At 58.2% G+C, this 55,781-nt stretch carries 52 protein-coding genes, 4 tRNA genes and 2 pseudogenes (2 of these 58 cut by a window edge); 27 read left to right on the top strand and 31 right to left on the bottom strand.

What is annotated here, in order from left to right; genetic code table 11:
* Together BVU99_RS19295 and BVU99_RS19290 are read left to right on the top strand one after the other, a co-directional pair.
* Positions 1-1,076: the 3' portion of an efflux RND transporter periplasmic adaptor subunit gene (locus BVU99_RS19295; protein ID WP_099817382.1), read on the top strand. The gene continues 10 nt to the left of window position 1, outside the view; the window shows 1,076 of its 1,086 coding nt (coding positions 11-1,086); its start codon lies off the left edge, out of view; its stop codon occupies positions 1,074-1,076.
* Positions 1,077-1,086: 10 nt separating this feature from the next.
* Positions 1,087-4,167 (top strand): MexW/MexI family multidrug efflux RND transporter permease subunit, encoded by a 3,081-nt coding sequence (locus BVU99_RS19290; protein WP_049295354.1) that lies wholly within the window; start codon positions 1,087-1,089, stop codon positions 4,165-4,167.
* A gap of 49 nt (positions 4,168-4,216) precedes the next feature.
* On the opposite strand, the gene BVU99_RS19285 is transcribed toward BVU99_RS19290, so the two are convergent.
* From BVU99_RS19285 to BVU99_RS19270, 4 genes are all read right to left on the bottom strand, one after another.
* Positions 4,217-5,017, bottom strand: a complete 801-nt coding sequence (locus BVU99_RS19285; protein WP_015377376.1) for a DNA/RNA non-specific endonuclease — start codon at positions 5,015-5,017, stop codon at positions 4,217-4,219.
* Positions 5,018-5,208: 191 nt separating this feature from the next.
* Positions 5,209-5,523, bottom strand: coding sequence for a hypothetical protein (locus BVU99_RS19280; RefSeq protein ID WP_099817381.1), 315 nt, complete (start codon positions 5,521-5,523; stop codon positions 5,209-5,211).
* A 236-nt stretch (positions 5,524-5,759) separates the two neighbouring features.
* On the bottom strand, positions 5,760-6,359 hold the full coding sequence (gene wrbA, locus BVU99_RS19275) for an NAD(P)H:quinone oxidoreductase (RefSeq protein WP_025302329.1): 600 nt from the start codon (positions 6,357-6,359) through the stop codon (positions 5,760-5,762).
* Between the two features lie 78 nt (positions 6,360-6,437).
* Complete coding sequence (locus BVU99_RS19270; protein WP_043141841.1) at positions 6,438-7,055, bottom strand: LysE family translocator; 618 nt, start codon at positions 7,053-7,055, stop codon at positions 6,438-6,440.
* A gap of 68 nt (positions 7,056-7,123) precedes the next feature.
* Here BVU99_RS19270 and BVU99_RS19265 point away from each other — a divergent pair, with 68 nt between their 5' ends.
* On the top strand, positions 7,124-8,047 hold the full coding sequence (locus tag BVU99_RS19265) for a LysR family transcriptional regulator (protein WP_043141837.1): 924 nt from the start codon (positions 7,124-7,126) through the stop codon (positions 8,045-8,047).
* Here the strand turns inward: BVU99_RS19265 and BVU99_RS19260 are convergent.
* Complete coding sequence (locus tag BVU99_RS19260) at positions 8,031-8,504, bottom strand: helix-turn-helix domain-containing protein (RefSeq protein WP_025302332.1); 474 nt, start codon at positions 8,502-8,504, stop codon at positions 8,031-8,033. The two genes, BVU99_RS19265 and BVU99_RS19260, sit on opposite strands and share 17 nt — an antisense overlap.
* Before the next feature lie 117 nt (positions 8,505-8,621).
* Positions 8,622-9,197, bottom strand: coding sequence for an XRE family transcriptional regulator (locus BVU99_RS19255; RefSeq protein ID WP_089180753.1), 576 nt, complete (start codon positions 9,195-9,197; stop codon positions 8,622-8,624).
* A 67-nt stretch (positions 9,198-9,264) separates the two neighbouring features.
* On the opposite strand from BVU99_RS19255, the gene BVU99_RS19250 reads away from it, so the two are divergent.
* Positions 9,265-10,188: a DMT family transporter gene (locus BVU99_RS19250; protein ID WP_099817380.1), complete on the top strand. Its 924-nt coding sequence runs from the start codon at positions 9,265-9,267 to the stop codon at positions 10,186-10,188.
* A 48-nt stretch (positions 10,189-10,236) separates the two neighbouring features.
* Here BVU99_RS19250 and cycA read toward each other — a convergent pair whose 3' ends face one another.
* Positions 10,237-11,637: a D-serine/D-alanine/glycine transporter gene (cycA, locus tag BVU99_RS19245; RefSeq protein WP_043141829.1), complete on the bottom strand. Its 1,401-nt coding sequence runs from the start codon at positions 11,635-11,637 to the stop codon at positions 10,237-10,239.
* Between the two features lie 349 nt (positions 11,638-11,986).
* Between cycA and BVU99_RS19240 the strand changes: the two genes are divergently transcribed.
* Positions 11,987-12,062, top strand: a tRNA-Lys gene (locus BVU99_RS19240).
* A 220-nt stretch (positions 12,063-12,282) separates the two neighbouring features.
* Here the strand turns inward: BVU99_RS19240 and BVU99_RS19235 are convergent.
* Together BVU99_RS19235 and BVU99_RS19230 are read right to left on the bottom strand one after the other, a co-directional pair.
* A complete protein-coding gene (locus tag BVU99_RS19235; protein ID WP_099817379.1) occupies positions 12,283-12,786 on the bottom strand; it encodes a VTT domain-containing protein in 504 nt (167 codons plus the stop codon).
* A gap of 74 nt (positions 12,787-12,860) precedes the next feature.
* Positions 12,861-14,098 (bottom strand): annotated as a pseudogene (locus BVU99_RS19230) (MFS transporter).
* 459 nt (positions 14,099-14,557) lie between these two features.
* Between BVU99_RS19230 and BVU99_RS19225 the strand changes: the two are divergent.
* Positions 14,558-14,860 carry a putative quinol monooxygenase gene (locus BVU99_RS19225; RefSeq protein WP_049204287.1) on the top strand — a complete coding sequence of 101 codons (303 nt, stop codon included), beginning with the start codon at positions 14,558-14,560 and terminating at the stop codon, positions 14,858-14,860.
* A gap of 111 nt (positions 14,861-14,971) precedes the next feature.
* Here the strand turns inward: BVU99_RS19225 and BVU99_RS19220 are convergent, their stop codons facing one another.
* The 7 genes from BVU99_RS19220 to BVU99_RS19190 form a co-directional block, all read right to left on the bottom strand.
* Entirely contained in the window at positions 14,972-15,532 is a 561-nt protein-coding gene (locus BVU99_RS19220) for a hypothetical protein (RefSeq protein WP_099817378.1), read from the bottom strand.
* On the bottom strand, positions 15,516-16,082 hold the full coding sequence (locus tag BVU99_RS19215) for a GNAT family protein (RefSeq protein WP_043141821.1): 567 nt from the start codon (positions 16,080-16,082) through the stop codon (positions 15,516-15,518). Before BVU99_RS19215 ends, BVU99_RS19220 begins: the two co-directional genes overlap by 17 nt.
* A gap of 123 nt (positions 16,083-16,205) precedes the next feature.
* Entirely contained in the window at positions 16,206-16,925 is a 720-nt protein-coding gene (locus tag BVU99_RS19210) for an enoyl-CoA hydratase-related protein (protein WP_099817377.1), read from the bottom strand.
* Complete coding sequence (locus BVU99_RS19205; RefSeq protein ID WP_099817376.1) at positions 16,918-18,090, bottom strand: MFS transporter; 1,173 nt, start codon at positions 18,088-18,090, stop codon at positions 16,918-16,920. Before BVU99_RS19205 ends, BVU99_RS19210 begins: the two co-directional genes overlap by 8 nt.
* Positions 18,087-19,298: a 5-aminolevulinate synthase gene (hemA, locus tag BVU99_RS19200; protein WP_015377390.1), complete on the bottom strand. Its 1,212-nt coding sequence runs from the start codon at positions 19,296-19,298 to the stop codon at positions 18,087-18,089. The genes BVU99_RS19205 and hemA overlap by 4 nt, the downstream gene beginning before the upstream one ends.
* 15 nt (positions 19,299-19,313) lie before the next feature.
* Positions 19,314-20,525, bottom strand: coding sequence for an acetyl-CoA C-acyltransferase (locus tag BVU99_RS19195; RefSeq protein WP_099817375.1), 1,212 nt, complete (start codon positions 20,523-20,525; stop codon positions 19,314-19,316).
* A gap of 9 nt (positions 20,526-20,534) precedes the next feature.
* Positions 20,535-22,064, bottom strand: coding sequence for a 3-hydroxyacyl-CoA dehydrogenase NAD-binding domain-containing protein (locus tag BVU99_RS19190; RefSeq protein ID WP_099817374.1), 1,530 nt, complete (start codon positions 22,062-22,064; stop codon positions 20,535-20,537).
* A 334-nt stretch (positions 22,065-22,398) separates the two neighbouring features.
* Between BVU99_RS19190 and BVU99_RS19185 the strand changes: the two genes are divergently transcribed.
* The 3 genes from BVU99_RS19185 (at position 22,399) to BVU99_RS19175 (ending at position 24,580) form a co-directional block, all read left to right on the top strand.
* Positions 22,399-23,115 carry a LuxR family transcriptional regulator gene (locus tag BVU99_RS19185; protein WP_025302346.1) on the top strand — a complete coding sequence of 239 codons (717 nt, stop codon included), beginning with the start codon at positions 22,399-22,401 and terminating at the stop codon, positions 23,113-23,115.
* Positions 23,116-23,295: 180 nt separating this feature from the next.
* A complete protein-coding gene (locus tag BVU99_RS19180; protein ID WP_025302347.1) occupies positions 23,296-23,724 on the top strand; it encodes a universal stress protein in 429 nt (142 codons plus the stop codon).
* Between the two features lie 175 nt (positions 23,725-23,899).
* Entirely contained in the window at positions 23,900-24,580 is a 681-nt protein-coding gene (locus BVU99_RS19175; protein WP_025302348.1) for a hypothetical protein, read from the top strand.
* 45 nt (positions 24,581-24,625) lie between these two features.
* Here BVU99_RS19175 and BVU99_RS19170 read toward each other — a convergent pair whose 3' ends face one another.
* Genes BVU99_RS19170 through BVU99_RS19160 form a run of 3 tightly spaced genes read right to left on the bottom strand, consistent with a single transcriptional unit; the run spans position 24,626 to position 29,490 of the window.
* The gene (locus tag BVU99_RS19170; RefSeq protein ID WP_099817373.1) at positions 24,626-26,854 is read right to left on the bottom strand and encodes an Ldh family oxidoreductase; all 2,229 of its coding nucleotides are present in this window, start codon (positions 26,852-26,854) and stop codon (positions 24,626-24,628) included.
* Positions 26,855-26,898: 44 nt separating this feature from the next.
* Entirely contained in the window at positions 26,899-28,515 is a 1,617-nt protein-coding gene (locus BVU99_RS19165) for an aldehyde dehydrogenase (NADP(+)) (protein ID WP_099817372.1), read from the bottom strand.
* A gap of 54 nt (positions 28,516-28,569) precedes the next feature.
* Positions 28,570-29,490, bottom strand: coding sequence for a dihydrodipicolinate synthase family protein (locus BVU99_RS19160; protein WP_049204282.1), 921 nt, complete (start codon positions 29,488-29,490; stop codon positions 28,570-28,572).
* A 29-nt stretch (positions 29,491-29,519) separates the two neighbouring features.
* Between BVU99_RS19160 and BVU99_RS25170 the strand changes: the two genes are divergently transcribed.
* Positions 29,520-29,690, top strand: a complete 171-nt coding sequence (locus tag BVU99_RS25170; protein WP_153266251.1) for a hypothetical protein — start codon at positions 29,520-29,522, stop codon at positions 29,688-29,690.
* Positions 29,691-29,699: 9 nt separating this feature from the next.
* Here the strand turns inward: BVU99_RS25170 and BVU99_RS19155 are convergent, their stop codons facing one another.
* Positions 29,700-30,554 (bottom strand): AraC family transcriptional regulator, encoded by an 855-nt coding sequence (locus BVU99_RS19155; RefSeq protein ID WP_025302353.1) that lies wholly within the window; start codon positions 30,552-30,554, stop codon positions 29,700-29,702.
* 389 nt (positions 30,555-30,943) lie between these two features.
* Here BVU99_RS19155 and BVU99_RS19150 point away from each other — a divergent pair, with 389 nt between their 5' ends.
* The 4 genes from BVU99_RS19150 to BVU99_RS19135 are packed head-to-tail and all read left to right on the top strand — an operon-like array spanning position 30,944 to position 34,533.
* The gene (locus BVU99_RS19150) at positions 30,944-31,891 is read left to right on the top strand and encodes a 4-hydroxyproline epimerase (RefSeq protein ID WP_049208431.1); all 948 of its coding nucleotides are present in this window, start codon (positions 30,944-30,946) and stop codon (positions 31,889-31,891) included.
* A complete protein-coding gene (locus BVU99_RS19145) occupies positions 31,891-33,015 on the top strand; it encodes an FAD-dependent oxidoreductase (protein WP_099817371.1) in 1,125 nt (374 codons plus the stop codon). Before BVU99_RS19150 ends, BVU99_RS19145 begins: the two co-directional genes overlap by 1 nt.
* On the top strand, positions 33,012-33,272 hold the full coding sequence (locus tag BVU99_RS19140; RefSeq protein ID WP_025302356.1) for a (2Fe-2S)-binding protein: 261 nt from the start codon (positions 33,012-33,014) through the stop codon (positions 33,270-33,272). The genes BVU99_RS19145 and BVU99_RS19140 overlap by 4 nt, the downstream gene beginning before the upstream one ends.
* On the top strand, positions 33,265-34,533 hold the full coding sequence (locus tag BVU99_RS19135) for an FAD/NAD(P)-binding oxidoreductase (RefSeq protein ID WP_025302357.1): 1,269 nt from the start codon (positions 33,265-33,267) through the stop codon (positions 34,531-34,533). The genes BVU99_RS19140 and BVU99_RS19135 overlap by 8 nt, the downstream gene beginning before the upstream one ends.
* A gap of 40 nt (positions 34,534-34,573) precedes the next feature.
* Here the strand turns inward: BVU99_RS19135 and BVU99_RS19130 are convergent, their stop codons facing one another.
* Positions 34,574-34,933, bottom strand: a complete 360-nt coding sequence (locus BVU99_RS19130; RefSeq protein ID WP_025302358.1) for a hypothetical protein — start codon at positions 34,931-34,933, stop codon at positions 34,574-34,576.
* A 542-nt stretch (positions 34,934-35,475) separates the two neighbouring features.
* On the opposite strand from BVU99_RS19130, the gene BVU99_RS25030 reads away from it, so the two are divergent.
* Both BVU99_RS25030 and BVU99_RS19125 read left to right on the top strand, forming a co-directional pair.
* Complete coding sequence (locus BVU99_RS25030) at positions 35,476-35,790, top strand: hypothetical protein (RefSeq protein ID WP_127146676.1); 315 nt, start codon at positions 35,476-35,478, stop codon at positions 35,788-35,790.
* Between the two features lie 170 nt (positions 35,791-35,960).
* A complete protein-coding gene (locus BVU99_RS19125; protein WP_099817370.1) occupies positions 35,961-36,392 on the top strand; it encodes a hypothetical protein in 432 nt (143 codons plus the stop codon).
* A 17-nt stretch (positions 36,393-36,409) separates the two neighbouring features.
* Here the strand turns inward: BVU99_RS19125 and BVU99_RS19120 are convergent, their stop codons facing one another.
* Both BVU99_RS19120 and BVU99_RS19115 read right to left on the bottom strand, forming a co-directional pair.
* Positions 36,410-36,751, bottom strand: a complete 342-nt coding sequence (locus BVU99_RS19120) for a GlpM family protein (RefSeq protein ID WP_025302360.1) — start codon at positions 36,749-36,751, stop codon at positions 36,410-36,412.
* A gap of 121 nt (positions 36,752-36,872) precedes the next feature.
* On the bottom strand, positions 36,873-37,097 hold the full coding sequence (locus tag BVU99_RS19115; protein ID WP_004927950.1) for a DUF2594 family protein: 225 nt from the start codon (positions 37,095-37,097) through the stop codon (positions 36,873-36,875).
* A 702-nt stretch (positions 37,098-37,799) separates the two neighbouring features.
* On the opposite strand from BVU99_RS19115, the gene uvrY reads away from it, so the two are divergent.
* The 5 genes and pseudogenes from uvrY to BVU99_RS19090 form a co-directional block, all read left to right on the top strand.
* Complete coding sequence (gene uvrY / locus BVU99_RS19110; RefSeq protein WP_004927947.1) at positions 37,800-38,456, top strand: UvrY/SirA/GacA family response regulator transcription factor; 657 nt, start codon at positions 37,800-37,802, stop codon at positions 38,454-38,456.
* Positions 38,449-40,281 (top strand): excinuclease ABC subunit UvrC, encoded by a 1,833-nt coding sequence (gene uvrC / locus BVU99_RS19105; protein WP_099817369.1) that lies wholly within the window; start codon positions 38,449-38,451, stop codon positions 40,279-40,281. The genes uvrY and uvrC overlap by 8 nt, the downstream gene beginning before the upstream one ends.
* Positions 40,282-40,339: 58 nt before the next feature.
* Entirely contained in the window at positions 40,340-40,888 is a 549-nt protein-coding gene (pgsA, locus tag BVU99_RS19100) for a CDP-diacylglycerol--glycerol-3-phosphate 3-phosphatidyltransferase (protein ID WP_004927937.1), read from the top strand.
* A 144-nt stretch (positions 40,889-41,032) separates the two neighbouring features.
* Positions 41,033-41,108 (top strand) — tRNA-Gly (locus BVU99_RS19095).
* 236 nt (positions 41,109-41,344) lie between these two features.
* Positions 41,345-42,181, top strand: a pseudogene (locus tag BVU99_RS19090) (integrase arm-type DNA-binding domain-containing protein); the annotation flags it as partial.
* Positions 42,182-42,322: 141 nt separating this feature from the next.
* On the opposite strand, the gene BVU99_RS19085 reads toward BVU99_RS19090, so the two are convergent.
* From BVU99_RS19085 to BVU99_RS19075, 3 genes are read right to left on the bottom strand one after another with little or no spacing between them, the layout of a single operon-like run.
* Positions 42,323-43,075, bottom strand: coding sequence for an SDR family NAD(P)-dependent oxidoreductase (locus BVU99_RS19085; RefSeq protein ID WP_071826108.1), 753 nt, complete (start codon positions 43,073-43,075; stop codon positions 42,323-42,325).
* Positions 43,076-43,111: 36 nt separating this feature from the next.
* A complete protein-coding gene (locus BVU99_RS19080) occupies positions 43,112-43,897 on the bottom strand; it encodes a TSUP family transporter (protein ID WP_025302363.1) in 786 nt (261 codons plus the stop codon).
* 24 nt (positions 43,898-43,921) lie between these two features.
* A complete protein-coding gene (locus BVU99_RS19075; protein ID WP_210403913.1) occupies positions 43,922-45,052 on the bottom strand; it encodes a TauD/TfdA family dioxygenase in 1,131 nt (376 codons plus the stop codon).
* A gap of 313 nt (positions 45,053-45,365) precedes the next feature.
* On the opposite strand from BVU99_RS19075, the gene BVU99_RS19070 reads away from it, so the two are divergent.
* The 3 genes from BVU99_RS19070 (at position 45,366) to BVU99_RS19060 (ending at position 47,838) form a co-directional block, all read left to right on the top strand.
* Positions 45,366-46,772, top strand: coding sequence for a PLP-dependent aminotransferase family protein (locus tag BVU99_RS19070; protein ID WP_225735594.1), 1,407 nt, complete (start codon positions 45,366-45,368; stop codon positions 46,770-46,772).
* A gap of 896 nt (positions 46,773-47,668) precedes the next feature.
* Positions 47,669-47,742: transfer RNA gene (locus BVU99_RS19065), tRNA-Cys, on the top strand.
* 10 nt (positions 47,743-47,752) lie between these two features.
* Positions 47,753-47,838 (top strand) — tRNA-Leu (locus tag BVU99_RS19060).
* 178 nt (positions 47,839-48,016) lie between these two features.
* On the opposite strand, the gene BVU99_RS19055 is transcribed toward BVU99_RS19060, so the two are convergent.
* A complete protein-coding gene (locus tag BVU99_RS19055; protein ID WP_025302367.1) occupies positions 48,017-49,357 on the bottom strand; it encodes an anaerobic C4-dicarboxylate transporter in 1,341 nt (446 codons plus the stop codon).
* A gap of 237 nt (positions 49,358-49,594) precedes the next feature.
* Between BVU99_RS19055 and BVU99_RS19050 the strand changes: the two genes are divergently transcribed.
* The 3 genes from BVU99_RS19050 (at position 49,595) to BVU99_RS19040 (ending at position 50,986) form a co-directional block, all read left to right on the top strand.
* The gene (locus BVU99_RS19050; RefSeq protein ID WP_025302368.1) at positions 49,595-50,047 is read left to right on the top strand and encodes a PaaI family thioesterase; all 453 of its coding nucleotides are present in this window, start codon (positions 49,595-49,597) and stop codon (positions 50,045-50,047) included.
* Positions 50,048-50,187: 140 nt separating this feature from the next.
* Positions 50,188-50,469, top strand: a complete 282-nt coding sequence (locus BVU99_RS19045) for a hypothetical protein (protein WP_025302369.1) — start codon at positions 50,188-50,190, stop codon at positions 50,467-50,469.
* Complete coding sequence (locus BVU99_RS19040) at positions 50,435-50,986, top strand: hypothetical protein (RefSeq protein WP_025302370.1); 552 nt, start codon at positions 50,435-50,437, stop codon at positions 50,984-50,986. Before BVU99_RS19045 ends, BVU99_RS19040 begins: the two co-directional genes overlap by 35 nt.
* A gap of 67 nt (positions 50,987-51,053) precedes the next feature.
* On the opposite strand, the gene BVU99_RS19035 is transcribed toward BVU99_RS19040, so the two are convergent.
* From BVU99_RS19035 to proP, 4 genes are all read right to left on the bottom strand, one after another.
* Positions 51,054-51,323 carry a hypothetical protein gene (locus BVU99_RS19035; protein WP_025302371.1) on the bottom strand — a complete coding sequence of 90 codons (270 nt, stop codon included), beginning with the start codon at positions 51,321-51,323 and terminating at the stop codon, positions 51,054-51,056.
* Positions 51,324-51,723: 400 nt separating this feature from the next.
* Positions 51,724-53,352 carry a GMC oxidoreductase gene (locus tag BVU99_RS19025; RefSeq protein ID WP_099817367.1) on the bottom strand — a complete coding sequence of 543 codons (1,629 nt, stop codon included), beginning with the start codon at positions 53,350-53,352 and terminating at the stop codon, positions 51,724-51,726.
* A 110-nt stretch (positions 53,353-53,462) separates the two neighbouring features.
* The gene (locus tag BVU99_RS19020) at positions 53,463-54,389 is read right to left on the bottom strand and encodes a LysR family transcriptional regulator (RefSeq protein WP_025302374.1); all 927 of its coding nucleotides are present in this window, start codon (positions 54,387-54,389) and stop codon (positions 53,463-53,465) included.
* A gap of 99 nt (positions 54,390-54,488) precedes the next feature.
* A protein-coding gene (gene proP / locus BVU99_RS19015; protein WP_025302375.1) for a glycine betaine/L-proline transporter ProP crosses the window boundary here: on the bottom strand, positions 54,489-55,781 show its 3' portion. The gene runs 210 nt beyond the window's last position; 1,293 of the gene's 1,503 nt are visible here — the last part of the coding sequence; the start codon falls outside the window, past its right edge — the gene reads right to left on this strand; the stop codon is at positions 54,489-54,491.

The raw sequence follows: 55,781 nt of genomic DNA, 5'->3' as shown, positions 1-55,781 counted from the left end.
GATACCTCATTATTGCCGCGCTGCTGGCGGCACTCGCCGCCGCCGCCGTTGCGATGCGTTCCACCGCGCGACAAAGCGAAGGCGCGCCGGCCTATCCGCCGGTTAAAGTGGCGCTGGCGCCCGCCCTGCGTGAGCAGGCGGCACGCAGTTATGCCGGCGTGGGCGAGCTGGAGGCGGCCAGCCAGGTGGAAGTGGCGGCAGAGACCAGCGGCCGCATCACGCGCATTCTGTTCGAATCCGGCCAAACGGTGCGGCAGGGGCAACTGCTGGTGCAGCTTAACGATGCGGTTGAACAGGCTGAGCTGGTGCGCCTGCAGGCGCAATTGCGCAATGCCGATCTCTTGCTGGCGCGCATGCGCAAGCTGATGAACCTCAACGCTACCGCGCGGCAACAGCTGGACGACGCGCTGGCCGAGCGGGATATGGCGTTCGGTGCGGTGCAGGAAACGCAGGCCAAAATTGCGCAAAAGGCGGTCCGAGCGCCGTTCTCCGGCACCATCGGCATTCGCCGCGTGCATGAAGGGCAATACCTCAACGCCGCCGAGGCGGTGGCGAACCTGGTGGACGCCGATACGCTGCGCGTCAATTTCTCGCTGGACGAACAAAGCAGCGCCGGGCTGGCGTTGGGGCAGGCGGTGTCGGTGCTGGTTGGGGCGTATCCCGATCGCGCTTTCCCCGCCGTCATTACCGCTATCGACCCGATGATCGGCAAATCCCGCACCGTGCAGGTACAGGCGACGTTGAGCAACCGTGAGGGATTGCTGAAGGCGGGCATGTACGCGGGCATTCGCGTCACGCAGCGGCAACGCGTGGCGGTGCTGACGGTGCCGGAAACGGCACTGACCTATACGGCGTACGGCGATACCGTGTTTCTGGCGCAGCAGGGTGAAAAGGGCATGACGGTCAAGCGCGCCTCGGTCACCGTGGGTGAGCGCAACGACGGGCGCGTCGAGATAGTCAGCGGCCTGCAGGAAGGCGATCGGGTGGTGACTTCGGGCCAGCTCAAGCTGAGCGACGGCATGGCGGCCGAGCCGGTGGCGCAGGATACCCTGAACGCCGCCCCGGCCGGTTCCTGAGGAGAGACCGATGACATTTACCGATCTGTTCGTGCGCCGGCCGGTGCTGGCGCTGGTGGTCAGCACCCTGATCCTGCTGTTCGGCGCGCTGGCGCTCAGCAAACTGCCGATCCGCCAATATCCGCTGCTGGAAAACTCTACCATTACCATCAGCACCGACTATCCCGGCGCGTCGTCCGAGCTGATGCAAGGCTTTGTCACGCAGCCAATCGCCCAGGCGGTGTCGTCCGTCGAGGGCGTTGACTACCTTTCTTCCTCGTCGGTTCAGGGGCGCAGCGTGGTGACGGTGCGTATGGCGCTGAACCGCGACTCTACCCAGGCGCTGACCGAAGTGATGGCCAAGGTCAACCAGGTGCGCTACAAGCTGCCGGAGCAGGCTTACGATCCGGTGATTGAGCGGTCCGCGGGTGAAGCTACTGCCGTGGCCTATGTCGGTTTCTCCAGTAAAACGCTGTCCACACCGGCGCTGAGCGAATACCTGACGCGGGTGGTGGAGCCGATGTTCACCACCATCGACGGCGTCGCCAAGGTGGAAGTGTTTGGCGGGCAAAAAATGGCGATGCGCCTGTGGCTGGACAGCGATCGGCTGGCCGGCCGCGGCCTGACTGCCGCCGACGTGGCCGACGCGGTGCGGCGCAACAACTACCAGGCGGCGCCGGGCAAGGTAAAAGGGCAGTACGTGGTTGCCAACGTGCGGGTGAATACCGATCTCACCAGCGTGGAAGAGTTCCGCAATCTGGTGGTGCGCAACGACGGCAACGGCCTGGTGCGCTTGAAAGACGTTGGCACCGTGGAGCTAGGTGCCGCGGCCACCGAAACCAGCGCCCTGATGGATGGCGAACCAGCGGTGTTCCTCGGCGTCTTCCCTACGCCGACCGGCAACCCGCTTGTGATCGTCGACGGCATTCGTCACCTGATGCCGGCGATCGACAAGATGCAGCCGCCGGGCGTGAAGATGGCGCTGGCGTTCGAGACCGCGCGCTTTATTCAGGCCTCGATCGATGAAGTGGTGCATACCCTGCTCGAAGCGCTGGCGATCGTGGTGGCGGTGATCTATCTGTGTCTGGGGTCGCTGCGCACCGTGTTGATCCCGGTGGTGACCATTCCGCTGTCGATCCTTGGCGCTGCAGGGCTGATGCTGGCCTTCGGCTTCAGCGTCAATTTGCTGACGCTGCTGGCGATGGTTCTGGCGATCGGTTTGGTGGTGGACGACGCCATTGTGGTGGTGGAGAACGTACATCGCCATATCGAAGAGGGGAAAACGCCGCTGGCGGCGGCGATGATCGGCGCACGCGAGGTGGCGGGGCCGGTGATCGCCATGACGCTGACGCTGGCGGCGGTCTATGCGCCGATCGGCCTGATGGGCGGGCTGACCGGCGCGCTGTTTCGCGAGTTCGCGCTGACGCTGGCCGGGGCGGTGGTGGTGTCCGGCGTGGTGGCGCTGACGCTGTCGCCGGTGATGAGCTCGCTCCTGCTGCCGGCCAAACAGAGCGAAGGGCGCGTGGCGCACGCCGCCGAGTGGTTCTTCGGCGGCCTGACGCGGCGTTATGCGCGCGCGCTGGACTTCTCGCTGCACCACCGTTGGTTGACTGGGACGCTGGCGCTGTTGGTGATGATCAGCCTGCCGCTGTTGTACCTGATGCCGCAGCGCGAGCTGGCGCCGACCGAGGATCAGGCCATCGTACTGACCGCCATCAAGGCGCCGCAGCACGCCAACCTGAACTATGTCGAACGCTTTGCTTACAAGCTGGATGAGGTCTACAACCGCATGCCGGAAACCGAAAGCCGCTGGATCATCAACGGCAGCGACGGCACGGCGTCCGGCATTGGCGGTATCAACCTGACGCTGTGGCAGGCGCGCCAGCGCTCGGCGTCGGTGGTGCAGGCCGATCTGCAACGGGCGGTGAACGATGTCGAAGGCACCAGCATTTTCGCCTTCCAACTGCCCGCCTTGCCGGGTTCCACCGGAGGGCTGCCGGTGCAGATGGTGCTGCGCACGCCGCAGGACTACCCGCAGCTGTACCGCACCCTGGAAGAGGTGAAGCAGAACGCCAGAAACAGCGGCCTATTTATGGTGGTGGACAGCGATTTGGACTACAACAACCCGCTGGCGGAGGTGCATATCGATCGCGCCAAGGCCAACAGCCTGGGGATCCGCATGAGCGACATCGGCGAATCGCTGGCGGTGCTGGTGGGGGAGAACTACCTCAATCGCTTCGGCATGGACGGGCGCGCCTATGACGTGATCCCGCAAAGTCTGCGCGAACAGCGGCTGACGCCGCAGGCGCTGGCGCGGCAGTACGTCCGCACCCAGGACAATACGCTGGTGCCGCTCTCCACCGTAGTATCGGTGGCCGTTAAGGTCGAACCGAACAAGCTGACTCAGTTTAACCAGCAGAACGCCGCCACCCTGCAGGCCATTCCCGCCCCCGGCGTTTCGATGGGCGAAGCGGTGGCCTTCCTCGAACGGCAGGCGAATGCGTTGCCGGCCGACTTTAGCCATGACTGGCAGGGGGATTCGCGCCAATATACCCAGGAAGGCAGCGCGCTGGCGTTCGCGTTCCTGGCGGCGTTGGTGATCATTTACCTGGTACTGGCGGCGCAGTACGAGAGCCTGAAGGATCCGCTGATTATCCTCATCACCGTGCCGCTGTCGATCTGCGGCGCCTTGCTGCCGCTGGCGTTGGGTTACGCCACGATGAATATCTATACCCAGGTCGGGCTGGTGACCCTGATCGGGCTGATTAGCAAGCACGGTATTTTGATGGTGGAGTTCGCCAACGAACTGCAGATGCATCAGGGGCTGACGCGGCGCGACGCGATTTTGCAGGCGGCGCAAATTCGCCTGCGGCCGGTGCTGATGACCACCGGGGCGATGGTGTTCGGTTTGATCCCGCTGCTGTTCGCCAGCGGCGCCGGTGCCGCCAGCCGCTTCGGGCTGGGGCTGGTGATCGTCTCCGGCATGCTGGTGGGCACGCTGTTTACCCTGTTCGTGCTGCCGACGGTGTACACGCTGTTGGCGCGCGATCATGCGGTGGCGTCGCCCCGGCAGCGTGAGTTGGCCGCCGCGCAAAAGGCGCTGACGGAATAAACCGCCGGCGCCCGTATGAAAAATAAACCCGCCTCGGCGGGTTTTTTCGTCAGTTTTTGCAGCCCATCAACTCCGGCAGGACGCCGGGCTTGCTCTTCAGCGAAGCCTGCACGTCGTCCGGCAGACCGGCCCAGATGATCAGGCCGGTACGCTTCTCGATCTCGTCCACCGTCACGCGGAACTGGCAGAAATCGGCGCCCTTCGGCGTGTTCTGATCGAACAGGAAGGCGGCATAGTGGTTCACCGCCGGGCTGTTGTTGATGAAAATCACCTTCCAGTAGGCGCTGGGGATGGTATGCGCTTTCTGGGTGCCCGGCAGTTTGCCCATATCGCGTTCATACAGCGGCCCGGTCACGGTATAGACCGAGGAGATATCGGCGCGATCGATCAGCTTGCGTTCCTGATCTTCCAGCCGCGCCCAGGCGCCCTGGTTAAGATCGGACTTTTGCGGCGTGATGTTGGACAGGTAGTTCAGCGATTCCCAGTCGGAAACGCCCGCCAGCGAAGCCAGCGGCGCCTGATGACCGCGATCGACCTTCAGCGCCGCATTGGCGCCGGTGTAATCGGCGGGCGCTAACGTGTCCGCCGGGTTGAGCGCCGGATCGGTTTTCCAGTTGCGCGTCTTGCCGCTGGCCGGCGTGTCTTTGGTGATGTGATAAGCCACCCAGTTGGCGAACTTGGTGGTACTGTTGTTGTTCAACGTATAAGCATGACGCACGATAGACACGTTGCTGCTGCCACCAGTCGGGCAGCCGACCGCGCAGTTGTCGATGGATTCGAGCGTGTCGGCCGACGCCTGAGCGGCGAACAGCAGGGCGGCCAGGGCCAACATCTTGTTGTTAAAGCGCATATTCATATCCTCAATAAGTTAAAAATTACTGTATATATTTACAGTAAAATAAACTTATCGCAGTGAAACGAATACAACAATGCAACATATTCATGTTGTGAATGTGTCAGTCATGGTACAGCCAAGCCGCACGTGCAATGCGGCAGAAATGAAAACGGCGTCCAACAGACGCCGTTTCAAAGGGGGGAGGATTACTCCAGCAGGTCGTTGACCGTGCGGCGAACGTAATGCGTCATCTGCGCCAGATCGTCCGGTGATACCGGGCCGCCGCCGGCGCGCACCACCTGCTGTTCGATCTGCGCGATTTCCTGCTCGACCTTGTTGGCGATCTGTACTTTGACTATCTTGTCCACCGAAGACAGCAGCACCTTCAAGACGACTTTCAGCGCGATGTTTTCGCAGAACGAGTCGTAGAGATGAACCGGCGGCGGCGGGGCCGGAGCCGGCTCGGGCGCGCGCGGAGCCAGAGCCTTGAAGCTGTCTACATTTTCAATAATAAGATCCATGTCTCTTATTAGTTCATCAAAATCTTTAGACACTGACTTATTCCCTTCGCTGTGCGCAAAAAACAGAACGCCCGTCCTCGGGCTGAAAGCGGATGAGCGACGGGCAGAACGAATTCGGGCCTGGCCTTCAGACGCTGAATGGCCGGGGGAGGGGCATTCTAACCTTGCGGCGGGTTGGCAACAAGATGGGGCCGTGCGAATGCGCGGCCCTTTGGATCACGGGGGCTGGAGGGTGCTTAACTTTTCAGCTTGGCGGTGATTTTAGCCACGTGTTCGCCCTGATAACGGGCAATGGTCAGCTCTTCGTTACTCGGCTGCCGCGAACCGTCGGCGCCGGCGATGGTGGTGGCGCCATACGGAGTGCCGCCTCGCACCTGCGAAACGTCAAACAGCTCCTGCGTCGCATAGCCGATCGGTACGATGATGAAACCGTGGTGCGCCAGCGTGGTCCAGGTCGAACTGATGGTGTGTTCCTGGCCGCCGCCGGTGCCGGTGGAGGAGAAGACGCTGCCTACCTTGCCGTACAGCGCGCCGGAAGCCCACAGCCCGCCGGTTTGATCGAGGAAGGTGCGCATTTGCCCGGCCATATTGCCGAAGCGGGTTGGCGTGCCGAAGATAATGCCGTCATAGTCCGCCAGTTCTTGCGGGCTGGCGACCGGCGCCTGCTGGTGTTGCTTGCCCCCGGCTTTGGCGAAGGCCTCCGGCGTCATGGTTTCCGGCACGCGTTTAATCGTCACGTCCACGTCGTTGACACGGTTCGCCCCTTCAGCCACCGCCTGCGCCAGGCGTTCGATGTGGCCGTACATTGAGTAATAAAGCACCAACAGTTTCGTCATGTTTCGTACTCCCGCTCAGATGATTAACAAAAACCCCTGATAAGCATAGAAGCGAATGACGAACTTGGCGTCGTGGCGTTACCTGATGCCGGCGATCGCCAACAGGGCGCCAAAGACAATCAGCAGCCCGCCAAAGGTGCGGTCGATGCCGCGGCGTAAACGCAAAAAGCGCGCATTGACGCCAGGCGCGGAAAACAGCAACGCAACGGCAGCGAACCAGAACACATGGACGGCGGCAATAAAGAGGCCATAGCCAATTTGTACACCGAGCGGGGTGTGCGGAGAGACGACCTGCATGAATAGGCTGACGATGAAAATGGTGGTTTTCGGGTTTAACGCGTTGGTGAAAAAGCCGGTTTTCAGCGCGCCGAAATCGCTGATGGCGGCCGGCGCGGTGCTGGGCGTGGCATCCTGATGCGCCGCGTTGCGCAGCAGCGTAAAGCCGAGATAGATCAGATAAGCGGCGCCGATGCCTTTGAGCAGGTTAAACAACCAGGGCGATTGTTGAATCAACACGCCGACGCCAATCAGCGTATAGCTGACATGAACCAGTACGCCGGCGCCGATGCCACAGGCGGTCAATATGCCGGCGCGGCGTGAGAGCAGCAGACTGTTGCGCGAGACCATGGCGAAGTCCGGCCCTGGGCTTATCACGGCGAGTAAAGTAATGGTGACGACAGCGATGAGTTCAGTCATAGTTATCCTTGCGATGTTTAACAATAGAGTGACTGATTTATAAGAGTAATTTTTCTCGGTGACAAACGATGAATAGTGACAATATCGGTGAGAAAAACTCACGCAAAACCGGCAGGCCGTTGCCGTTGGGCGGACTGCGCTGCTTCGAGGCCGCCGCGCGGCTGGAAAGTTTTACGCAGGCGGCGCAGGGGCTGAATTTGACGCATGGCGCCGTCAGCCGGGCGGTGCGGGCGCTGGAAGAGGAACTGGGCGTGGCGTTGTTTGAGCGCCGCCATCGGCGGGTACTGCTCACGGCGGCGGGGCGCAAGCTGTTTCAGGCGACGCAGCAGGCCTTCGGCATTCTGGATCATACCGCGCTGGAACTGCGTCAGCAGGCGCTCGACGCGCCGCTGGTCTTGTCCTGTGAACCGACCTTATTGATGCGTTGGCTGATCCCGCGTCTGCCGGCTTTTCAGCAGGCGCATCCGGACATCAACTTACAGCTGGTGGCCGGTGGCGGGCCGTTTTCGTTCCATGACGGCATTACGGCGGCGATCAGGCGCAATGACTTCGATTGGGGAAAGGAGGTGCATAGCCTGGCGCTGTTCAGTGAAAAGGTTGGGCCGGTGTGCCAACCCGGGGCATTGGCAAGGATGACGATCGCTGAGGGCAGCCTGCTGAGTTTGCGGCCCGGCGCGAAGCTGCTGCATGCCGCCACCCGGCCGGATGCCTGGTGGCATTGGGCGCAGCAACAGGGGATGGCCTTGGTGGGGCATCCAGAGCAGCGCTTTGATCATTTCTATTTCAGCCTGCAGGCGGCGGTCGCCGGTCTTGGCATTGCGATGGGCCCGTGGCTGCAAGTGCGAGACGATCTGGCCGCCGGCTTGTTGAGCGCGCCGTTCGGTTTTATGCCCGACGGCAGCGGCTATTACCTGCTGTCGCCGCAGCCGATCGTGCCCGGCAGCGCGCTGGCTCGGCTGGCCGAGTGGTTGAGGCTCACGGCAGACGCCTGAGTTTTTGCGCCAGCCGCTGTTCCTGCCAGCGGCTGAAGACGTTACGAAGCAGCAGAGTGCGCACCGCCCGCATGACCAGCGCGAGGCTCATGCCGCCGATCGCCCACAGCGACCAGAGATAGTGCGGATGGGTAAAGACGTTGACAGCGAGCAATATCGCACCGATGACGGCGAAACGCACCGCCATGCTCAGCAGTTTGCCTTCTGCCGCGACCTGGCGACGAAGACGTTGTTCGTCAGGCGTCTCCTCCCCCATTGTCGTCTGTTGCGGCTGTGCGTTGAGATTGCTGACCTGCACGCCCAGCGCGGCGGCGATCGCGGTCAAGGTTTCCAGGCTGGCCTGTTCGCCGTTTTCAATCCGCTGTACGGTGCGGGTGCTGAGGCCGGCGATGGTCGCCAGCTGCTCCTGCGACCAGCCTTTTTCCAGACGTAATGGCCTGATGCGATACTTTTGCATGGTGCACTCCTGAGTTCGCTGTCACTGTCATTCAGTGTAGGGCGGGCGGGGTAGCTGCGCCACGACAGCGGCACGACAGCGACACGACACCCGCCGCCGGCGCGGGCTGGCGAGCAGTCAGAAGGCGACGTTGCGGATAAAGCGCAGCGGGAGATCGCCGTGGTTGGCGTAGGCGTAGCGTTGATCGCTGTTGAAGGTTTGTGCGGTGCCCGCGCTGAGCGTCAGCGTGCCTTGTTCCAACTCCAGCGTCAGGGTACCGGCAATCACGTAGATCATTTCATTCCAGCCTTCCGCGTCCGGCGCAGAGTCATAGCGCTCGCCCGGCATCAGCGTCCATTCCCACAGCTCGGCCCGTTGGCGCGCCGGCACGCTGGCGGCGAACAGCGCCTGGCTGCCCGGTTGCGCGCCTTGCCAGGCCAGTTCCCCCACCAGATGGTCGCCGCGCGCTTCCGGCGCCTGGATCAGATCGGTGAACGAAATCTTCAGGGCAGCGGCGATCTTGTCGAGCACCGCCAGGCTGACGTTGCGATCGCCGGCCTCGATGCCCGCCAGCATGCGGCGGCTGACGCCGGAAAGTTCGGCCAGCGCCATCTGGCTCAGGCCCGCCTGTTGGCGGTAGCCGCGCAGATTGCTGCTCAGGTACTGCAGCACCTTGGGGGGATCGGTTTTCGCGTTATGCGCCGTATTGCTCATCGCCGGACTTTATCTCATACTGGCAGGATCTGTGCATTATATTGCACTCAGCAGGAAGGGCAAGCCGGTGTCAGCAGCAAAAAAATCCTTTATTTCCGCCGTGGTTCCGCAAATCACGTTGCCGGAAGCGGTGTTGATTTTCATCACCATGATCTGGGGCGGCACCTTTTTGGCGGTGCATCACGCGATGCAAGTCAGCGGGCCGTTCTTTTTCGTCGGTCTGCGTTTCGCCACCGCCACGCTGGCGTTGACGCTGTTTTCGCTGCGCGTGCTGCGCGACCTGACCCTGTATGAACTGAAGGCGGGCGTACTGATCGGGCTGGCGATCATGTTCGGCTACAGCATGCAAACCGTCGGTCTGCAGACGATTACCAGCAGCCAATCGGCGTTCATCACCGCCATGTACGTGCCGATCGTGCCGCTATTGCAATGGCTGGTACTGGGGCGGTTCCCCGGCATCATGTCGTGGATCGGTATTCTGCTGGCCTTTACCGGCCTGATGCTGCTGGCGGCACCGAGCAGCACGGACATGACGCTGAGCCTTGGCGAAATGCTGACGCTGGCCGGCACGCTGGGCATGGCGGCAGAGATCATTCTGATCGGTGCCTTTGCCGGCAAGGTGAATATCCGCCGGGTGACCATTGTGCAGCTGGCGACCGCCTCACTGGCCTCCTTTTTGATGATGGCGCCGACCGGCGAGTCGCCGCCGCCGTATTCGGATTACCTGCTGTACAGCGCCATTGGGCTGGGGCTGGCCAGCGCCTTGATTCAGCTGACTATGAACTGGGCGCAGCGCAGCGTTTCGCCGACGCGGGCCACGGTGATTTACGCCGGCGAACCGGTCTGGGCGGGCATTGTCGGGCGGCTCGCCGGTGAACGTTTACCGGGCGTGGCGTTGTTGGGGGGCGCGTTGATCGTGATTGGGGTGGTAGTCAGCGAGCTGCGCATACGGCGCAAGGGGAAAGCAGCGGTGGCGACGGAAGCGGATTAGCGCAGAGGCGTAGAAAGAAAGGGGCGGAGAGATCCGCCCCTTTTTGCATCACGCGGTTTTCTTCTTGCGCAGGAACACGTAAGACAGGCCGAGCACGATGAACCACAGCGGGGTGACGATCAGTGCCTGGCGGGTGTCTTCGCGCAGCGACAGCAGCACCAGCACGAACACGAAGAACGCCATGCATACCCAGCACATCAGCTTGCCGGCAGGCATCTTGTAGATCGATTTCTGGTGCAGCGCCGGGCGCTGTTTGCGGTAAACCAGATACGAGCACAGGATGATGGTCCAGACGAACATGAACAGAATCGCCGATACGGTGGTCACCAGGGTGAAGACCGTCATCACGTTCGGGATCAGGTAAATCAGCACCACGCCGCCCAGCAGGCAGATGCAGGAGAAGGTGAGGCCGTTGGCCGGCACCGCGCGCTTGGACAGGTTGGCGAACGATTTCGGCGCGTCGCCTTCCTGCGCCAGCCCGAACAGCATGCGGCTGGTGGAGAACACCCCACTGTTGGCGGAGGAGGCGGCGGAGGTTAGCACCACGAAGTTGATCACGCTGGCCGCGGCCGGCAGGCCAATCAGCACGAACAGTTCAACGAACGGGCTCTTGTCCGGCACCACGGAGTTCCACGGCGTCACCGACATGATGACGATCAGAGCGAACACGTAGAACATGATGATGCGGATCGGAATCGAGTTGATGGCGCGCGGCAATGACTTCTCCGGATCCTTGGTTTCCGCGGCGGTAGTGCCCACCAGCTCAATGCCGACGAAGGCGAATACTGCGATCTGGAAGCCGGCGAAGAAACCGCTGATGCCTTTCGGGAACATGCCGCCGTCATTCCACAGATGGGTGAATGAGGCCACGGTGCCGGTCGGCGATTGGAACTGCATGGCGATCATCACCAGCCCGGCGACGATCAGCCCGACGATGGCGACGATTTTGATCATCGCAAACCAAAACTCCATTTCGCCGAACATTTTCACCGTCGCCAGATTAAGGCCGAGCAGCAACAGCACGCACAGCAGTGAAGCAATCCACTGTGACAGTCCGGGGAACCAGAACTGGGCGTAGGCGGTGATCGCCACAACGTCGGCGATGCCGGTGACCACCCAGCAGAACCAGTAGGTCCAGCCAGTGAAGAAACCCGCCCACGGGCCGAGCAGATCCGCGGCGAAATCGCTGAACGATTTGTATTCCAGGTTAGACAGCAGCAGCTCACCCATGGCGCGCATCACGAAGAACAGCATAAAGCCGATGATCATGTACACGAAGATGATCGAAGGGCCGGCCAGGCTGATGGTTTTACCGGAGCCCATAAACAGACCGGTGCCGATGGCGCCGCCGATGGCGATCAGTTGAATATGTCGGTTAGTAAGGTTTCGCCGTAGATGATCTTCTGAAGCGGGCGTCGCGTCAGTCGCTATTTTAGAGTGATCTACCATCTGATGATGTCCTGTTTTACCTGTCATTAGTGAAGTCGTGAGCTCTGAAGTGGCTCTTTTTTATACATTTATCCGGTTGGTCCGGCTTTAGTAAGGTAGTGCAATAACGCCACCTTTGTGCAACATGTTTACAACATTTATACGTGGGATAAAAGTCGATCAATCTTTACACGGAGGAGGCAAATCGGACGTTCAGGGAGCGGAAGATTACTCTTCAAAAGGTGGGATTAACAGACCTTATGCGGCTTATCTCGTTGATTAAACAAAGAGTTGTAAAACTCGCATGAGAAAAAGTAATGAGTGGAAGCGTTTGACAGCGGCACTGGCGAGGAGGACAATTTATCGCGTTGGGTCGTTAGCTCAGTCGGTAGAGCAGTTGACTCTTAATCAATTGGTCACAGGTTCGAACCCTGTACGACCCACCAACCAAATCAGCGTGTTACGCACAGACTTTTCTCTGTTTTTTCCCTCATGGCGCCGTTTTAAGCGCGCATTCTGCAAAAAAATTCGCATTTTTCGACTGATGTTCAGAAAGGTGATCTGGCGCAAACTGCGATGTTGCACCGTACTTTATACGGCAAGGGAGGCTGTGCGCTGGCGCAACGTCGGCGCAGGGATGGGGCATTTGCCCAAGAATCTTTCAGGTCAAGAAGCGGGGAATAAATGCGCGGCCGACATCAAGAGGAGTGCCCAAACGGCGGCTGAGAGCGCGGCGGTGGCATAGACGTGCCTCGCCGGCAGTTGCAGCATGCCGGCCATCAGCGGCATGGTGTAGCGCATCACCGCCAGGAAACGCGAGGCGAACAGCAGCGGTAGCCCGCGCTTTTGCAAGGAACGTTGCGCTTTGTGCAGCGGAGTGTGAAAGCGTGCCGGCAGCCGGCGGCCAAGATCGTGGCGGCACAGCAGCGTGCCGCCGTGGAACGACAAGATCGATCCCAACGTGGCGCCGAGGGCGATGGCCGCCCAAACGGCACCGAGGGGCAGCGTGTGTTTGCCTGCAAGGATGCCTACCAGCAGCGTCACCGAGGCGGGCGGCAAGGCGGAAGACACCACGATCACGGATTTTCCCAGCGCGAACAGGAAAATCAGCAGCAGCAACATCTCCGGTTCCGGGCTGTATTTAGCGATAATGTGCGTCAATTCATCCATTTAATACCTGCGGGGGAGAGGGCTGAGTGCCAGTGTCCCATCCGCAGGTTCAATAATGGCTAAATAACGCGCCGCTATCCGGCAATCTCTGCGTCTTGCTTGCTCACGTCGGCGCGCCGGTTTCTGAGCGCCCACAACAGCGTGGCGCACAGCAGTGAAAAGGCGGCCAGCACCAGCGGCCCGGCATGCGGGCTGTGAAAACGCTGTTCCGCCTCCGTGCGGATCAGCGGGGCTAAGAAGCTGAATGCGGCGCCGAGCGTGGTGCAAAAACCGATGCCGGCCGCCAGCGCCGGGCCGGTGAGCACCTGCGCGGGAAACGTCCAGAAAATCGGCTGTACCGCCAGGAAACTGACTGCGCAGCAGCTCAGGGCGACGATAGCGAGCAGAGGGCCGGCATAGGAAGAAACGACCAACCCCAGCGCTGCCGCGACCATGCACCCCACGGCGATCGGTAATCTTCTGGCGGTTTTTCTGTCGGCATAGCGCGGCAGGAAATAGACGCCCAGCGCGGAGAACGCCCAGGGAATGGCGGCCACCAGCGAGGCCTTGAAACCGAGATGGGTGCCCATCAGCGAGGCGACCTGCGACGGCAGGAAAAACATCAGGCCGTACACGCCGATTTGCAGGGTGCCGTAGATCAACGCCAGATGCCAAACGGTGCCGCTTCTCATTGCCGCTTTGACGCTGCTGGTTTCGGTCTGCTGCTGTTCGTCAGCCAACTGTGTGACCAATGCCGTGCGTTCTTCCTCGGTCAAAAAGCGAGCCTGCCGAGGGTTATCGTCGAGATAGAAAAAGGCGAAGACGCCGAGGGCGACGGCCGGCAGCCCTTCCAGCACGAACATCCAGAACCAGCCGGGTTTACCCAACACGCCGTGCATCTCCAGCAATGCCCCCGACAGCGGTGAGCCGAGCGTCAGGGCCGCCGGCACGCCGAGCACGAAAATGCCAATGACCGAGGCGCGCACCTTATTGGGAAAATAGATCGACGCCAGCAACAGGATGCCAGGGTAAAAGCCGGCTTCGGCGATCCCCAGCAGAAACCGCAGGATGATAAATTGCTGTTCGTTGGTCACCAGCCCGGTACAGGCCGACAGCGCCCCCATAGTGCGGTGGTGGCGCTAAGCCAGCGTTTGGCGCCCCAGCGGTTCATCAGCAGATTGGCCGGGATGCCGAACAGCGCATAGGCGGCAAAAAATATCCCGGCGCCCAATGCGAAGGCGGATTGCGACAGCGCGATGTCGATAGCCATCGCGTCCTTGGCAAAGCCGACGTTAACCCTGTCGATAAACGCGATGAAGTACATGGCGAACATTAAGGGCACCAGTCTGCGCCAGGTTTTGCGGATGGCGGCGTTGAGCGCTGGAACGGCATAGGTGGCGTGATTCACTGGCGATAACCTCTCTTCTGAGAATGACAAGCGTCGGTCATAAGGACCGTCCTGGCGCCGTTGCCCTCAACACGACGGTCACAGCGGATTTTCTTCGTGAGATATAAAGGTCTAAAGGACTAATGGTCAGGCCTTTAAGGGCGAAAAAAATGCCGCGTATCGGGTCGGCAGGTTGATGCAGACATCACCATAGTGAATGGTGTGTTGCTTTTTTGTTAATCAAACGTTCACACAGGGCTATGGCGCGTTCAAGCGTTTTGATCGAGATCTGTGTGCGTTATCACCGAATTGGCAACCCGGTGATAGACCTGGAGTAGGGCGCTTTCATCTCGGGAGTGAGGACGATAAGGTGAAGCACGGCAAAACAGAATGCAGGAGCGCAACATGCTGAAGGTCATCGCTGAAGATTTTATCCATCCGGAACACATTGACACCGTTATGCCATGGTATCGCGAGCTGGTGGCGAAAACCCGTCAAGAGCCGCTGTGCATCAGTTATGAACTGTGCATCGACCAGCAGGATCCCGGGCACTTTATTTTTATCGAAAGCTGGCCGGACCGCGCCGCCCTGGACGTGCATTGTCAGACCGAGCATTTCACCCGGCTGGTGCCGCAGATCAATCAGTATCAGCGCAAGCCTTGCACCTTCTTGTTTATGCAGGTGTTTCCTGAAACAGGCGATAAATAGGCGAAAAAATCCCCGCAGGGGGCGGGGTTAATGGCTTCTCAACACTATCTTGTTGTGATTAAAAAATAGGCTGATAATGATTTTCATTCTCTAGGAATGCTCTTAAATTAATCAATCAGGTGAATGATTCGCCGTCTGCTTTTCGCTGGCGGTTTTAATGGCGCGCAGCATGCGGCGCCTTATCAACCCACTCACCAGGCGAATCGCATACCAGTAGGGGGTAAACCGCCGCCGGCTGGCGCTGTCGGGGCAGAAGATGCGCGTTTCCGTTACCAGGCGGCAGCGCCCGCCCTCCAGCGGGCTCGCGGCATACCCCAGCGCCAGTTTGGCAACGCCGGGCTGAGCGAAGGCGAGAAAGCCCGCCCCGTCAGCGACCTGCTCCAGACCGTATTCAGCCTGCCAAAAGCGGCCGATCAGGCCATAGACCAACGCGCTGTCATCTTGCTCAAGCAGGCAAAAGTTATGCAGGCCAAACGGCGGCGGGCTGGGCTTATCGCGTGGCATCAGCCGCGCGGGCAATTCGCGCAGCGCTATCATGCTGCGGAAGAAACGATCGTGCTTGGGATCGTAGGCGGCCACGGCCGCCAGGATCCGCGCCTGCGGCGCGGCGATGGCGATCGCATGCCGTTCCGAGAACTGGTATTGCCCAAGGTATTTATTCAGCAGCGTCATGCCTTGCATTCTCCCGCCATTCGCTTTGCAGCAGGGCAAAGCCGAATTCGTCGCCCCATGCGCCTTTGAAAAACACGTTTTGCCGCCAATAGGCCTCGCGGCGAAAACCCAACTTGCCGAACAGCGTGGCGGCGCCAAGATTACGCGTGTCCACCACCGCAGTAATACGGTGCTTCGCCAACGGCCCGAACAGCAGAGCGATGACGGCGCTCAGCGCCTCGCGCGCCAGCCCTTGCCGCTGGTGGCTGGGCGCGAAGGTCACGCCCAGTTCAGCCTGGCGCCCCTCATCGAAGAAATGCACCGCGACATCGCCGAGCAACGCGCCGTCCTCACGGCGCTCGACCGCCAGCTGGAACCAGCTGTCGTCACGGTTGAACGCGAGCTGCCGTTGCCGTTCGAAAAAGGCCTGCGCATCGGTGGCGCTGTAGTCGCTCCAGCTTTGATAGCGCGCCACGTCAGGGTGACTGCGGTAGGCGGTAAAGTGGGGCAGATCGTCGGCCGTGAACGGGCGCAGGATCAGTCTGGGGGTCTGCAGAGGCAAAAGGCGCATTATTTTTCCTTATCAGCGCATTAGGACTACCGGCAGTGTAACCCAGCGCCGAGAAGCGGGCTGCGTAAAATGAGCGGTGGAGGACAAACGGGAAATGCCGGTTCAGACGAACCGGCAGGGGCATTATCGGCGGGTGGCGGCCTGACGCAGGCGTTCGACCGGGCCTTGTTGAAAATCGAATGAGGGGGCTTCTTGCCGTGCCAGCCCCTGGCGCACGATGGCCTTCACCGCTTGGCTGGCAGCAAGATCTTTTCCGGCGATCTGTTCGGCGATGCGCAGCGCTTCTTCCCGGGCCGTCCCCTCGCTGATACGGGAAATGGCGCCGTGTGACAGCGCCTCCTGTGCGCCGACGGTTCTGCCGGTCAGCAGCCAGTCGAGCGCGACATAGGGGGAGATACGCGTCGGCAAGCGCGCGCACCCACCTTGTGCGGCGACTAACCCGAGCCCGGTTTCGGGGAAGCTGAAGCGTGCGTTCTGGCCGGCGACGATCAGATCGCACGCCAGCGCCAGCTCAAATCCGCCTCCGTACGCGATGCCGTCAACGGCGGCGATGATCACCTTGGCAATCTGTGCATGGATCAGCCCGCCAAACCCCTCCGGCGTGACGATGGGCAGTTCACCCTGATGAAAGGCGTTGATATCCATGCCGGCGGAAAATACCGCCGGTTGGCCGGCCAGCACGATCGCTCGCACCGAGTCATCGTTATCCGCCTGCCGCAGGTAGGTGCGGATCAACTCGGCCATCTGCAGGTTGATGGCGTTCTTTTTTTCCTGCCGATTAAGGGTGATGACCGCAACCTGCGCGCCATGGCGCTCATAAAGCACCGGAAGAACTTCACTCATCGCTGGCTTCTCCCCGGAAAAACAACAGCGTCAGCAGCAGGGCGATGGCGCCGAGCGGCAGCGAAAACAGCGGCAGGTAATAGGCCGGCAGCGCGTAGAGCGTCAGGCCGCCCAGCATCCCGCCCGCCGCGATGCCGGCGTACAACACCGAGCTGTTGAGCGACACGGTCAGCGCGCCAAAGCGTTTCGATAGCGACAACAGGTGATGCTGGATCGGCACCAGGTACATCCAGCCGGTAATGCCCCAGACGATGAAGATGGCCAGTACCCACCAGGGCGAGGTGACATAAAAGGCCAGCAAAAACAGAGACAGCGTCTGGATCGCCACGGAAAACAGCAGCACGAACTTGCTGCCGAGGGCATCGGTTAACGCGCCGGAGGCAAAATTGCCGATCACCGCGCCAATGCCGAACACCAGCAGCGCGAGGGGCAGGATCGCCTCAGGGCCGAACTGGGTGTTTTTCAGCAACACGCTGACGTAGCTGTAGACGATGTGTTCCGAGCAAACGGCAAAAAAGGTGATCAGCAGCGTAGTCAGCACCGCCTTTTGCCGCAGCGGGGCGAGTCGCTCTTTCAGCGAATGCTTGCCCGATGGCGCAATGGCGCGCAGCGCCAACGACAGGCCCAGCAGCGCAATCGCCCCCAGCAGGGCGATGAACAGAAAGATTTCACGCCAGCCGATCAGTTTGGCGAGAAAGGTACCGAACGGAATGCCGAGCGCAATAGCCAACGTCATGCCGCCATAGACGATGGAAATAGCCAGGCCGCGGCGTTTTTCCGCCACCAGCCCCACCGCGGCGGCGGCGGCCTGCGGCGTGTAACAGGCCGCCCCCAATGCCGCCAGCACTCTGCCGAACGCGATCTGCAGGTAGCTGGTGGCCCAGGCGCAGGCCAGGTTGCCGGCGATGAACAGCACCAGCGCCAACTGCAGGATATGCTTGCGGTTGACGTTGCCCAACAGCCAGGCGGTGAGGGGGGCGAACAGCATATAGGCCAGCGCGAATACCGATATCAACTGCCCCGCTTGCGCGGGGCTGACGGCAAAGGTGTCGGAAATATCGCTGAGTACGCCGGCGACGATAAAAGCGTCGGTGCCGATGGCGAAGGTACCGGTCGCCATCAGGCAGAGCGTGATCAGATGGCCGTTATAATCCGCTAACTTCATCCTGCCCTCCGCAGATCGTTCGCTGCCCAGACCCGGCCTAGTGCCGCCAGGAAGGTCTCCACGTCGGCATGGGAATGTGCCGAGGTCGGCGTTACCCGTAGTCGCTCGCTGCCTGCGGGCACCGTCGGGGCATTGACCGGTTGCACGTAAATATCATGCTCATCGAGCAGCACTTTACTGATGTGTTTGTTGCGGTGCGGATCGCCGACCAGCAGCGGCAGGATATGGCTGTCTGCCGACACCAGCGGGATGCCGGCGGCGCGCAGGCCGGTTTTCAGGTGATCGACGATCGCCAGCAGGTGCTTGCGCTGGGTGTCATGCTCGAGGTTGTATTTAAAACTGGCCAACGCGGCGGCTACCACCGGCGCCGGTGACGAGGTGCTGAAGACGAATGCCGGGGCCCAACTGCGCACCGCTTCCACCACCGAGCGGGGCGCGGCGATATAGCCACCCGCCGCACCGTAAGACTTGCCGAATCCGCCCTGAATAATGGTGATTTTATCTAACAGGCCCAGCTGTTCGGCATAGCCCAATCCCCGTTCGCCATACACGCCGGCCGAATGAATTTCGTCGAGATAGGTCAGCGCCTGATACTGCTCCGCCAGCGCCACGATCTGCGCCAGGGGGGCAAAGTCACCGTCCATGGAATACAGCGACTCGAAGGCAATCAGCTTTGGCCGCGCCGGATCGGCGGCCTGCAGCAGCTCGGCGAGGTGTGCTACATCATTGTGGCGGAAGATTTTTTTCTCCGCTTTGCTGTAGCGAATTCCGTAAATCATCGAGGCGTGATTCAGTTCGTCGGAGAACACGATCAGATCGGGAATGGCGTCGCACAGGGTGGATAAGGTGGCGTCGTTGGCGCCGAAACCGGTGGTGAACAGCAGCGCCGACTCTTTGCCGTAGGCGCTGGCCAGCAGCGTTTCCAGCTCGCTGTGGTAGACCGAGGTGCCGGAAATGCTGCGGGCGCCGCAGGTGCCCAGCCCGACCCGGTTAACCGCGTCGGTGGTGGCCAGCAGCACTTTGGGGTGGTGGCTCATCGCCAGATAGTCGTTCGAGCACCAGACGTTGAGACGGCGCTCGCCGTGGTGCCCGTGGCTGGTGGCCCAGGGTTTGTCCTGCACGCCGCGTTCAAGGTTGAGAAACTCGCGAAAACGCCCCTGTTTTTTGGTTTCCGCCAGCTTTTCTTCAAGAATGTTCAGTACGCTCATCGTATGTTCCTTGTGTTAAACGGCTTTAAGGTTTAATGACAGGCCCTGACCGACGCCGACGCACATCGTCACCAATGCGTTGCTTGCCTGTCGGTCGCGTAATTCCAGCGCCGCCGACAGCACCAGGCGCGCACCGGACATCCCCAGCGGATGACCGAGCGCGATGGCGCCGCCGTTCGGGTTGACCCGCGCGTCGTTGGCGTCGATGCGCCAGTGTTTCAGCGCCGCCAGAACCTGTGAGGCGAACGCTTCGTTAATCTCGATGATGTCGAAGTCGTTCAAGGTGAACCCGCCGCGCTGCAGTAAGCGCTCGGTGGAGGCGATCGGCCCCAGCCCCATCAGCGCCGGTTCAACGCCGGCGGCCGCGCTGTCGCCGATCTCCGCCAGCGGTTGCCAGCCCTGGCGTTTCACGTAGCGACCGGAAGCCAATAGCAGCGCGGCGGCGCCGTCGTTGATGCCGGAAGCGTTGCCCGCCGTGACCGAACAGCCGGCGGAGAACGCCGGTTTCAGCGCCTGCAGCTGTTGCAACGTGCTGAGCCGGGGAAATTCATCCTGCGCGAATGTGCGGGTGGTTTTACGATCCGCCGGCACGTCCACGGGCGTGATTTCCCGCGCCAGCCGGCCGCTGTCGATCGCCCGGCGGGCTTTTTGCTGCGAGCCCAGCGCGAACAGATCCTGTTCCTCGCGTGAGATATGTTGCCGTTGGGCCACGTTTTCCGCCGTGATGCCCAGCGGGTCGCTGCCGTAGCGCTCCGCCAGCCGCGGATTGACGAAGCGCCATCCCAACGTGGTGTCATACAGCTTCACGCCTTTGTCGAACGGCGTTTCGCCCTTGCTCAGCACATAGGGTGCGCGGCTCATGCTTTCCACACCGCCGGCCAAAACCAGTTCGCTAAGACCGCTGCGGATTTTCGCCGCGGCGTAGATCACCGCATCCAACCCGGATGCGCAAAGGCGGTTGAGGGTGATGGCCGGCACCGACGGGTCTAACCCGGAAAGCAGTGTTGCCATGCGAGCGACGTTGCGGTTGTCTTCGCCGGACTGATTGGCGCAGCCCAGAACCACTTCGTCCAGATTCGCTTCCGCCGCCGGATGGCGCTGCAGCAGGCCGCGAATGATCGTCGCCGCCATGTCGTCGGGGCGGGTATGCGCCAGGCTGCCGCCATAGGCGCCGATCGCCGTGCGCGTGCCGTCGATCAGATAAACGCCGTCATCGTTAATGTTCATCATGGCTCCTCAAGGCGTGGTCGTCAGCGCCGGTTGCGCGGCGTGCAGAAGGGTGTAATGCGGCGCATAGCGCGCTGCGTGCAGCAGCTGCGCCAGATTGCTCAGCGTCGTCCTGACGTTTTTCTCCCCCAGTTTGCCGAGCCAGTCGAAAATGCCGCCGGCGTAGTTAACGCCCGCGACGGCGGCGACATCAATGTCTTCCCGGCTGCAGACGCCGCTTTCCACCATGATCACCGACTCATTGATCAGGCTGCTGAGGACGCGAGCGACGATCAGCGCCGGGGAATCTTTGATAAATTCAACCTGCGGGATCGCAGTGTGCAGCAGGCGTAAAAACAGCGCCTTATTGGCCGCAGAGGCATAGCGATTGTGCGCCGCAACCAGATACGCCGTGTCGGCGTAGTTCAGGGCGATGTCGACCACAAAAGCGTCAGCCGTCGTCTGCTCGGCTAACTGGCTCGCCGTGCGGCCATCGGTGATGCTGACGGTGAATGCGTCATTGATCTGGACGGCCGGCCCCAGGCTCGGTAAGGCCGGCCGTTGTTCCACGCGCAGCTGTGGCCACTGACGTGCGGCTCGCTGTTGCAACAGGGTAAAAAAAGGGTGTTCGCCGTAAACGCGCAGCGTCTCGACGTCTGCATCGATGGCGGCCGTCACTGGCGGGGCGGTTTCTTCGGCGGCAAAATAGGAGCGGCCGTTCTTTTTCCCCAACAGACCGGCATCGACCAGCGAACGCTGCAGATGGCCGGGGGTATAGCGCGGGTCGTATTGCATGTCCTGCCAGATTTGCCGGCTGACCTGATAGTTGATGTCCTGGCCGATAAAATCGGTCAGCTCGAGCGGCCCCATGCGGAAGTGTCCGCCGGCCTTGAGGGCACGGTCGATCTGCGGCGCGCGCGCCACGTGCTCTTCCAACAGGCGGAACCCTTCCAGGTAGTAGGGGCGGGCCATGCGGTTGACGATAAACCCCGGCGTGGCCTGACAGACGACATCGCGTTTCCCCAACGCGGCCACCAGTTGACGGCAACGTTCCGTGGTGGCGTGTGCGGTAAAGTAGGCCGGGATGATTTCAATCAGTTTCATCAGCGGCGCAGGGTTGAAAAAGTGCAAACCGATAAACCGCTCGCTGTGCGTCACCGCGGTTGCCAGCTTGTTAAGCGACAGTGAGGAGGTATTGGTGGCGATCAGCGTATCGGGCTTGACCACCGCGGCGATGGCCGCCAACACCTCAAGTTTGGTTTGTTCATGCTCGGCGATGGTTTCTATCACCAACTCGCTGTCGGCGATAGCCACAAGCGCCGTCGAGAACACCAGATTGGCCAGCACTGAGCTTTTATCCTGCAGCGCGATCTTGCCCTGTTCGACTTTCTTGTTCAGGTCTTGCGCGATATATTCGCGAGCCTGATTGAGGGTATTGCCGTTGCGATTATAAAGCACCGTACGAATGCCTTTTTGCGCGAAAAGATAAGCGATGCCTCTGCCCATCGTTCCCGCGCCGATAATCGCAGCCGATTGAATTGCCGCATTACTTTCTGCCATAGAAAATCCCCGTCACTGTATGCCATGCGAAATTCGCAAATGCTTATTATCTCTTTGGATTTACGGCGGCACCGGGTGCCTGTTTGGAAAGTAATTGGCGGTGTCCTGGCTGTCTAACGGTAGAAATGACAGGTTTACGTCCTGAAGGGATTATGCTATTCGCGTAGTTTTCCTGTTCGGCGCAATAAAAAGGCTTATTTTAAGGGGAATAGCTGTTTTCGTTATAGCGTTGGTATTTTTTATTATATGAAACGGCTACTGGCGCCGGGCGGCGATATTCTATAGTGAGTCTGACCTATCGATAATCGGCATCGCTATCTGGAGAACCTGCGTTATGGATACCCGCACTCAACGGCTCATGGCGGAGGTGATTGGCAGCCTGGCCGATCGCGAATGCTTTCTGACGCAACTGGGGCCCTGCGCCGAGGCGTTGGGGTTTGATTATTTCTCCTACATCGTGTTTTCCTGTTATCCGGCCAGCCGCCCCAAGATGCTGATCGAAGGTAATTTTTCAGCAGAGTATCTCGAAGATTATCGGCGGCAGCGGGTGTATTTGCAGGATCCGGTCATTGAGCGCGCTCACCATTCCACGCTGCAGTTCCAGTGGGACGAACGTTTTTATCACGATCGGCCGACGCTTTGGCGACGTATGGCGCAGTTTGGCCTGTGCGCCGGTTGGTCGCAGTCGGTCAAGGATTGCTATGGCAGGCTGGGGATCCTGACGTTTGCCGGCACAGCGCTACCGGAGCAAACGCCACAAGCGCGTGCGGCAAATGAAACCTTTTTCCTTTGGCTGGCGCAAACCGCCCATAAAACGCTGCGTGAAGCCTTGATATCGGTGAACGACGACGCGATAAAAGACGTGCTGACGCTGCGCGAAAAAGACATTTTACGCTGGTGCAGCGAAGGGAAAACGGCGGAAGAGATCGCGCTGTTGATGGGGGTGAGCGAGCGCACGATCAATTTCCACATAGGCAACTCGATTAAAAAACTTTCTGTCGCCAATAAGACCGCAGCCACCGCCAAAGCGGTTTATTTACAGCTGATTTAATCTCGAGAAATAAATAATTAATCGCCTATCCGTTATCGGTGTGATGTTTATATTTTGTTAAATTAAAAGCTATCCTTATCAGTATTTACCCCCCGATCACAAAAGCGTGATAAAGCGATTCACCGCGCCCGTGCGCGGCAGTATTCTGTTGGCACCCGGTTTACATAGAAAGGATGTGATATGTACAAGACTATTTTAGTGCCGATCGATATTGAAGAGGATTTGTTGACCGAGCATGCGCTGAAGCATGTGGAATATTTGGCGAAGATGTCCGGTGCTAAAGTGCATTTCTTCCATGCGCTGCCGGATGCTTCGGCTTTTGTTACTGCCTATTCGTTCGGTCTCAAGGAGTTTGAGAATCAGGCGGAGGTGAAGGCGGTGGACAAACTGAAGAAAATCATGTCGGAAATCGATCTGCCGTTGGATCGCCTTAATTACACCGTCAGCTTCGGTTCTGCGCGCGATCAGGTGTTGGAACTGGCGGAAGAAATCGACGCCGACCTGATCATTATCGGTTCGCGTCGCCCGAGCGTGAAAACCTATCTGCTGGGATCTAACGCCGCCGCCATCGTTCGCCATGCCAATATTTCGGTGATGGTGGTCAGATAATACGTATTAAACCCACCGTTTTCGGGCGCGTTCTGCGGTTGCCGGTCAGCGGCAGAGCGTGCCTTACGTTATTGCCATCTCAGTGTGAGCTGCTACGATTTTAGCTGACGTTTTTATGCCACCCGGGTCACCGGCCTTGCGCATATTCTTCATCTCAGCCAGAAGAGGGGCAGCTATGCCATTAGAAGTCGATGGGATCATTAGAGGCGATCGGGGCAGTGAACCGAGCCGTTGGCAACATGCGTCAACCAAACCGCTTATCACGCTGACCTGGCATCACACCATTCCTTGGAACTGTTTGCGTAATGTCTGGAATGGTCTGGTGGCGGGGCAGCATTGGAACGCGCTGGACGAGTTTATGAACCTGATCGGTGTGCCAAACCGTGCCGAGGTGATCACACAGATCAAGAATAAAAACCTGCAGGATCGCGATGGATTACACACTCTGGTGACCTGGCAAGGATGGAACATCGTCGAGGGGCCTGGTAATGAGTATCGTGCGCAGGGGGACGATCCCGGTGAAAACTTCGACGGTTGGTCGGGTAAGGGGATGAGCACTAATCAGCAAGCGACGCTGCAGCAGGTCAACGTGTTGTATCAGGTGATGGCGCCGCTGGGAAGCCGTGCGCTGGACGCCGCCAGACAGGCGCCGAACATTTCTGCGGAAGAAGCGAGCGTCTTGCAACGGACGATTAAACAGACCCGTCCAACGTTGCGAGGAAAGGAACCGATCCGGTGGCAAGAAGACATGTGGCATCAGGTGCAGCCGGGTAAAGAGGCGAAACACTTCGCCCGTTGGGACACCAAACCGGTGTGGCGCAAGCGCCTGCATAGCGATCTGGCTCAGGCTGGATAAGCCTTTCCCCGCGCCGGGTTGCCGGCGCGGGGCATCAATCCGGCGCTAATCGCACAGCGCCATTATTTCGTCGTACAATGTCCTGGGAATTTCCACGCCGTATTGCTCGCTCTGCCGCCGCTGTCGATAACGCCGCTCGCCGGGGATGCGTGCGCCTTGCGCCTGCATATCGGCAAACATCGCTTCTGCTCCGGCGAAATATTTCGCCTTATCCGCACCGAGAAAACGCTCGGGATCCAACGCGATGATCAACTCACCGCCGTAAGGCGACGAACCGGTGCCGTTGTCATAGGCCAGCGATTCCTTGCTGGTCATATCGCCGATCAGCGGCCCTGCCAGCAATTCAACCATCGCCGCCAGCGCCGAGCCCTTATGCCCACCGAAGGTCAGCATCGCGCCCTCCAACACGCTGGCGGCATCGGTGGACGGATTGCCTGCCTTATCAATGCCCCAGCCTTCAGGCAGCGGGGTGCCAGCGCGGTGGTGCAGTTCGATTTCGCCGCGCGCCGCCGCGCTGGTGGCCATATCGAATAAAAACGGCGGCCGATCCGGGCGTGGCCAGCCGAAGGCGATGGGGTTGGTGCCAAACAGCGGACGCGAACCGCCGGCCGGCGTCACCCACGCGTGGCTGGGTGTGCAGGCTAAGGCCACCAACCCCTGTTCGGTCAGCGGTTCTATGTCGGCCCACAGCGCGGAGAAATGCACGCAGCGGTTGATCGCCAGCGCGGCGATGCCATTGGCGCGCACCTTACCGATAAAGGCCGGCAGAGCAATCGCCAGCGCAATCACCGCCATGGTGAAGGTGTCCCACGGATGGGCAATAGCGCCGATGCCGCCGAAGCTGCTGAGGTAGGAAAGCCCGATCACCAGCGCATAGAAGACGATCAGCCACAACGAGGACCAAATTTGCTGCCGAAGGCTAACGGCGTGGGTCGGCACCTGATTTTTGAACAGGATATAGATGAAGAACATCAGGATCTGCAAGCCGAGCAGCCAGGAGACGGTGTCCCAGCCGGACCAGAAGACGATCAACGCCGAAATGATAAACGACAGCGGGCCGAGCACGCAGAAAGCGCGCACCCGGAACGGACGCGGCATATCGGGCGCATTGCGCCGCAGCCCGGCGGCGGTGACCGGGGCGATGGCGTAGCTCAACACCAGTGCGGCGGACACCACGCCGATCAGCTTTTCCCAGGACGGGAATGGCAGCGTCCAGAATACCGAGAGAGCGAAGGTCAACCACAGCGCCGGACGCGGGATACCGGACTCGCTATCCACCCGGGTGAACAGTTTGAAGAAGGTGCCGGCGCGCGCCCAACCGTAGATCACGCGAGGCGTGGCGTTCATATAGATGTTGCCGGTGCCGCTCGGCGAAACGATCGCGTCGCTGACTACCAGAAACGCCAGCCATCCCATGCCCAGCGTGATGGCGATGTCGCGGAACGGCAGGGAGAACTGTTGGCTGATGCCGGCCCAGCCACCGCTTAGCATCTCACTAGGGATACTGCCGAGAAACGCTATCTGCAGCAGCACATAGATGATGGTGGACAGCACCACCGACAGGATCAGCGCGATAGGAATGGTGCGCTGCGGCCTTTGCACCTCGCTGGCGACCGAAATGATCGGCGTCAGGCCTAGGTAGGCGAAGATGATGCCGCCGGCGGAAATGGCGGCCTCAACCCCGGCGGAACCGAAAGGGGCAAAGCCCTGGCTGTGCAGGTTTTCCGGTTTGAAAAAGCTGAACAACACCACGATCACCAGCAGAGGCACCAGAAACTTCAGCACGCTGATCAGGTTATTGGATTTGGCGAAGGTTTTGACGCTGTAGTAGTTGAGCGCGAAGAAAAAACACAGCAGCGCCAGCTGCACCAGCCAGCCGATCGCTGTTGGATCGCCGGACCCCGGCTGGCTGAGGAACGGGAACCAGGCGGCAGCGTACTGCCGGGCGGCGACGACTTCGATGGCGATCAGGCTGGAGAAGGCGATCAGCGTGATAAACCCCAGCAGATAACCCATTAGTTCACCGTGCGAGAATACCGGATAGCGAATGATGCCGCCGGCGCGCGGCAGAGCGGCGCCCAACTCGCAGTAGACGATGCCGAGCAGCAGCACCGCCAGGCCACCGATCAGCCAGGAATAGATGCCGGCCGGGCCGGCGATGGAGGAGACGTGGCTGGCGGCGAACAGCCAACCGGAGCCGAAGATGGCGCCCAGACCGATGAACGTCAGATCGGTGAGCGTAAGCTGCTTCTTGAATTTGCCTTGGGTTGTCATGGTATTACCCTTTTGTTATTGAGTGGCAGGCAGATGCGGCCGGGCTAATGTTGGGCAGGTGAAACCAGGGGATCTCGGGTGTAAGCGCCGTTAACCAGTCGCAGCAGGTTGAGCGGGTTGGCGTCCTGCAGCGCCGGCGGCAACAGCGCTGCAGGGGTGTTTTGCAAACAAACTGGCCGCAGGAAACGCTCGATCGCCAGCGTGCCTACCGAGGTGCCGCGTGCGTCGCTGGTGGCCGGGTAAGGGCCGCCGTGCACCATGGCGTCGCACACTTCCACCCCGGTCGGGTACCCGTTGAATAGCACCCGACCGGCTTTGCGCGCCAACAGTGCCGTTAGCCCGGCGGCCATATCGAGATCGTCGTCGTCCGCCAGCAGCGTGGCGGTCAACTGGCCTTGCAATGCCGTTAGCGCCGCATGCAGCTGCGCTTCGTTATCCATCGCCACCAGGATGCTGGCCGGGCCGAAGACCTCCTGTTGCAGCAGCGGGTCGGCCTGCAGCAACAGCGCCCCCTCCGCCTGATAAAGCTGCGCCGCCGCCCGAAGAGCAGGCGTTTCGCTTCGGCCTGCCAGCCGCCGCATACCCGGGTGGGCATCGAGGGCCGCCAGCCCGTGACGGTAGTGCTCCAGGGTGCCGGCATTCAGCATCGGCTGCGGCTCGGCGGCGTTGACCAGGGCGCTCATCGTTTCGGTTAACCGATCGAAGGCGGCGCCGCGCAGCGCGACGATCACGCCGGGCTTGGTGCAGAACTGACCGCAGCCGAGCGTGAAGGAAGAGACCAGTTCCTGCGCGATGTGCTGCCCGCGCCGCGCCAGCGCCTTGGGCAGGATCACTACCGGGTTGATGCTCGACATTTCGGCGAAGACCGGAATAGGTTGGGGACGTTGCATCGCCAGATCGAACAGCGCCCGGCCGCCTTGCAGCGAGCCGGTGAATCCCACCGCTTGAATCGCCGGATGTTGTACTAAATCGGCCCCCACGCGGTTGCCGAAGAGCATGTTGAAGACGCCAGAGGGCATCCCCGTGCGTTCCCGTGCGCGCTCGATCGCCTGAGCGGTTAGCTCGGCGGTGATCATATGGCCGCTGTGTGCTTTGAACACGACCGGGCAGCCGGCGGCGAGCGCGGCGGCGGTATCGCCGCCCGCGGTGGAAAACGCCAGCGGGAAGTTGCTGGCGCCGAATACTGCCACCGGGCCGAGCGCCGTGCGGTATTGACGCAGATCGGGGCGCGGCAGGGGGGAACGCCGCGGCAGCGCGCAGTCGATGCGTACGCCCTCGACATCGCCGCGCCGCAGCAGCGTGGCGAACAGCCGCATCTGACCGCTGGTTCTGGCGCGTTCGCCGCTCAAGCGCGCCGGCGGCAGGGCCGTTTCCTGTGTGGCGAGGGCGAAGAAGGTTTCGTCCAAGGCATCTAGCTCCTCGGCGATGGTGTCCAAAAAGTTCGCGCGTTGCTCGGCGCTGAGTTGCGAATAGGGCACAAAGGCCGTGGCAGCGGCTTCGGCGGCGGCGGCGGTTTCAGCCGCCGTGGCTTGGTGGAAGCGGTAGCCGGTCGGCTGACCGTCGTCGGCGCGCAGGCTGAGCAGCGCAGCTTCCCCTGCGGCGCGGCGCTGGCCGCCGATAAATTGTTGGCCGCTGATGGCGACGTGGCGTTCGTTGGGCATGGATTCCCCCGGTAAATAAAGAGCGACGCCCGGCCTGGCCGGGCGGTGAAGGCGTTACAGGCCGACGTTCGGCAGCGCCGGACGAGTGGCCAGCGCTTTATCGATCACGGCATTGATCTCGGTGAGCGTTTCCCCCTGCAGCGCCAGGCGCGGTGGGCGAGTGACGGCGCTGCCGCGGCCAACCCGCTGTTCGCAGAGCTTGATGCATTGCACCAGATCGGGACGGGCATCGAGGTGCAGCAGCGGCATGAACCAGCTGTACAGCGCCAATGCTTCCTCATAGCGCTTTTCCTTAGCCAGACGGAACAGGGTTTCCCCTTCGCGCGGGAAAGCATTGGACATGCCGGAGATCCAGCCTTGCGCGCCGACGGCGATGCTTTCCAGCACCACATCGTCCAACCCGGCGAACAGCACGAAGCGATCGCCGACTTCGTTGCGTAGGTCGATAAAGCGGCGCGTATCGCCCGATGAGTCTTTGAAACACACGATGTTCTCGCAGTCGACCAGCGAGGTCAGGATGTCGGGTGTGACGTCATTTTTGTAAATGGGGGGGTTGTTGTAGACCATGATCGGCAGATCGGTCGCGCCGGCGACGCTGCGGAAGTGTGCGGCGGTTTCGTGCGGCTTGGCGGAATAAACCAGCGCCGGCATCACCATAATGCCATCGACACCGGCCTTTTGCGCTTCACGCGCCATGTTCTGCGCGAAGGCGGTGGTGAACTCGGCGATGCCGGCGATCACCGGCACTTTGCCGTCGGCGGCGTCTCTCGCCACTTCGATCACCGCCAGCTTTTCCTGCATCGTCATCGAGGTGTTTTCACCGACGGTGCCACACACCACCAGACCGGAGACGCCGTCGCGCACCAGGTTTTTGATCACCGTATGGGTGGCGTCGAGGTCCAGAGAGAAATCGTTGCGGAACTGGGTCGTCACCGCCGGGAATACGCCGCTCCAGCTTATGGCTTTATGGCTCATAGTGTTTGTCCTGTCGTCCGAAAGTGTTAATGAAAAGTGAATCTTTAGTAAGGCTCACCGACAGATTGACCGGTATTGCGCAGGGAGGCTTGACGCTTTTCGCCGATTGCCGCGACGAAATTGGCACAATGGCGGCGGAAAGCGGGCATGAAAAAAACCAGGCGCCGGTGCGCCGTGAGGAGAGGGAGGTAACCAGGTAAATCAGCGCGTTAAGCGGAAAGCGTCAGGCGGAAATCGCGCGGCGTGGAGCCGGTCATCGCTTTGAACTGACGGCTGAAGGCGCTGTGATCGGTATAGCCGCACTGTAGTGCGATGTCGGTGATTGGCAGATCGCCGGCCAGCAGTTCCGTGGCCTTTTCCAGCCGCACTTTATGGATCATCTGGCGCGGGGTGAGGTGGAAGATACGTTTGCAGTAGCGTTCGATCTGCGCCACCGACAACCCGGTCAGCGCCGTCAGCTCTTCAAGCGCGATCGGTCGCGCGTAGTGGCGGCGGATATGCACGTCGATCGCCGCCAGCCGTTGGTAGGCCGGGTGATTGGCCCTGGCCTCCTGCAGGTCGTGAGAAATACCCGCCATACCGATGATTCTTCCCTGCGCGTCATACAGCGCCAGCTTTTGCGTCAGGCACCAGCCGGTTTCTCGGCCATTGTACAGGTGCATCTCCAGTTGATCCTGGATCAGCACGCCGTGGCGCAATACCCGCAGATCCTGCTCGGTGTAGCCGGATCCGAGCTGAGCGGGAAAAACGTCGGCGGAGGTCTTGCCCAGCAGCGGCGTGACGGTTTTGAAACCGCAGCGCTTGGCCAGCGTGAGGTTGGCCAGCAGGTAGCGAGCCTGGGCGTCTTTGATAAAGAACACCACGTTCGGGATCGCGTTCAGCAACGGCGCGATCAGCGCCAGCGTATTCAGCAGATCGCGCAGGTTGTTCGGGCGCTGTTGCGCCAGTCCGTCGCACAGACGCGACAGATGTTCGACGGCAAAAACGTCCTCCTGCTCCGGCAACCCAACAAGCGAAGGCGGCGAGAGAGAAACCGGAGGCTGATAGTCTGAAGTGGATCGCATAACAGTCCCTTTTCGGTCGTTAGCCGGAAAAACAGGCGGGCCAGGTTGGCACTTTCGCATCAATATTAACTTTTCTGTAACGAAGCAAGCGCTATTTCCGTCCGGCTGCTAAATATGCGGATTGCCGCATACTTTTGCCGGGCGGTGTTTGGCAGTTGCTTGAAAACTGCGGTGTTTCTCGCTACATAAAGGTTTAGCATGGAAATAACAATATGATAAATAAGTCATTATTATGGCATTCGTTAAGCGTATACCCGCGCCGCGTCAGACCTGACTTTTATCACTGTGCTGATTTCTTCATTCGCCGCGCCGAAACGCATCAAGCCGCCATGCTCACATTCGTTCAGGCTAATGCCATTGGTAACATCTCATTAACTCAGGAGACGCCGATGGCACTTTCTGCGCATATCACCGCTTTGCGGGCGATCGATTCTCATACCGGCGGAGAGCCGACACGTCTGATCGTGGAAGGGTTTCCCGATCTCGGCGAGGGCAGCATGGCGGAACGGCGGGCGCGTTTCGCACAACATTATGACGATTGGCGCTGCGCGGTGATGCTCGAACCGCGCGGCAATGACGTGCTGGTGGGGGCGCTGCTGTGTCGCCCCTGCTCGCCGCAGGCCACCGCTGGGGTGATCTTCTTTAACAACAGCGGCTATCTGGGTATGTGCGGGCACGGCACTATCGGGCTGATCGCTTCGCTGGCGCACCTGGGGCGCATCCACGCCGGGTGCCATCTCATCGAGACCCCGGTCGGCACGGTAAACGCCACGCTGCATGACGACGGCAGCGTCACGGTGGAGAACGTGGCGGCTTATCGTTACCGTCGCCAGGTGCGGCTTGAGGTTGGGGGATACGGGCCGGTGACGGGGGATATCGCCTGGGGCGGTAACTGGTTCTTCCTGATCGGCGAGTCGCCGTTACCTATCGATAGACAAAATCTGGAGGCATTGACCGCGTTCACCTGGGCGGTGCGGCAGACATTGGAACAGGCGGGCATCTGTGGTGAAGACGGCGGAGTGATAGACCATATCGAACTGTTCGGTGACGATCCGCAGGCCGACAGCCGAAGCTTCGTGTTGTGCCCCGGCAAAGCCTATGATCGTTCTCCGTGCGGTACCGGTACCAGCGCCAAACTGGCGTGTCTGGCGGCGGACGGCAAACTGCCACCGGAAACGCAGTGGCGGCAGGTCAGCGTGATCGGTAGTGAATTCCAGGCCTATTACCGCTGGAATGGCGAACGTATTACTCCTTTTATTCGCGGGCAGGCCTATGTGTGTGCCGATAGCCAACTGCTGCTCGACGAACGCGATCCCTTTGCCTGGGGAATACGCTGATGGGCACCGGACAGAAAGCCGATGTCATCGTGATCGGCGCCGGCATCATCGGCGCTGCCTGTGCCTGGCGGTTGGCGCGGGAAGGGTATCGTGTCTCGGTAGTGGACGATCGTCGCGCCGGTGCGACCGCCGCCGGCATGGGGCATCTGGTATGCATGGACGATAATCCGGCTGAGCTGGCGTTGAGCGCTTATTCGCTGCGGTTATGGCGTGAAGTGACGGGGCGGATGCCGCAAGCGTGTGCCTGGCGCGGCTGCGGAACGCTATGGCTGGCGGATAAAACGGATGAAATGGGCATTGCCGAACAAAAGCGGGCGCGGCTGGCGGAGCAGGGTGTGACTGCGGAACTGCTGACGGCGGAGCAGATCGCCGCCGTGGAGCCGATGCTGCGGCACGGCCTGGCCGGTGGGCTGCGGGTGCCGGCCGACGGCATTGTGTATGCGCCGCTCGTGGCTCGCTGGCTGTTGGACGACGGTAGTGCGGCGATCGACGTGGTACATGGTGAAGCGACAGCATTGGAGGAAGGGGCAGTGAGGCTGGCGGATGGCAGGCGCCTGGCTGCGCCACTGGTAGTCCTGGCCTGTGGCCTTAGGGCCAATAGCCTATTGCAGCAGGCTTTGCTGCACGCCAAGAAGGGCCATCTGGCGATCACCGATCGCTACCCGCCGCGGGTGCGGCATCAACTGGTGGAGTTGGGGTATGGCGCCAGCGCGCATGCCAGCGACGGTACGTCGGTGGCATTCAATGTGCAGGCACGGCCCACCGGACAATGGCTGATCGGCTCTTCCCGCCAGTTTGACGCCGTCGATTCGGCGTTGGACATGCCAGTGTTGGCGGCGATGCTCAAGCGTGCGCAGCATTTCTTGCCCGCACTGGCGCAGATGAACATCATTCGCTGCTGGACCGGGCTGCGCGCTGCCTCTGCAGACGGGCTGCCGTTGTTGGGCGCACATCCGCGGCATTCCTGGCTGTGGTTGGCGCTGGGGCACGAGGGATTGGGTGTCACAACCGCCCTTGGTAGTGCCGCGCTGATTACTGCGCAGATCGGCCGGCAAACGCCGGAGATTGATGATTCCCCCTATTTGGCGGCGCGCGCGTTTGCCGTCGAGGAGCTGCCTGTATGAATGAAAGACAAAATACGCTCTCGTTGAGTATCGATGGAGAGCACCGGCGGGTGCCGGTTGGCCTCAGCGTTGCTGCGGCACTCAGCCTGTGCGGTGACGATCGTTGCCGGTTGTCGATTTCACACCAACCACGGGCCCCCTTTTGCGGTATGGGCATTTGTCAGGAGTGCCGGGTGACCATTAACGGTCTGCGTCGCCTGGCGTGCCAGACGCTGTGCCAAGCCGGCATGCGCATCGAGAGGAGCGATGATGAGTAACTTCGACTGTGAGGTGCTGATCGTCGGCGCTGGGCCGGCCGGCATGGCGGCGGCGCTGGCCGCTGCGGAAAGTGGTGGTCAGGTACGAATGATTGATGATAATCCACATCCAGGCGGACAAATCTGGCGCGATGGACCGCAGGTGGCATTGCCTGAAATGGCGAACCGCTATCGGCAGGCGGTGGTGACGAAGGAAAATATTGCGCTGCAGTCCGGCTGCAAGCTGGTGGCGCAGTGTGGCGCTAACCGATTGGCATATGAAGATGCCGAAGGCTGCGGCGTGATTCGCTATCAAAAGTTGATTTTATGCAATGGCGCTCGTGAACTCCTGTTGCCGTTTCCCGGCTGGACGCTGCCGGGGGTGACCGGCGCCGGTGGTCTACAGGCGCAAATCAAGCAAGGGCTGACAATCCGCGGTGAGCGAGTAGTGATAGCAGGCAGTGGTCCACTGCTGTTGGCGGTGGCGAACAGCGTAAAACAGGCCGGCGGCGAGGTGGTGCTGGTGGCTGAGCAGGCACCGCTTTGGCGGTTGGCGGCGTTTGCGGGCGGCTTGTGGCGCTGGCCAGCCAAGCTGCATCAGGCGTTTTCTCTGATGCCGCATCGTTATCGTGCCGGTAGCCGGGTGCTGGCGGCGTTGGGGCAAGACCGTTTAACCTCGGTGCACGTCAATAACGGTGGGCGGCAAAGAACGATCGCCTGCGACAGGTTAGCCTGCGGTTTTGGATTGGTGGCGAACATTGAGTTGGCCATGCTGCTGGGGTGTCGGATAGAACACGGTGCCGTAGCGGTGGATCATTGTCAGCAAACCAGCCAGGCGCAAATTTATGCCGCCGGGGAATGTACCGGCATCGGCGGCAGTGAATTGGCGCTCACCGAAGGCGCCATCGCCGGTTATGCCGCCACCGGTCAGAAGGAAAAAGCCGATTTTATGATGGCGCAGCGGCAGCGGTGGCGGCGTTTCGCCACGGCGACAGCGGCCGCTTTTACGCTCGATGAACGCATGAATTCTCTGGCCAAACCGCAGACGCTGCTGTGCCGCTGCGAAGACGTCGCGCTGGAACAGGTCCGCCATCAGCCGGATTGGAACACGGCTAAGCTAAGTAGCCGCTGTGGCATGGGGGCATGCCAGGGTAAAGTCTGCGCGGCGGCGGCGAGGCAGCTTTTGGGCTGGCCTTTGCCACCGCCGCGTGTGCCTTTAACGCCGGTCAGGGCGGAAACACTGGTTGCGCTGGGGCTGAACCGAAGTGATGACGACGGCTGAATGGATTAGCGGCATGTCACCCTAGGCAAACGCCGCCACATCACCATTGCGGCCAATAGTAGGTTTTCTCTCGCCAACCTTTGCTGTACATACAGGCTTCGATGGTGGCGTTTCGGGCGGACTGATTGCGGTCGGTCTGCACCGTCTTAATCGACGGCTCTTTGTCATAGCGGTATCCCGATGGGCAATCTTTCTTATTTTTCTCGCAAGGGATGTATTTGTTTTCGTAGCTGAACTCCACGTCCCGCACCACGTCCGGCGGAAAACGATCGTAGCCGCGGCTGCGGCATTCGGCATATTCGGCATCCCGGGTACTCTCGACCGCGCCGGGCCTTTCCCATTGGGTGCAGGCGGTCATCATCAAAAGCGGCAAAACAATCAAACAACGGTAATTCTTCATGGTGTCCCTAACTCTTTCTCTGTCCTGAGGCTCTCCGACTAGGAATGTTCCTAACTGGCGAGGTAGGAAAGTGTAATAAACTGGCGGAATAATTGGAAATGATAATGGTTATTGTTTAGGTATGATTGAGGAAGTGCCGCGTTGAGAGAGGATGTGGCACATTGGGGAAGTCTGTAGGGATCTGCGACCACACGACGAAGGTGGGTCGATGTGGTGCTGGTTTTATTCATTCTTTTTATGCCGTAATGATCCGAGCGCAATTGCATCGTTTTGATGAGTGAAATAATACGCATGCTAAGTATGTTCTTATCTTGCCTGACTATTATTTTTATTTAGGATATTTACCCATGCCAAGGATTTAATACTCGGTATTAATACTCTATTTTTTTATTTCTGTTTTTTTATTGGGGTTTTATTTCCGGGTTTTTTCTGGGGAAGGCTTTTAGTTACAGGGAATTCATTTGCATTTTAAATTTGGATTTTTTAAATTAATTTTAGAGGAAGGGTAATCGTACGCGACAGCGTCAAAAAAGGAGTTTATTTTGTCTGGGATAAAGAAAACGCCTGAAAGTCATGACGGTTTACCTTCACCATCAGAGGATTATGATACTTTCAAGCACCTCTCCGATGTGGGGGCCGTGTTGGGATATGGGCGAACTCGCTTTTATCAGTGGTGCCGCGGACGCGGATTTCTAACCCCAATGAACGTTCCATCACATGAAATGATCAGCCTGGGATATATGGTGGCGGTGTTATCAGAGACCGGTCATACCCGAGTTTACGTCACGCAGGATGGTTTCAGTTACGTCAGTGGTGCTTTTGCGGCAGATATCCAACGTGGCATGGTCAAGTTTTAAATCTGCAAGAATCGCCTTTATTTCAATAGCTTTAATGCAGAATCTTCTTATTCCTGCCGGTTTGTGGGTGAGTGGGAAGTTATCCGATTTTTTCGTCTCTGCAGTATGAATGCTACTGGAGACAGCTATTCTCTTGTTACGATAAGCATTATTTTCTTCAGGAGCCAAGGATGAAGCATTACGCCGCGTTGTTATTTGCCTCTGCACTGTTGACGGGATGTGCGACTCAAGTCGTACCGCCGCAACAGGCTGAATTGCCGCCCCCAAGCCGTCTGATGCTCTATCAGAATATCCCGGATACGCCTTACGCTACGGTAATGGTGGTGCGCGACAGCGGAATGCTAGCGGGGAGCTGTCGCACCGGCGTCTATGTGAATGGGGAGTTCGCCGCTTCACTGGGGTCGAAAGAGAAAGCAGAATTTCGCGTGCCGCCAGGCAATATTACGGTCAGTATCGGGCAAGATATGATCGAGAATAATCTGTGTATTTGGCGTGAGACCGGCGGCAGTGTACCGATGACGCTGCGCGCCGGTGAAAGCCGCTATCTGCGTATCGCCGGCGATCGGCAGAGAGGCTTCGTTTTGCAGGCAGGGCGGCCGTAACATTTCCGGCAAGGGCGTTAACGCCCTTGCCACCATCCCCACAGCGTAATGAGTAGCCACGCCGCTGCAATCCAGCACAGTACCGCCGCACCCAGCGCTAACGACAGCCGCAGGCTGTTAATCAGGAAATACAGCGAAATCAAATACACCAGGTAGGGCAACACCGCCCACATGCCGAAAATCAGCGTCGTTTTTAGCGCCGCTATTGAACGTTCGCTGCCGACAACATAATGCGCAATCAAAGCAAAAGTGGGGAAGAGCGGGACTAAACCGGCGATATAATAGTTGCGCGTTTTGGCCAACAGGCCAATCAGAACCACGACCAGCGCGCCGATCAGCGCTTTGACAAGGATGCCCATAACGGTCTCGGGTGTGGGGGAAAGTCAACACACTGCCCGAAAGTCTGTGCAAGATCAATGGCGTGTTGCGTAGCGCGGGGAAAAACAGACCCGCATGAAACGCGGGTCTGAGAGGCAACGTTTACTGGCGGTAAGCGTGCTTGATTTGCTGAATGCTGTTCTTGAAGATTTCCGCCTGAGTCGGATCTTCAATCTGGGCAATGAAACGTTCCATGTTGATGATGACTTTCCCGGCGTCGGCCTGGCCGATCGACTTCAGGATCAGCGTCAGCGTAGCTTTGAGGCAGGCAACCTCGGTCGCCAAGATTTCCGGGTTTGCAGACGTAGTGAAATCAACGTTGCTCATTTTCTCTCCTGATTTTTTGAGGCCGTAGCCTGATACAAGCTGCTTTGGCGCACCGCGCGTGGGCTAAACAGTTGTCGCGCGCGGTGGCGAATTTAACTGGGCGCGGAGTATAGCATAGCATGCGTCCATCATCTGCACCGGGCTTGCTCCGGTCACGCGGGTGGGCAACGTTCGCTCATTGCTTGTCCGAATCATCCTCTATCGGCAAGTTATTTCGAGGTGGTTAACAAGTATTTGTCCGGCACGTTATTGTTGAACGATGGGGTTATTATAATTATTTGGAGCGTAGTACACCGATTTTAGCGGCGTTTGCCGGGAATAATAGTTTCGACCGTGGGTTGCCAGACCCGCGTTGGCAGCGGATTTTGCTACGCCTTTAAATATCAAATGATTACAAATAGCCAATAGCCGTGTTAATATTATTCATGTCGTGATTGCTTACACAGATTTCTCACTCGCAGCATGATTGTCGCGCTATCCTGTGTCGGGTACAGCGCCGCGGAATTATTTTCGTCGCCTGATGTTTTCCGACGTGACGATTTATCGGCGGCATAGACGGCTAAAATTGAAAAATCAGCTCTGCTCCGCAAAGTTATTCGAAAGTATGTATTAATCTGTGTTCATTCTTGTCTGAAAAACAAGTAATATCTCTGGCGAAAACAGAGGCCGATTGCGTTACTCCCTTTTTTTGGAGATTTTTCCTTGATTAGCGTTCTTCTTGTTGATGACCACGAACTGGTGCGCGCAGGGATACGACGCATTCTTGAAGATATCAAAGGTATAAAAGTTGTCGGTGAGGCCCAGTGCGGTGAAGACGCCGTAAAATGGTGCCGTGGCAACGCTGTCGATATCGTGCTGATGGACATGAATATGCCGGGCATTGGCGGGCTGGAAGCCACGCGCAAGATTGTGCGTTATGCGCCCGACGTCAAAGTCATCATGTTGACCATCCATACTGAAAATCCTTTGCCCGCGAAGGTGATGCAGGCGGGGGCCGCCGGTTACCTGAGCAAGGGCGCCGCGCCGCAAGAAGTGATTAACGCCTTGCGTTCCGTGCATGCGGGGCAGCGCTATATCGCGTCTGACATCGCTCAGCAGATGGCCTTGAGTCAGCTGGAACCGCAGGCTGAAACGCCGTTCAGCTGCCTGTCTGAACGCGAGTTACAGATCATGTTGATGATCACCAAAGGCAAAAAAGTGAATGAGATCTCGGAGCAACTGAGTCTCAGCCCAAAAACGGTGAACAGCTACCGTTACCGCATGTTCAGCAAACTGAATATCAGCGGCGACGTCGAATTGACTCACCTGGCCATCCGACATGGATTGTTCAATGCGGAGACGTTGTTAAGCAGTGAATGATCGTTTTGATGCCAAAGCCTTCCTGAGTACCGTCACCAGCCAACCCGGCGTCTATCGTATGTACGACGCCACGGGGACGGTGATCTACGTCGGTAAAGCCAAAGACCTGAAAAAGCGTCTCGCCAGCTACTTTCGGCAGCAGGTCAGCAGCCGTAAGACCGAGACGCTGGTTAAAAATATCGCGCAAATAGACGTAACGGTTACCCATACCGAAACGGAAGCGCTGTTGTTGGAACATAACTACATTAAATTGTACCAACCGCGATATAATGTTCTTTTGCGAGACGATAAATCTTATCCGCTGATTTTTCTCAGCGCGGATACCCATCCCCGTTTGGCGGTGCATCGCGGCGCCAAACACGCCAAGGGCGAATATTTCGGGCCTTTTCCCAACTCTTACGCCGTACGCGAAACGCTGGCGCTGCTGCAGAAGCTGTTCCCGATCCGCCAGTGCGAAAACAGCGTGTATCGCAACCGTTCACGTCCGTGTCTGCAGTATCAGATCGGCCGCTGTCTGGGGCCTTGCGTCGCCGGCCTGGTGAGTGAAGAAGAATATCGGCAACAGGTGGACTACGTGCGGCTGTTCCTTTCAGGCAAAGATCAACAGGTATTGCACCAGCTGATTGCGCGCATGGAAGAAGCCAGCAAACTGCTTAATTTCGAAGAGGCGGCGCGCATTCGCGATCAAATTCAGGCCGTACGCCGCGTCACGGAGCGGCAGTTCGTGTCGGGCGACAGCGACGATCTGGACGTGATTGGCGTGGCGTTCGATGCCGGTATGGCGTGCCTGCACGTGCTGTTCATCCGACAGGGCAAGGTGCTGGGCAGCCGCAGCTATTTCCCTAAAGTGCCGGGTGGTACGGAGATGAGCGAGGTGGTGCAGACCTTTGTTGGCCAGTTCTATCTGCAAGGCAGCCAGGCGCGCACGCTGCCCGGCGAGATCCTGCTGGATTTCAGCCTGCCGGAAAAAGACCTGCTTGCGGAATCGCTCTCCGAGTTGGCGGGGCGCAAGATCCAAATTCAAAGCAAACCGCGCGGCGATCGCGCCCGTTATCTGAAGCTGGCGCGCACCAACGCGGCAACGGCGTTGACGACCAAGCTGTCGCAGCAGTCGACTATTCATCAGCGGCTGGCGGAATTGGCCAAGGTGCTGAACCTGGCGGAAATCAACCGTATGGAGTGCTTTGATATCAGCCATACCATGGGCGAGCAGACCGTGGCTTCGTGCGTGGTGTTCGACGGTAACGGCCCCGTGCGAGCGGAGTATCGGCGCTATAATATCAGCGGCATCACGCCTGGCGATGACTACGCGGCGATGACGCAGGTGCTGAAGCGCCGTTACGGCAAGGCGCTGGAAGAGAAAAAGATCCCGGATGTCATCTTCATCGACGGCGGTAAAGGGCAACTCGGCATGGCGATCGAGGTATTCAAATCGCTGAACGTCACATGGGACAAGAATAAGCCATTGCTGATCGGCATTGCCAAAGGCGCCGACCGCAAGGCCGGGTTAGAAACGTTGTTCTTCGTCCCGGAAGGCGAGGGAATTTCTCTGCCGCCGGATTCGCCGGCGCTGCATGTGATCCAACACATCCGCGACGATTCGCACAATCATGCGATTACCGGTCACCGGCAGAGAAGGGCGAAAGTCAGAAATACCAGCGCATTGGAGCTGATTGAAGGCGTAGGGCCGAAACGGCGCCAGGTGCTGTTGAAGTATATGGGCGGACTGCAACCTTTGTTGAACGCCAGCGTGGAGGAAATTGCAAAAGTGCCGGGTATTTCACAAGCATTGGCAGAAAAGATCTACAATGCATTGAAACACTGAGGGCAATGTAGCAACATACTCTTAATTTCCACTCTAGCCAGATAGTTACCGTAGCATTATGCAATTGAATATACCGACTTGGCTTACCCTGTTTCGCGTAGTTCTGATCCCATTCTTTGTGCTGGCGTTTTATCTGCCGTTCAACTGGGCTCCGATGGTTTGCGCCGTTATCTTTGTGTTTGCCGCCGTCACCGACTGGTTTGACGGCTTCCTGGCACGCCGCTGGAAACAAACAACGCGCTTCGGGGCGTTTTTGGATCCGGTCGCTGACAAAGTGATGGTGGCGGTGGCGCTGGTGCTGGTGGCGGAGCACTACCACAGCTGGTGGATCACGCTGCCGGCGGCCACCATGATCGCCCGTGAAATCATCATTTCGTCGCTGCGTGAGTGGATGGCGGAAATTGGCAAACGCAGCAGCGTGGCGGTGTCCTGGATTGGCAAAGTGAAAACCATGGCGCAGATGATGTCGCTGGTGGGCCTGCTGTGGCGGCCGGATCGCTCCGTAGAGTATGTGGCGATTGGTTTGCTGTATATCGCGGCGGTGCTGACTTTCTGGTCGATGTTCCAATATTTGAACGCGGCACGCAACGATCTGCTGGAACCGTGATCGATACGCTGCAAAAATCGGCAAACGATCGTGATGCGCCAACAATTTTATTGACTCATCACGTCAGGTAAGTAGAATGCATCGCATCAGACGACAACGATGAATTGCCGAAAGATAGCAAAGAAATCAGTCAGTTCTGGTAATGCGGGAATAGCTCAGTTGGTAGAGCGCAACCTTGCCAAGGTTGAGGTCGCGAGTTCGAGCCTCGTTTCCCGCTCCAAATTTTGATCTGCAGAGTTCTTTGGAATTCCATTGAGGTTTGTAAGTCATTGAAAAAAGGGGCGAAAACCCCTTTTTTTATTCCAGAGGTTTTCCCTGGAATCCAGCGCCAGCCAACACTTTTTAGTCCATTTTTTAGTCCATCAATACGGACGCGAGCTTGTGCGCATTGTTGCTGTATGGCACTGGGCGATATGCCGACCATCTGTTCCTGAACCAGGCACAGAGGAGTTGGACATGGCACTTTCCGATACCACCATTCGGCAGGCAAAAGCCGTTGCCAAGGCATGCACACTCGGCGACTCTGATGGCCTCGCGTTGGCCGTGTCACCCGAAGGCAACAAAAGTTGGCACTTTCGGTATTCCTGGAACAGCAAGCAGAAATGGTTGTCTCTGGGTACCTACCCTGGAATCTCCCTCAAAGAAGCCCGCACTCGTCGCGACATCGCTTGTGAATTGGTTGCCCGCGGCATCAACCCCTGCAAGCAAAGAAACCAGGACCGCAGACACGCCTTTCTCGCTGAGAATCACACCTTCCAGAAGGTGTTCGAGCAATGGTTCGAGTTTCGCAAGAAGAGTCTGAAGGCGGGCCGTTAAAGCACACAGGAGCAGATCCAGCGAATCTTCCTCAGAGATATTCTCCTGACCCTCGGCCCTCAATCTGTCTATGAGATTAAGCGTACGGACTTGTTGGATATCCTCGAGAGCATTGAACGCCGTGGGGCTTTCACAACGGCCGTCACCCGATGTACCGCTATGCCCTGGTTAAGGTTCCGGACCTGGAGCAGAATCCGGCGTCTGACCTTGATGTAGTGGCCGCGCCCAAATCCCCCGTTCGACACAACCCCCTTCCTGCATATGGGCGGACTGCCTGAATTGTTGCAGAAGCTCCGTGCCTACAGGGGACAGTTGCAAACTCAGCTGGTGCTACGGTTGTTGATGTTGACTGGTGTGCGCACGGGCGAACTTCGCTTGGCGACGCCTGATCAGTTCCACTTGGATCAAGGTTTCTGGATTATCCCTCCGGAGATCGTCAAGCAACTGCAGCTGGATATGAACAGGGACGGCAAACAATCATCGGATAAGCGTCTGTTGTTGATGGCGATGGCGCTGTTCACGCTGGGCAATGCGGTAGTCAGCCTGGCAGTAGAGCGCGACCTGGGATTCGAGTGCCACTCCTATCCCATGCCGATCACAACTGATCCGAGTACCCCACTACAGGTTGCGTACGACATTGAGAGCCGCACTGCTCTGGGCCACCGGCATTATTTCTATCGTGTTGATATTCAGATGCTCCGGCTGCTGGATGATCCAGAATACAGTGTTGGCGATGTCCTCAGGAGCAATAGCTTTTACATCTTTGTACAGAGCTTCGACCGCTTCCATATTGCCATTGAGTCGTACCACCGAGAATTCAGTCCCAGAACACAGGCCGGGCTCGATATTGGTAACTCTCACATGGGTACCAGCCAAATCGGCGCGCAGATTCAAACTGAATTGTTTGACGAAAGCCTTGCTGGCTCCATATACATTACCTCCCGGATATGGGTAGGTCCCGGCGATCGATCCAATGTTGATGATCAGTCCGCTGTTAGCCTCAACCATCCCTGGCAGAACTCGATGAGTGACGAGGGCAAGACCGGTGATGTTAGTGGCGATCATGCGCTCCCAATTTTGTACATTGCTCTGCTGTGCACGCTCAATGCCCAACGCCAGCCCCGCATTATTCACCAGTATATCAATGGAAAACGGGGCCTCACTCACCTGCTCGAACGCCTTGTCGAGGGACAGCGGATCAGTGACATCCAGCGGCAGCGGGATGAACTGTTCGCCAAGCTCCTGCCGCAGGAGCAAGAGCTTCTCCATGCGGCGTGCAGCGCCTATGACCCGATAGCCTTCGGCAATCAGCCGATGACAGATTGCTTTACCAAAGCCGGCTGAAGCCCCGGTGACTAATGCAGTTCGCATACTATTCCTACCTTTGTTAGAAATATCGTTGGAAACTCAGGCCAGATACTTCACGCCAAGACTGGCGAACAAGCAGAGCATCGAAAATACTAGAGCTTTACGCACGACGTCATTGCCCTTACGAATTGCCAAGGCACTGCCCAGATGGTTGCCAAGGATGTTGCAGGCCACCAACGGCAAAGCAAGCAAATAAATCACCTTGCCGGCAATAACAAATGCCACCAGCGCCCCGATGTTTGAGGCAAAGTTGAATGTCTTGGAGTTTGCGGAGCTGGAAACCAGGTCCATTTTGAGCAGGTAGTGAAAGGCAATAATAAACATGCTTCCTGTGCCTGGCCCGAAGAAACCATCATAGAAGCCAATAACCAAGCATGTCAGTGGCACCACAGTAAACAGCATTCCATGAGACAAGACATGTTCCTGTACTGGCCGATCTTTTGGTGTAAGAAAAATCAGAATACCAAAGGGGATCAAAGCAAGAATGATCTTACCGACAGTTTCCTGTGGAATTGAAACAATCAGGTTCGCCCCCAGATACGCGCCCAATAGCGAAAATGGGACGCCTACAAGAGCCACCTTCCAGACCATCTTGCTATTGACCAGAAAATTCCTTATCGCCGCAAGAGTTCCCAAGGTACTGACTAATTTTTCCTGGCCCAGTGCGACTTGCGGCGGCAGGCCAACGAGCAAAAAGCCCGGCACCAAGAACAAGCCTCCACCACCTGCGATGCTGTCGACAAAGCCAGCTATAAACGCAATAGTACCCAGCAAAATAATCGCAAATATCCAATGCTCAGCCCAATAGGCTCCTAGTAGTTCCATGGTAATACCTCTATAAGAAAAAATTCAGGAAAGGACTTCGTAAAGATGATCTGCACGCGCCAAGCGCACTCGGCTCAGGCTATTGACCGCGAACAAACGAATTAGCCAACGATCTGCACCGTCATTCTGCGGCTCGAAAGCATCCCGAGCGTGGAGTACCCGCTGGTTCTTGAAGATCATGAAGTCCCCAGGTAGCAAGAGATGCGGCTTATCGAACTTACGGGTTTCAAGCATCGTTCGCAGGACATCAAGCGCGTGTGCGGCAGGGGTATTTGTGCCGTACGTGTTTTCACTATCGAAACGATACAACCACTCGTTGCCCAACCCTCGGACCAACACAGCCAGGTTAGGCGTCGAACGACGATTACTGGCGAAAGAATCCGGGCGTCGCACTTCAAAATTCGGCAAACTCAGTTCATGCACAATAGAATCCGGAAGGCTGTTGAGGACTTCATCAAGATTGACTAGTGTGGTGTTGATTCGTGGGTCGCAGCGTATGCCGACGAACGACAAGTATTCCGGGCAGCACGAAATATCGCCGACAGCCTCAGACGACAACGGCAAATCTGGGTTGTCTACGTGGTAGGAAAAGCGAAGACGGGAACCGTGAGAACTTTTCTGACTAGCTGATGCTCGTGAAGGAATCACATGCCGAAATAAACGACCGTCATTTTCACCTTCGTATACGACGGGGTGAATACCTAACAGGCTTTGCAGCGAGAGGTTCACGAGGCAGGCAATGGGGGTGCTCTTCGGACTCAACACGCCAGAGTACGGTGTCGGCGGAGTATCACGATCTCGTGGGCAATTCCTTATCACCATTGCAGTAATCGCCGGGTCTTCAACGAATGTACGGATCTGGCGAGTTAGTTCGGCTCCAATTATGTCCTGGGCCTGCTCCTTAAGCTGAAAATAAATATCCTTGGTGGATTCAAAATCCAGCGGAGTCTGGCTTAACACCGTTTGCCATGCGCTGGAGGTGACCCATGGCAGGCGGATCTCCAACGTTGTCACAGACTCGGTGTCCTGATTGTGCTGTGTGCGTTCCATTTCAACTAAGTTTCCATATTTCGGTGCTCGACTCGCTTGTTTTGCGGACAGCACTCCCTGTTGTTGTTTTTTGTGATTTAAATCACGTTTTTTGCTTTGTCTCAAGCAGACGCCATTAATGAATCGATCAATTCAACCTAATTGCATCGATTCAATTACTGTAATTGAATCGATTGCGGAAATTCAATTAATTTCTGTCACAATGATTTAACTAACACATGCTTTGGTATTAATTTTTTGATTTTAAACTATTTATTTTTATTTTAATTCTCTGGTTACCTGCGGTTTTTGCGAGAATTAGGGTGGGCTAAGTAATGAAATCAAGGAAATATTCTGAAAATAGCTCGATAACCTTTAACGGGTTCCTCGATTACACCCATAACGCTTGCATATACTTTTATGCTAGGATTTGGCATTCATGAAGATATCTGGTGCTTTACCTATGTGGGTCCCTCAATACAGCGATCATGAGAAACCGGTTTACCTGATGATTGCCGATGCCCTGGAGCAGGACATCAATTCCGGGCGCCTGCAGCCTGACGAGCGGCTGCCAACGCTCAAGGATCTCGCTGGAACTTTGAAAGTCACTCCTGGGACCATTGGCCGTGCCTATGACGAAGCGGCCAAACGTGGGCTAGTGATCGGTGAGGTCGGTCGCGGGACCTTTGTCCTGCCTGCCCAAACCAAGGCTGCGCCACGCGCGATAGGCGAGCGCTCCCCCGAAGACAATGCACAGATTGATCTTTCAATAATTAAGCCTAGTGACGCCGACATAGACGGTTGGTTGCGGCAGTCAATTATTGAACTCGCGCACTCAGCGGATTTGGGCCGTGTGATGGACTACACCAGCGATGGTGGGCACGCAGTACACAAGCAAGCGGGGGCTCGTTGGGTGCAACGCAGTCTGCCAGATGCAACGTGGCAGCAGATCGTCCTCACTTCCGGAGCGCAGCATGGCTTGCTAGTGGCGATCAGTAGCCTATCGAAAACCAATGATGTGATTTTGTGCGAAGAGCATTGCTATCCTGGAATCATCTCTCTTGCTCATAGCCTCGATCGGCGACTGCAGGGCGTACAGATAGATGAATTCGGGCTACTCCCTGAGGCCTTCCGCGCCGCTTGCGTTGAGCACCGCCCAGCGTTACTAATTTGCGTAACCACCCACCAAAATCCAACTAATTCAATCATGCCCCCGGAGCGTCGCGAGGCAATCGCGCAGATTGCCCGCGAGCATGATGTATTCATTATTGACGATGATATTTACGGTTTTCTGGAGGTCCAGCCAGCGAGTAAACCGATTTCGGCCTATGCACCTGAGCGATCCATCTATTTGACGAGCCTTTCAAAGAGCATTCTTCCCGCGTTACGTATTGGCTACCTGTACGCGCCTCCTGAGACTCTCTCACGCTTGTCATCCATGGTCCGTAGCAGCGTATGGATGCCTTCGCCGATGATGGCACAGTTGGCCAGCAACGTGATCTGCAGCGGTATGGGTGAGCGATTAGTCAAAGCGCAGCAAGATGAGGCCGCTGCACGGCAGAGACTGGTCAAGGAAGTTCTTGGCAGTTATCGAATTTGCAGCCAGCCCAACAGCTTCCACGTTTGGTTGGAATTGCCCGAACCATGGACTTGCGATGAGTTTGCCAACTTGGCCCGTGCTCATGGGGTAATGGTCGTTAGCGGCAGCCAGTTCCTAGCACAGCGTACTATCGCCTCTAATGGCGTGCGAATTGCCTTGATGTCACCGAGTCGCGCCGAACTGAAGTTTGCGTTAACCACGCTGGCCAGCTTGCTAGCCTCTCCCGAACCACGCTTGTTTTACTAAAGCAGCGCATACATATAAGTAGCCGTCAGGCGACAGTTCGTCGGGGGAGGCCGTGTCCAATGGAGCTTCGATCCTTAGCCTGAATCAATCTTTGGGCATTTAAGGGGCTCTGCGACTGGTTCTACAGCTTTTCCACTGGGCATACTTAAAAAGTAACTTGCACTAACTCAGCAGACCCTCCGTCCTTCTAAGTGGGCAAGCTTGTCATCGAATGATAAGCCAAGCTGCACCCAATCAGTAACGCTGCTGTCAGGGCATTGAGCTGGCACGGTAGAGTGATAGAACAACTTCATATGTCCCTATATCTCCAGTCGTTTTCATACCGTAGGATGCCCCCGTTGAACGGCGAAAACAGGCACATTTGATTGGACATCGTGCCGGTGCTCTGCAGGGGGATTGATGCCGACCCATCGTGCGTTGGACAACCTGGCGTAAGTCCCCAGCTCTGCAGTTGCGTTGGCCGTTCAGGGCTGCGGCGCTGGAGATTGCGCGATGTCCCCATGATGATGTTTTGCATGATATCCCATCATCATAAGCAGGTGAAAAGCCGGAGAGGGGGAGGTAAGCGATTCCTGTAGAGAAAAAAAGATCCGATTTGCCCGTGAATTCCCGAGCCGACGCATATAAAATCAACATTCCGCTTGCCTTTCCGTCGGCATTGTGAACAGTGCGCCCACAAAATAAGCAGTTGAAAGCGTTAGAGAACTTTTTGCTATTTCGGGGGGTTGCCAAGGTGGGGGGTTTAGTCCATAATGCAGTCCATCGATTCGGCGGTAACGAAATAAATTACTTAAGAATCAGATGATTAGGATAAGCGATTTCAACATCGCCAACCAAAAGAACAAAACGAAGTGGGTGAATCACCGGCTTTGGCCTGAAAAGGCAAACAGAATAAAGGCGCGTTAACAAAGCGGTTATGTAGCGGATTGCAAATCCGTCCAGTCCGGTTCGACTCCGGAACGCGCCTCCAACTTTCCCGAGCCCGGGTGGTGAAATCGGTAGACACAAGGGATTTAAAATCCCTCGGCTTATGGCTGTGCGGGTTCAAGTCCCGCCCCGGGTACCAGGGAATAAAAATACCGAATAATCAAAGCAATAAGTAGTAATGTCGTAGACCGCCGAGAGGCGGTTTTTTTGTTTCTGGAATTCGCATTACACCTGCATTCTGCCCTTTCTTGCCATACCCTATCCCCATGGATTGTCATCCTGCTTGCAGGGAGCCCCGCAGGGCTCCGAAGTACAACTCATAAGAAACCGAACGCCGCGGCGAGGATCCAACCGAAGACGCAGGAGACGCTGACGCCGATCAGACCGGGCAGAATAAAGCTGTGGTTGATCACGAAGCGGCCGATGCGGGTGGTGCCGGAGCGGTCGAACTGGATCGCCGCCAGATCGCTGGGGTAGGTTGGCAAAATATAGTAGCCATAGCAGGCCGGCGCCGAAGCGACGATATAGGCCGGGTTGACGCCGATTGCCAACGCCACCGGCACCAACGCCGCCAGTGCGGCGGCCTGCGAATTGACGAATTTCGACACCAGCAGCAGGATCAGCGCATAGGCCCAAGGGTACTCTTTCACCAGCACGCCCAGCGTGGCTTCTATCTGCGCCAGGTGCGCGCCGAACATGGTTTCCGCCATCCAGGCGACGCCATACACCGCCACGATGGCGATCATGCCGGAACGGAACACCTCGTTTTTAGAGATAGACGCCGGGTTGGTGCGGGTAATGATGACGATCAGCGCCCCGGCCATCAGCATACACATCTGGATCACCAGGACCATGGAGAGCGGCTTGCCACCGAAGCTGGGCCGAAGGTCGGAAAAGGCTCCCAGCACCGCCACCAGGGCGATAGTGGCGAGGAAAATCCACATGGCGATCCAGTTGCTGCGCGGTAATACCCGGTCCAGCAGGGTGGCGGCGTCGCCATAGACGTAGCGATGGTTCTCCGGCACCGAGATGAATTTCTGGAACTCGGGATCTTTGTCCAGGTCTTTGCCGCGGAACCAACTGAAGATGCCGATCGCCAGAATGCCGCACAGGGTGGAAGGTATGGTGATAGACAGCAGATCGAGGAATTCCAGATGGCGGCCATTGAAGGTGTAGCTACTGAGCATCGCCACCAGTGAAACGACCGCCACTGAGACTGGGCTGGCGATAATGCCCATCTGCGCGCCGATCGAGCTGGCCGCCATCGGCCGTTCCGGGCGGATGTTATTTTTGATCGCCACGTCATAGATGATTGGCAAGATGGTGTAGACCACATGGCCGGTGCCACACAGGATCGTGAGAATGCAGGTGACGAACGGTGCGATGATCGAGACATAACGCGGGTTGCGCCGCAGCATCCGCTCGGCGATCTGCAGCATGACGTCCAACCCGCCTGAGGCCTGCAGGGTGGCGGAGGCCGCCACCACCGCGATGATCACCAGCATCACGTCTACCGGCGGTTTGCCGGGCTGCAGGTGAAAGCCGAACACCAGGATCATCAAACCGATACCGCCCAGTAACCCCAGCGCAATGCCGCCCTTACGCGCCCCATACAGCAAGCATGCCAATATAACCGCTAATTGCAGAAAGAAATCCATGATAGATACGCCTTAATAATGTTGAACTTAACTGCGTTCAGTTTCCGGCGGCGTTTACAGCAGAAAGTTGTTTTAAATCTAAAGGCGCTAAAAAATTGTGGTTATTAACTCTAAAGAGTGATGGCGGTCACGTTCAGAGAATCTGAAGAGCAGGCGGCTGACGACATCAGCACGAAAAAGCAAGTCAAGAGGTCAGACCTCTCCTATATAACCGGTTCACCACCAGAGGAGAGAGCAATGGATCCGACAAAAATGACGGGGTTGGCGTTATTACAGGCTGCGATGGCCGGCAAAATTCCACCGGCTTCAATCGCTGAAACGGTGCCCATGAAACCGGACGCGGTTGAAGAGGGGTATATCCGTATTGTGGCGCGAGCAGACGGGCGCCATCTGAATCCGTTGGGGGGCGTACATGGCGGTTTCGCCGCTACGGTATTGGACTCGGTGACCGGTTGCGCGGTGCACAGTACGCTGGGCGCAGGGATTGGTTATGGCACCGTCGATCTGCAGGTTAAAATGTTGCGCCCGGTGCCAAAGGAGAGTGATCTGATCGCCGAGGGGCGTCTGGTCTATGCGTCGAAAAATGTCGCTTTCGCCGAAGGCACGCTCAAAACGGCGGAAGGGAAGCTGCTGGCCTCGGCAACCGCCACGTGTTTTATCATTCGTCCTACCGATCAAGCCCCGCAATAACCTGCCTTTATCGGGCTTCGGGCTATCAACCCGGGGCCTGATGCATTTCTCTTCGGCTGCATACCTTGCTGCGCTACGATGACAGGCGCGATACGCCATTGTGGTCTAGTATTCTTGGGTAAAAATTTATCGGGGTGGTTATGCAGCCGTATAAAGAGGTTGAGTTTGATCATGAGCTTTGTCTGGCGATCGGCAAAGCCGTATTAGACGTGGTGGCGCAGGGGGAAGAAACCAGCGCTCCGGCGGTGATGAACGCGATTGAGCGCTCGGTGGAACAGGGGCTGAATGACGACGAAACCGCCATCGCCGACGACGCTCTGGATTTGATGGCTCGTCTCATCCACGGCTTCAGGTTCATTAATCTAGAGGGTGAAGAGGACAGTCCCCATGCATTGGTTGAATTTCAAGCGCTACAAGAGTGACGTTGCCAAACAGGCCGTGCCGCCGCATTTGAATGCGGCCGAATTTGCACGGCATTACGCCGATAAGCCGCAAACCGATACGGAAGAGTATCTTTCGCTCAGCGGGGAGATGTGCTGGGATGCGGTGGTGCTTTGTGCCCACCGTTCTGGCGCGCTCAGCAAGGCGAAATACAAGCAGTTGTGGCAGACGGTGTTCGATAAGCAATACAAACATTTCGTTAGCCCGGATGATACCGAGATCCGCACTATGGCCGATATGCTGCGCGCGCCGCAGGGATGTTTTATCGGCATATTCTCCCTGCGCGACGCGGCTGCGCCCCGTTTGCTGCATGCCATGATCGGTACCGGTGCGGGATTTGCCGCAGGCAATAAAAATCTTTGCATCGGCGTGGGGGGCGCGGTCGGCTGGGAAAATCTCAATCTGGCGCGCGATCTGCGCTGGCAGCCGGAAGGCGGTTTTTTACGCCAGGGTGATAACGAAGTGCTGCGCATTTTTTATCGGCCTTTCCCCGCCTGAGCCGGTCCGGATGCTTTTAGAGTAAAAAAACCGCCGTCTGGCGGTTTTTTGTTGGCGCGAATCCCCCTTATTTAAACCCGCCGTTGCGAATGAATTCAAGGCCGGCGGCGGTGATCCGCGTTTGATGCGGGTCGATATCATAGTTGTTCTCGTCGATGTCGCTCATCACATAGGCCTGTATCAGCCCCTTGGTTTTGAGATAGGCGAAGGGATCGGCGAAGGCGTGCGGGCTGGTGGCGTCCTGCTTCCACAGTTCGTAGGTTTTCTCATCCAGCGTGCCGGGGTGATTGGCGGCCAGCCGGGTCAGGATTTGATTGTAGAACCCATAGTCGGTCATGATGCGGTCCTCTTTATCGCGAGCGACAGTCTCGGAAAATGACGTAACGTCTTTCAATCATAGCCGATGTTTGCTCGCTGCCTGCGTTATCGCGAACCCAGGTTATCCACGTTGGCTTTCGAACCAGTGAAACAGGCGCGAAATAGTGAGGCTGAGATCGCCGATGTTGAAGAGCGCGCCGAGCCATAGGGTTAGCATAACCAGGATGCCGATGATGACGGGAAGATCCATTTTGCCCATGAGAATGTTTTGCAGAGGTGACGGTGGCCACAAGGGTAACATCGTTTCCCGGCAGGATAAAATGTGCCGCCGTTATTTCGATTGTGCCGCTGCGGAATGGCGAAGGCCGGCCATCAGGATGACCGGCCGGGTTTCAACAGCCTTTCTTGCCGCCAAACGGTCAGGCGTAGTGTCGGGCGATATGCTCGGCGGTGGCGATCGTCGTCACATTAGTGGCGACGGAGGGAACGTCGGGGAAGATGGATGCGTCGACGACCCGAAGCCCGTATACGCCGTGTACGCGGCCCTGAAGGTCGACGACCGCCTTCGGTTCGCCGGCATTTCCCATCGGCGCGGAAGAGGTCGGGTGATGATAGGTATCCAACGTCGCTGCCATCGAGGCAAGAATGGCCTCGTCGCTGTCTGCAGCGGGCGCAAGCTCGCTGTGGATAAGCGTAGACAGCGGAGCGGTTTGCCCTATTTTTCGCGCCAGTTTAACCCCCTCCAGCAAGCGAACGCGGTCGCTCTCTTGCGCCAGGAAGTTAAGGTCAATGTAAGGGGCTGCCGCTGGATCGCGGCTTTCCAGCCAGACTCGTCCGGTGGATTGTGGCCGAGTCAGCGCCACCGCCAAGACAAAACCGACGCCGGTAGGGCTTTGGTCATGAGGAAACAGATGCGTCGCGGTAATGTGCAGATCGAGCTCTCCCGGTTCCGCCTGGCTGCTGTGGGTCCACAGCTTGGCACCGATAACCGGCGATTGGCTGCCGATGACATCGGGGCGGGCGGCGTAGGCATTGTAATAAAAGGGGTGATCGACCAGGTTTTCGCCGACGGGGAGATCGGCGACGACGGGGATCCCCAGACGCTTCGACTGTTGCGCAGGCGCGATGCCGGATCGCATCAAAACGGCGGCGCTACCGTAGGTTCCCGCGCTCAGGATCACTTCAGCGGCATGGATTTCTTCGCCGCTGGCCAGGCGGACGCCGATCGCGTGCTGCCCGTCAAATATCACGCGGTCGACCAGCGTATCTGCACGCAGGGTAAGATTGTCTCTGGCGCGGGTTTTCTCATCCAGATAGGCCATGCCGGTGTTAACGCGTACGCCGTTGACGATATTCATCGGGTAGGGGCCGACGCCATTGGCTGAAGGGCCATCAAAATCGTCAATCGCGTCATAGCCGTTGGCGCGCGTGGCGGCGACGAAAGCGCGTTGCATTGGCGTGATGTCATCCAATGTGAGTTGCACGACGGGAAAAGGGCCGCTATCGCCATGGATTGCGCGGTCGTGCAGGCCATGACGAGTCTCCAGTTTTTTGAAGGCGGGCAGCAGGTCCTGATAGCCCCATCCCGGCAGATCCCAGCGGTTGAAATCTTCCGGACGGGCGCGGATCGCCACGGCACCGTTGACGCCTGAACTGCCACCCAGGACTTTACCGCGGATAGCGCCGATCGCGTGGCTGACATAGCCGGGTTCTGTCCGGTATCCCCATTCGAACTCCGGGTTGCCATTGGCGCCGAGGACGTCGCTGTCCGCGATGAGGCGCGGATAATCGTAGGGTGCATAACTGTGCCCGGCTTCTAACAGCAGGACCCGGCGCGCAGGGTTTTCGCTGAGGCGAGCCGCCATCACTGCGCCGGCGGAGCCGCCGCCGACGATGACTACGTCGAAAGTAGGGGATGTCTCTCTGGTCCGTTGGGCCGGTTGTGATTGCGCCGATAATGCGGAAACCGATGTGGAAGCGCCGAGCGTGGCGGCGGCTGAAGCGACAAGCGTTTTTGATATCAGCTGACGGCGTGATAAGTCTTTCATGGCAGAGTCTCCAGAGCGGGCAGAAAGTGTGTGTTCTGCAGACTAAAACCCTGAAGCACAAGCAACAAGCAGGCGAAATTCGAACCTCGGGTTCGCGTTTTGCGAACCTTTCAGGTTGACGTCAGGAAAGAGGAGAGTGCGGTTTCCCAACTGGGCGTATGGCCAATGTGTTCACTCAGAAAGTCCACCAGCGCCTTGATCTTGGGGGATGCGCGTTTTGAACGGCGATAGACGGCGGAAATGTCGCCGCCGTCGGGTGAATAGGCGGCCAACACAATGCGCAGTTCCCCTGCGCGTATCGCGTCGGCGGCGATAAATGCGGGCAGGATGGCGAGGCCCAAACCGGCTTTAGCCGCCGCCAACAGGTGAAAAGCGTTATCGGTGCGCAGCCGTTTACCGATACGAAACGACCGGATTTCGCCCTCGATGGGGAGCTGCAGCATGCCGGTCGGTTCGCGCTGAATATACAGCAACCCCTGGTGCTGTTGCAGGTGTTGCGGGTGCATCGGCGTGCCTTTCTGGGCAAGATAGGCTGGGCTGGCGCAAATCAAATGGCGGTTGGCGCAGATGCGCTGCGCGATCAGGTCGGAATCCGCCAAGGGGCCGATACGGATGGCGACATCGAAATTCTCCTGATTCAGATTGGCCAGGCGATCGCTGTACTCCACGTCCAGATTGAGGCTCGGGTACTGTGCCATAAAGGTGGATAACAGCGGTGCCAGATAGCGGATGCTGAACGCCATCGGCGCGGTTAACCGCAGCGGGCCCTGCAGTTGGCCGTGCAGTGTTCGCACCGACTCTTCGGCATCACTCACTTCGCTTAATATGAGAACGGCGCGCTGATAGAACAGGTGGCCGGCGTCGGTCAGCCCAAGCGTTTTCCCGCGTTCGAACAGCACAGTCCCAAGGCGCGTCTCCAACTGCTGGATGCGTCTGCTGACCACCGACTTGGTGGTGCCCAAGCGGCGGGCGGCGGCGCTGATGTTGGCGGCCTCGACCACGGCGATATAGGTCGCCATCTCCTGAAACTGATTCATTCATCTCTCCTTCGGCATCCGCCGGGTCAAGTTACCACTCTCTGCACGCCAGGCAAAAAAAACCACCCGGATGGGTGGTTTTTTGCTTGTCAGAGCGAATCAGTCCAGTTTGGGGTGCTGGTCGATCAGGATCTGTTTTTTCTTTTCCAGTTCGGCGATCTGCGCGTTGATGTCCTCGACTTTCTGTTCGATGTTGTCGTAGGTTTCCTGCAGCAGCTCTTTTGCCTCGGAGCGGTCAGAGGCGGCCGGCGTCGCGCCGCGCAGCGGCTTGTTGGCGGTTTCTTTCATGTACAGACCGGTGATAAGACCGATCACCGCAACGACCATCAGGTAGTAGGCCGGCATGTACAGGTTGCCGGTCGCTTCCACCAGCCAGGCGGCAACGGTCGGCGTCGCACCGGCGATCAGTACCGAAATGTTGAACGAAATCGCCAGCGCGCTGTAACGGATGTGCGTCGGGAACATCGCCGGCAGGATGGAGGCCATCACCCCGGTGAAGGAGTTGAGCAGCACCGCCAGCACCAGCAGGCCGACGAAAATCAGGCCGATGACGTTGCTGTTGATCAGAATGAAGCACGGGATCGCCAACGCCAACAGGCCGATGCTGCCACCGATAATGAACGGCTTACGGCCGATGCGGTCACTGGTCAGGCCGATCACCGGCTGCACGAACAGCATGCCGATCATGATGGCGATGATGATCAGAACGCCGTGATCTTCCGAGTAGTGCAGGTTATGCGACAGGTAGCTCGGCATGTAAGTCAGCAGCATGTAATAGGTCACGTTGGTGGAAATCACGATACCGACACACACCAGCAAACTTTTCCAGTGTTTGGCCGCGATCTCTTTGAACGAGGTCTTTGGCGGATTTTCGATGGCGTTGCGATCCTCTTTCTCCATCTTGTCCACGTGCTGCTGGAACGCCGGGGTTTCTTCCAGCGCATGGCGCAGGTAGAGGCCGATCAGGCCGAGCGGCGCGGCGATGAAGAACGGGATACGCCAGCCCCAGTCGAGGAAGTTGGCTTCGCCGACGATGCTGGAGATCAGCACCACTACACCTGCGCCCATCACAAAGCCGGCGATGGAGCCGAAGTCCAGCCAGCTACCCATAAAGCCGCGTTTGCGGTCCGGCGAGTATTCGGCGACGAAGATCGCCGCACCGGAATATTCACCGCCGACGGAGAAGCCCTGCGCCAGTTTGGCCAGCAGCAGCAGGATCGGGGCCCAGATGCCGATCGATGCATAGGACGGGATCAGGCCGATACAGAAGGTGCTGACCGCCATAATGATAATGGTGACCGAGAGAACCTTCTGGCGACCGAACTTATCGCCCATGGCACCAAAGAACAGGCCGCCGAGTGGACGCACCAGGAAGGGCACGGAGAAGGTTGC

It is taken from the genome of Serratia sp. OLAL2 (assembly GCF_002752475.1).
In the GTDB taxonomy this organism is placed as follows: domain Bacteria; phylum Pseudomonadota; class Gammaproteobacteria; order Enterobacterales; family Enterobacteriaceae; genus Serratia; species Serratia bockelmannii.
This window is presented reverse-complemented; position numbering and strand designations above follow the sequence as displayed.

Bases quoted from the DNA above. Each gene is read 5' to 3' on its own strand.
- BVU99_RS19290 (WP_049295354.1), top strand. From the start codon at position 1,087: ATGACATTTACCGATCTGTTCGTGCGCCGGCCGGTGCTGGCGCTGGTG.
- BVU99_RS19285 (WP_015377376.1), bottom strand. From the start codon at position 5,017: ATGCGCTTTAACAACAAGATGTTGGCCCTGGCCGCCCTGCTGTTCGCC.
- BVU99_RS19280 (WP_099817381.1), bottom strand. From the start codon at position 5,523: ATGGATCTTATTATTGAAAATGTAGACAGCTTCAAGGCTCTGGCTCCG.
- wrbA (WP_025302329.1), bottom strand. From the start codon at position 6,359: ATGACGAAACTGTTGGTGCTTTATTACTCAATGTACGGCCACATCGAA.
- BVU99_RS19270 (WP_043141841.1), bottom strand. From the start codon at position 7,055: ATGACTGAACTCATCGCTGTCGTCACCATTACTTTACTCGCCGTGATA.
- BVU99_RS19265 (WP_043141837.1), top strand. From the start codon at position 7,124: ATGAATAGTGACAATATCGGTGAGAAAAACTCACGCAAAACCGGCAGG.
- BVU99_RS19260 (WP_025302332.1), bottom strand. From the start codon at position 8,504: ATGCAAAAGTATCGCATCAGGCCATTACGTCTGGAAAAAGGCTGGTCG.
- BVU99_RS19255 (WP_089180753.1), bottom strand. From the start codon at position 9,197: ATGAGCAATACGGCGCATAACGCGAAAACCGATCCCCCCAAGGTGCTG.
- cycA (WP_043141829.1), bottom strand. From the start codon at position 11,637: ATGGTAGATCACTCTAAAATAGCGACTGACGCGACGCCCGCTTCAGAA.
- BVU99_RS19235 (WP_099817379.1), bottom strand. From the start codon at position 12,786: ATGGATGAATTGACGCACATTATCGCTAAATACAGCCCGGAACCGGAG.
- BVU99_RS19225 (WP_049204287.1), top strand. From the start codon at position 14,558: ATGCTGAAGGTCATCGCTGAAGATTTTATCCATCCGGAACACATTGAC.
- BVU99_RS19220 (WP_099817378.1), bottom strand. From the start codon at position 15,532: ATGACGCTGCTGAATAAATACCTTGGGCAATACCAGTTCTCGGAACGG.
- BVU99_RS19215 (WP_043141821.1), bottom strand. From the start codon at position 16,082: ATGCGCCTTTTGCCTCTGCAGACCCCCAGACTGATCCTGCGCCCGTTC.
- BVU99_RS19210 (WP_099817377.1), bottom strand. From the start codon at position 16,925: ATGAGTGAAGTTCTTCCGGTGCTTTATGAGCGCCATGGCGCGCAGGTT.
- BVU99_RS19205 (WP_099817376.1), bottom strand. From the start codon at position 18,090: ATGAAGTTAGCGGATTATAACGGCCATCTGATCACGCTCTGCCTGATG.
- hemA (WP_015377390.1), bottom strand. From the start codon at position 19,298: ATGAGCGTACTGAACATTCTTGAAGAAAAGCTGGCGGAAACCAAAAAA.
- BVU99_RS19195 (WP_099817375.1), bottom strand. From the start codon at position 20,525: ATGAACATTAACGATGACGGCGTTTATCTGATCGACGGCACGCGCACG.
- BVU99_RS19190 (WP_099817374.1), bottom strand. From the start codon at position 22,064: ATGGCAGAAAGTAATGCGGCAATTCAATCGGCTGCGATTATCGGCGCG.
- BVU99_RS19185 (WP_025302346.1), top strand. From the start codon at position 22,399: ATGGATACCCGCACTCAACGGCTCATGGCGGAGGTGATTGGCAGCCTG.
- BVU99_RS19180 (WP_025302347.1), top strand. From the start codon at position 23,296: ATGTACAAGACTATTTTAGTGCCGATCGATATTGAAGAGGATTTGTTG.
- BVU99_RS19175 (WP_025302348.1), top strand. From the start codon at position 23,900: ATGCCATTAGAAGTCGATGGGATCATTAGAGGCGATCGGGGCAGTGAA.
- BVU99_RS19170 (WP_099817373.1), bottom strand. From the start codon at position 26,854: ATGACAACCCAAGGCAAATTCAAGAAGCAGCTTACGCTCACCGATCTG.
- BVU99_RS19165 (WP_099817372.1), bottom strand. From the start codon at position 28,515: ATGCCCAACGAACGCCACGTCGCCATCAGCGGCCAACAATTTATCGGC.
- BVU99_RS19160 (WP_049204282.1), bottom strand. From the start codon at position 29,490: ATGAGCCATAAAGCCATAAGCTGGAGCGGCGTATTCCCGGCGGTGACG.
- BVU99_RS25170 (WP_153266251.1), top strand. From the start codon at position 29,520: ATGAAAAGTGAATCTTTAGTAAGGCTCACCGACAGATTGACCGGTATT.
- BVU99_RS19155 (WP_025302353.1), bottom strand. From the start codon at position 30,554: ATGCGATCCACTTCAGACTATCAGCCTCCGGTTTCTCTCTCGCCGCCT.
- BVU99_RS19150 (WP_049208431.1), top strand. From the start codon at position 30,944: ATGGCACTTTCTGCGCATATCACCGCTTTGCGGGCGATCGATTCTCAT.
- BVU99_RS19145 (WP_099817371.1), top strand. From the start codon at position 31,891: ATGGGCACCGGACAGAAAGCCGATGTCATCGTGATCGGCGCCGGCATC.
- BVU99_RS19140 (WP_025302356.1), top strand. From the start codon at position 33,012: ATGAATGAAAGACAAAATACGCTCTCGTTGAGTATCGATGGAGAGCAC.
- BVU99_RS19135 (WP_025302357.1), top strand. From the start codon at position 33,265: ATGAGTAACTTCGACTGTGAGGTGCTGATCGTCGGCGCTGGGCCGGCC.
- BVU99_RS19130 (WP_025302358.1), bottom strand. From the start codon at position 34,933: ATGAAGAATTACCGTTGTTTGATTGTTTTGCCGCTTTTGATGATGACC.
- BVU99_RS19125 (WP_099817370.1), top strand. From the start codon at position 35,961: ATGAAGCATTACGCCGCGTTGTTATTTGCCTCTGCACTGTTGACGGGA.
- BVU99_RS19120 (WP_025302360.1), bottom strand. From the start codon at position 36,751: ATGGGCATCCTTGTCAAAGCGCTGATCGGCGCGCTGGTCGTGGTTCTG.
- BVU99_RS19115 (WP_004927950.1), bottom strand. From the start codon at position 37,097: ATGAGCAACGTTGATTTCACTACGTCTGCAAACCCGGAAATCTTGGCG.
- pgsA (WP_004927937.1), top strand. From the start codon at position 40,340: ATGCAATTGAATATACCGACTTGGCTTACCCTGTTTCGCGTAGTTCTG.
- BVU99_RS19085 (WP_071826108.1), bottom strand. From the start codon at position 43,075: ATGCGAACTGCATTAGTCACCGGGGCTTCAGCCGGCTTTGGTAAAGCA.
- BVU99_RS19080 (WP_025302363.1), bottom strand. From the start codon at position 43,897: ATGGAACTACTAGGAGCCTATTGGGCTGAGCATTGGATATTTGCGATT.
- BVU99_RS19070 (WP_225735594.1), top strand. From the start codon at position 45,366: ATGAAGATATCTGGTGCTTTACCTATGTGGGTCCCTCAATACAGCGAT.
- BVU99_RS19055 (WP_025302367.1), bottom strand. From the start codon at position 49,357: ATGGATTTCTTTCTGCAATTAGCGGTTATATTGGCATGCTTGCTGTAT.
- BVU99_RS19050 (WP_025302368.1), top strand. From the start codon at position 49,595: ATGGATCCGACAAAAATGACGGGGTTGGCGTTATTACAGGCTGCGATG.
- BVU99_RS19045 (WP_025302369.1), top strand. From the start codon at position 50,188: ATGCAGCCGTATAAAGAGGTTGAGTTTGATCATGAGCTTTGTCTGGCG.
- BVU99_RS19040 (WP_025302370.1), top strand. From the start codon at position 50,435: ATGCATTGGTTGAATTTCAAGCGCTACAAGAGTGACGTTGCCAAACAG.
- BVU99_RS19035 (WP_025302371.1), bottom strand. From the start codon at position 51,323: ATGACCGACTATGGGTTCTACAATCAAATCCTGACCCGGCTGGCCGCC.
- BVU99_RS19025 (WP_099817367.1), bottom strand. From the start codon at position 53,352: ATGAAAGACTTATCACGCCGTCAGCTGATATCAAAAACGCTTGTCGCT.
- BVU99_RS19020 (WP_025302374.1), bottom strand. From the start codon at position 54,389: ATGAATCAGTTTCAGGAGATGGCGACCTATATCGCCGTGGTCGAGGCC.